This is a genomic window from Pseudomonas tremae, from assembly GCF_001401155.1.
In the GTDB taxonomy this organism is placed as follows: Bacteria; Pseudomonadota; Gammaproteobacteria; order Pseudomonadales; family Pseudomonadaceae; genus Aquipseudomonas; species Aquipseudomonas tremae.
Window position 1 is genome coordinate 1 of sequence record NZ_LJRO01000486.1, and the last position, 57,671, is coordinate 57,671.

51 protein-coding genes (1 of these 51 running past the window's edge) are annotated in these 57,671 nt (G+C 57.7%); 35 read left to right on the forward strand and 16 right to left on the reverse strand.

The features are described from left to right. Positions 1–119: 119 nt before the first annotated feature. Together ALO43_RS26805 and ALO43_RS26810 are read left to right on the forward strand one after the other, a co-directional pair. Positions 120–1,430: an MFS transporter gene (locus ALO43_RS26805; RefSeq protein WP_024669565.1), complete on the forward strand. Its 1,311-nt coding sequence runs from the start codon at positions 120–122 to the stop codon at positions 1,428–1,430. A 79-nt stretch (positions 1,431–1,509) separates the two neighbouring features. After that, complete coding sequence (locus ALO43_RS26810; protein ID WP_024691085.1) at positions 1,510–2,319, forward strand: IclR family transcriptional regulator; 810 nt, start codon at positions 1,510–1,512, stop codon at positions 2,317–2,319. Positions 2,320–2,330: 11 nt separating this feature from the next. Here the strand turns inward: ALO43_RS26810 and ALO43_RS26815 are convergent, their stop codons facing one another. Next, on the reverse strand, positions 2,331–3,383 hold the full coding sequence (locus tag ALO43_RS26815; RefSeq protein WP_053480100.1) for an NAD(P)-dependent alcohol dehydrogenase: 1,053 nt from the start codon (positions 3,381–3,383) through the stop codon (positions 2,331–2,333). A 180-nt stretch (positions 3,384–3,563) separates the two neighbouring features. Here ALO43_RS26815 and ALO43_RS26820 point away from each other — a divergent pair, with 180 nt between their 5' ends. Continuing rightward, entirely contained in the window at positions 3,564–4,469 is a 906-nt protein-coding gene (locus ALO43_RS26820; RefSeq protein ID WP_053480101.1) for an AraC family transcriptional regulator, read from the forward strand. Positions 4,470–4,518: 49 nt separating this feature from the next. Here ALO43_RS26820 and ALO43_RS26825 read toward each other — a convergent pair whose 3' ends face one another. Both ALO43_RS26825 and ALO43_RS26830 read right to left on the reverse strand, forming a co-directional pair. Further along, positions 4,519–6,174, reverse strand: coding sequence for an electron transfer flavoprotein-ubiquinone oxidoreductase (locus ALO43_RS26825; protein ID WP_053480102.1), 1,656 nt, complete (start codon positions 6,172–6,174; stop codon positions 4,519–4,521). 23 nt (positions 6,175–6,197) lie between these two features. Then, positions 6,198–6,629: a hypothetical protein gene (locus tag ALO43_RS26830; RefSeq protein ID WP_053931296.1), complete on the reverse strand. Its 432-nt coding sequence runs from the start codon at positions 6,627–6,629 to the stop codon at positions 6,198–6,200. A 56-nt stretch (positions 6,630–6,685) separates the two neighbouring features. Between ALO43_RS26830 and ALO43_RS26835 the strand changes: the two genes are divergently transcribed. From ALO43_RS26835 to ALO43_RS26875, 9 genes are all read left to right on the forward strand, one after another. After that, positions 6,686–7,435 carry an electron transfer flavoprotein subunit beta/FixA family protein gene (locus ALO43_RS26835; protein ID WP_005896946.1) on the forward strand — a complete coding sequence of 250 codons (750 nt, stop codon included), beginning with the start codon at positions 6,686–6,688 and terminating at the stop codon, positions 7,433–7,435. Continuing rightward, positions 7,436–8,365 carry an electron transfer flavoprotein subunit alpha/FixB family protein gene (locus ALO43_RS26840; protein ID WP_005896948.1) on the forward strand — a complete coding sequence of 310 codons (930 nt, stop codon included), beginning with the start codon at positions 7,436–7,438 and terminating at the stop codon, positions 8,363–8,365. A 119-nt stretch (positions 8,366–8,484) separates the two neighbouring features. After that, the gene (locus tag ALO43_RS26845; RefSeq protein WP_053931295.1) at positions 8,485–9,312 is read left to right on the forward strand and encodes a substrate-binding periplasmic protein; all 828 of its coding nucleotides are present in this window, start codon (positions 8,485–8,487) and stop codon (positions 9,310–9,312) included. Positions 9,313–9,322: 10 nt separating this feature from the next. Then, complete coding sequence (locus ALO43_RS26850) at positions 9,323–9,676, forward strand: DUF4398 domain-containing protein (protein ID WP_024691090.1); 354 nt, start codon at positions 9,323–9,325, stop codon at positions 9,674–9,676. Further along, positions 9,673–10,488 (forward strand): OmpA family protein, encoded by an 816-nt coding sequence (locus tag ALO43_RS26855; protein ID WP_005896954.1) that lies wholly within the window; start codon positions 9,673–9,675, stop codon positions 10,486–10,488. The genes ALO43_RS26850 and ALO43_RS26855 overlap by 4 nt, the downstream gene beginning before the upstream one ends. A gap of 216 nt (positions 10,489–10,704) precedes the next feature. Further along, the gene (locus ALO43_RS26860) at positions 10,705–12,144 is read left to right on the forward strand and encodes an aminotransferase-like domain-containing protein (protein ID WP_054998417.1); all 1,440 of its coding nucleotides are present in this window, start codon (positions 10,705–10,707) and stop codon (positions 12,142–12,144) included. 113 nt (positions 12,145–12,257) lie between these two features. After that, the gene (locus ALO43_RS26865) at positions 12,258–12,917 is read left to right on the forward strand and encodes a hypothetical protein (protein WP_054998418.1); all 660 of its coding nucleotides are present in this window, start codon (positions 12,258–12,260) and stop codon (positions 12,915–12,917) included. Between the two features lie 95 nt (positions 12,918–13,012). Beyond that, the gene (locus tag ALO43_RS26870) at positions 13,013–13,270 is read left to right on the forward strand and encodes a YkgJ family cysteine cluster protein (RefSeq protein ID WP_024669573.1); all 258 of its coding nucleotides are present in this window, start codon (positions 13,013–13,015) and stop codon (positions 13,268–13,270) included. A 56-nt stretch (positions 13,271–13,326) separates the two neighbouring features. After that, a complete protein-coding gene (locus tag ALO43_RS26875) occupies positions 13,327–13,932 on the forward strand; it encodes an START domain-containing protein (protein ID WP_005896963.1) in 606 nt (201 codons plus the stop codon). A gap of 78 nt (positions 13,933–14,010) precedes the next feature. Here the strand turns inward: ALO43_RS26875 and gltA are convergent, their stop codons facing one another. Continuing rightward, positions 14,011–15,300, reverse strand: coding sequence for a citrate synthase (gene gltA / locus ALO43_RS26880; RefSeq protein WP_005896966.1), 1,290 nt, complete (start codon positions 15,298–15,300; stop codon positions 14,011–14,013). 363 nt (positions 15,301–15,663) lie between these two features. Between gltA and sdhC the strand changes: the two genes are divergently transcribed. The 9 genes from sdhC (at position 15,664) to sucD (ending at position 27,114) form a co-directional block, all read left to right on the forward strand. Next, positions 15,664–16,038 (forward strand): succinate dehydrogenase, cytochrome b556 subunit, encoded by a 375-nt coding sequence (gene sdhC / locus ALO43_RS26885; RefSeq protein WP_024669574.1) that lies wholly within the window; start codon positions 15,664–15,666, stop codon positions 16,036–16,038. Beyond that, entirely contained in the window at positions 16,032–16,400 is a 369-nt protein-coding gene (gene sdhD, locus ALO43_RS26890; protein ID WP_003382006.1) for a succinate dehydrogenase, hydrophobic membrane anchor protein, read from the forward strand. The genes sdhC and sdhD overlap by 7 nt, the downstream gene beginning before the upstream one ends. Before the next feature lie 3 nt (positions 16,401–16,403). Continuing rightward, entirely contained in the window at positions 16,404–18,176 is a 1,773-nt protein-coding gene (gene sdhA, locus ALO43_RS26895; protein ID WP_005896972.1) for a succinate dehydrogenase flavoprotein subunit, read from the forward strand. A gap of 12 nt (positions 18,177–18,188) precedes the next feature. Beyond that, entirely contained in the window at positions 18,189–18,893 is a 705-nt protein-coding gene (locus ALO43_RS26900) for a succinate dehydrogenase iron-sulfur subunit (RefSeq protein ID WP_003316554.1), read from the forward strand. A gap of 259 nt (positions 18,894–19,152) precedes the next feature. Next, positions 19,153–21,984: a 2-oxoglutarate dehydrogenase E1 component gene (locus ALO43_RS26905; RefSeq protein ID WP_005896976.1), complete on the forward strand. Its 2,832-nt coding sequence runs from the start codon at positions 19,153–19,155 to the stop codon at positions 21,982–21,984. Positions 21,985–22,025: 41 nt separating this feature from the next. Next, complete coding sequence (odhB, locus tag ALO43_RS26910; RefSeq protein WP_024691093.1) at positions 22,026–23,249, forward strand: 2-oxoglutarate dehydrogenase complex dihydrolipoyllysine-residue succinyltransferase; 1,224 nt, start codon at positions 22,026–22,028, stop codon at positions 23,247–23,249. Between the two features lie 172 nt (positions 23,250–23,421). After that, positions 23,422–24,858, forward strand: coding sequence for a dihydrolipoyl dehydrogenase (gene lpdA, locus ALO43_RS26915; protein WP_024669577.1), 1,437 nt, complete (start codon positions 23,422–23,424; stop codon positions 24,856–24,858). Between the two features lie 208 nt (positions 24,859–25,066). Then, positions 25,067–26,233, forward strand: a complete 1,167-nt coding sequence (gene sucC / locus ALO43_RS26920; protein WP_002552981.1) for an ADP-forming succinate--CoA ligase subunit beta — start codon at positions 25,067–25,069, stop codon at positions 26,231–26,233. Then, positions 26,233–27,114: a succinate--CoA ligase subunit alpha gene (gene sucD, locus ALO43_RS26925; protein ID WP_024669578.1), complete on the forward strand. Its 882-nt coding sequence runs from the start codon at positions 26,233–26,235 to the stop codon at positions 27,112–27,114. The genes sucC and sucD overlap by 1 nt, the downstream gene beginning before the upstream one ends. 99 nt (positions 27,115–27,213) lie before the next feature. Here sucD and ALO43_RS26930 read toward each other — a convergent pair whose 3' ends face one another. Beyond that, positions 27,214–27,789 (reverse strand): GNAT family N-acetyltransferase, encoded by a 576-nt coding sequence (locus ALO43_RS26930; RefSeq protein WP_024669579.1) that lies wholly within the window; start codon positions 27,787–27,789, stop codon positions 27,214–27,216. Positions 27,790–28,090: 301 nt separating this feature from the next. Between ALO43_RS26930 and brnQ the strand changes: the two genes are divergently transcribed. Beyond that, on the forward strand, positions 28,091–29,404 hold the full coding sequence (gene brnQ / locus ALO43_RS26935) for a branched-chain amino acid transport system II carrier protein (protein ID WP_054998419.1): 1,314 nt from the start codon (positions 28,091–28,093) through the stop codon (positions 29,402–29,404). A 97-nt stretch (positions 29,405–29,501) separates the two neighbouring features. Here the strand turns inward: brnQ and ALO43_RS26940 are convergent, their stop codons facing one another. After that, complete coding sequence (locus ALO43_RS26940) at positions 29,502–29,762, reverse strand: lipoprotein (protein ID WP_005738079.1); 261 nt, start codon at positions 29,760–29,762, stop codon at positions 29,502–29,504. A 313-nt stretch (positions 29,763–30,075) separates the two neighbouring features. Between ALO43_RS26940 and htpG the strand changes: the two genes are divergently transcribed. Both htpG and ALO43_RS26950 read left to right on the forward strand, forming a co-directional pair. Continuing rightward, positions 30,076–31,983, forward strand: a complete 1,908-nt coding sequence (gene htpG, locus ALO43_RS26945) for a molecular chaperone HtpG (protein ID WP_005897009.1) — start codon at positions 30,076–30,078, stop codon at positions 31,981–31,983. 89 nt (positions 31,984–32,072) lie between these two features. Continuing rightward, on the forward strand, positions 32,073–32,801 hold the full coding sequence (locus ALO43_RS26950) for a dienelactone hydrolase family protein (RefSeq protein ID WP_054998420.1): 729 nt from the start codon (positions 32,073–32,075) through the stop codon (positions 32,799–32,801). A 254-nt stretch (positions 32,802–33,055) separates the two neighbouring features. Here the strand turns inward: ALO43_RS26950 and fabB are convergent, their stop codons facing one another. The 3 genes from fabB to ALO43_RS26965 all read right to left on the reverse strand — a co-directional run bounded on the left by fabB (position 33,056) and on the right by ALO43_RS26965 (position 36,930). Next, positions 33,056–34,279: a beta-ketoacyl-ACP synthase I gene (fabB, locus tag ALO43_RS26955; protein ID WP_005897014.1), complete on the reverse strand. Its 1,224-nt coding sequence runs from the start codon at positions 34,277–34,279 to the stop codon at positions 33,056–33,058. A gap of 10 nt (positions 34,280–34,289) precedes the next feature. After that, positions 34,290–34,805 (reverse strand): 3-hydroxyacyl-[acyl-carrier-protein] dehydratase FabA, encoded by a 516-nt coding sequence (gene fabA / locus ALO43_RS26960; protein ID WP_005897017.1) that lies wholly within the window; start codon positions 34,803–34,805, stop codon positions 34,290–34,292. A 220-nt stretch (positions 34,806–35,025) separates the two neighbouring features. Further along, positions 35,026–36,930 (reverse strand): ATP-binding protein, encoded by a 1,905-nt coding sequence (locus ALO43_RS26965; RefSeq protein WP_054989503.1) that lies wholly within the window; start codon positions 36,928–36,930, stop codon positions 35,026–35,028. Positions 36,931–37,210: 280 nt separating this feature from the next. Between ALO43_RS26965 and ALO43_RS26970 the strand changes: the two genes are divergently transcribed. The 8 genes from ALO43_RS26970 to ALO43_RS27005 all read left to right on the forward strand — a co-directional run bounded on the left by ALO43_RS26970 (position 37,211) and on the right by ALO43_RS27005 (position 43,468). Further along, on the forward strand, positions 37,211–38,236 hold the full coding sequence (locus tag ALO43_RS26970; RefSeq protein ID WP_024669584.1) for an NAD(P)H-dependent glycerol-3-phosphate dehydrogenase: 1,026 nt from the start codon (positions 37,211–37,213) through the stop codon (positions 38,234–38,236). Positions 38,237–38,261: 25 nt separating this feature from the next. Next, a complete protein-coding gene (locus tag ALO43_RS26975) occupies positions 38,262–38,606 on the forward strand; it encodes a DUF4389 domain-containing protein (protein WP_024669585.1) in 345 nt (114 codons plus the stop codon). Beyond that, the gene (gene sixA / locus ALO43_RS26980) at positions 38,603–39,058 is read left to right on the forward strand and encodes a phosphohistidine phosphatase SixA (protein WP_005897036.1); all 456 of its coding nucleotides are present in this window, start codon (positions 38,603–38,605) and stop codon (positions 39,056–39,058) included. The genes ALO43_RS26975 and sixA overlap by 4 nt, the downstream gene beginning before the upstream one ends. Before the next feature lie 66 nt (positions 39,059–39,124). Then, the gene (locus ALO43_RS26985) at positions 39,125–39,568 is read left to right on the forward strand and encodes a hotdog fold thioesterase (protein ID WP_005897041.1); all 444 of its coding nucleotides are present in this window, start codon (positions 39,125–39,127) and stop codon (positions 39,566–39,568) included. 131 nt (positions 39,569–39,699) lie between these two features. Beyond that, on the forward strand, positions 39,700–40,509 hold the full coding sequence (locus ALO43_RS26990; protein WP_005897044.1) for an alpha/beta fold hydrolase: 810 nt from the start codon (positions 39,700–39,702) through the stop codon (positions 40,507–40,509). Then, on the forward strand, positions 40,506–41,360 hold the full coding sequence (locus ALO43_RS26995) for an alpha/beta hydrolase (RefSeq protein ID WP_053931293.1): 855 nt from the start codon (positions 40,506–40,508) through the stop codon (positions 41,358–41,360). The genes ALO43_RS26990 and ALO43_RS26995 overlap by 4 nt, the downstream gene beginning before the upstream one ends. Positions 41,361–41,496: 136 nt before the next feature. After that, positions 41,497–42,327: a DUF4892 domain-containing protein gene (locus ALO43_RS27000; protein WP_024669587.1), complete on the forward strand. Its 831-nt coding sequence runs from the start codon at positions 41,497–41,499 to the stop codon at positions 42,325–42,327. Between the two features lie 91 nt (positions 42,328–42,418). Further along, entirely contained in the window at positions 42,419–43,468 is a 1,050-nt protein-coding gene (locus tag ALO43_RS27005; RefSeq protein ID WP_054998421.1) for an AI-2E family transporter, read from the forward strand. A gap of 151 nt (positions 43,469–43,619) precedes the next feature. On the opposite strand, the gene ALO43_RS27010 is transcribed toward ALO43_RS27005, so the two are convergent. Continuing rightward, positions 43,620–44,645, reverse strand: coding sequence for a sensor histidine kinase (locus tag ALO43_RS27010; RefSeq protein WP_005897055.1), 1,026 nt, complete (start codon positions 44,643–44,645; stop codon positions 43,620–43,622). Continuing rightward, positions 44,642–45,391, reverse strand: a complete 750-nt coding sequence (locus ALO43_RS27015; protein WP_024669589.1) for a response regulator — start codon at positions 45,389–45,391, stop codon at positions 44,642–44,644. Before ALO43_RS27015 ends, ALO43_RS27010 begins: the two co-directional genes overlap by 4 nt. Before the next feature lie 273 nt (positions 45,392–45,664). Here ALO43_RS27015 and ALO43_RS27020 point away from each other — a divergent pair, with 273 nt between their 5' ends. The 3 genes from ALO43_RS27020 to ALO43_RS27030 all read left to right on the forward strand — a co-directional run bounded on the left by ALO43_RS27020 (position 45,665) and on the right by ALO43_RS27030 (position 52,087). Further along, positions 45,665–47,767 carry a hypothetical protein gene (locus tag ALO43_RS27020; RefSeq protein ID WP_235662548.1) on the forward strand — a complete coding sequence of 701 codons (2,103 nt, stop codon included), beginning with the start codon at positions 45,665–45,667 and terminating at the stop codon, positions 47,765–47,767. 329 nt (positions 47,768–48,096) lie between these two features. Continuing rightward, the gene (locus ALO43_RS27025) at positions 48,097–50,421 is read left to right on the forward strand and encodes an autotransporter outer membrane beta-barrel domain-containing protein (protein WP_024691015.1); all 2,325 of its coding nucleotides are present in this window, start codon (positions 48,097–48,099) and stop codon (positions 50,419–50,421) included. Between the two features lie 136 nt (positions 50,422–50,557). Beyond that, positions 50,558–52,087, forward strand: a complete 1,530-nt coding sequence (locus ALO43_RS27030) for a hypothetical protein (protein WP_050587147.1) — start codon at positions 50,558–50,560, stop codon at positions 52,085–52,087. Positions 52,088–52,127: 40 nt separating this feature from the next. Here the strand turns inward: ALO43_RS27030 and ALO43_RS29735 are convergent, their stop codons facing one another. The 5 genes from ALO43_RS29735 to ALO43_RS27055 all read right to left on the reverse strand — a co-directional run. Further along, complete coding sequence (locus ALO43_RS29735; RefSeq protein WP_162235630.1) at positions 52,128–53,207, reverse strand: fimbrial protein; 1,080 nt, start codon at positions 53,205–53,207, stop codon at positions 52,128–52,130. A 55-nt stretch (positions 53,208–53,262) separates the two neighbouring features. Next, positions 53,263–55,782: a fimbria/pilus outer membrane usher protein gene (locus ALO43_RS27040; protein ID WP_054998423.1), complete on the reverse strand. Its 2,520-nt coding sequence runs from the start codon at positions 55,780–55,782 to the stop codon at positions 53,263–53,265. A gap of 29 nt (positions 55,783–55,811) precedes the next feature. Beyond that, entirely contained in the window at positions 55,812–56,567 is a 756-nt protein-coding gene (locus ALO43_RS27045; protein ID WP_024691011.1) for a fimbrial biogenesis chaperone, read from the reverse strand. A 67-nt stretch (positions 56,568–56,634) separates the two neighbouring features. Then, on the reverse strand, positions 56,635–57,180 hold the full coding sequence (locus tag ALO43_RS27050; protein WP_005897077.1) for a fimbrial protein: 546 nt from the start codon (positions 57,178–57,180) through the stop codon (positions 56,635–56,637). 321 nt (positions 57,181–57,501) lie between these two features. Next, the coding region annotated (locus ALO43_RS27055; RefSeq protein ID WP_327393884.1) for an RHS repeat-associated core domain-containing protein crosses the window boundary (this coding region is incomplete at its 5' end): on the reverse strand, positions 57,502–57,671 show 170 of its 2,797 nt. The annotated region continues 2,627 nt past the right edge of the window.

A 57,671-nucleotide genomic window follows, 5' to 3' on the forward strand; every position in this document is an offset into this window, starting at 1 on the left:
CCCACGGCCTTCGGCCAGAAGCCAATCTATGGGCTTCTCAGGACTTATGTATAACGCTGAGCGCGCAGCGTGGGAACGAGAGTTCGCCAAATAATAAATCCAACAAGAGGCTACATTCCATGCGCACTCGAACTATGGAAGGTGCAGCATCGCTGGTAACGCCGTCCCGCAAGCGTTTCTTTATCATGGTGCTGCTGTTCATCACCGTGGTGATCAACTATCTCGATCGCAGCAATCTGTCCATCGCGGCGCCAGCGCTGACCGCCGAACTGGGTCTTGATACGGTGCATGTCGGGTTGATCTTTTCCGCCTTCGGCTGGACCTATGCCGCCATGCAACTGCCCGGCGGCTGGCTGGTTGACCGCGTGCCGCCGCGCATCCTTTACACCGCTGCGCTGCTCCTGTGGTCCATTGCCACCATCATGCTCGGTTTCGCCGCCAGCTTCATCGCGCTGTTTGTGCTGCGCATGGCCGTCGGCGCGCTGGAGGCGCCAGCCTATCCAATCAATAGCCGGGTGGTGACCACCTGGTTCCCAGAGCGCGAGCGCGCCACGGCCATTGGCGTCTACACCTCGGGCCAGTTCGTCGGCCTGGCGTTCCTGACGCCGATACTGGCCTGGCTGCAGGCGCATTACGGCTGGCACATGGTGTTTGTCGTTACGGGCGGGGTCGGCGTGTTGTGGGCGTTGATCTGGTACATGGTGTATCGCGAGCCGCGTGACTTCAAAGGGGTCAATCAGCAGGAGATCGACCTGATCAAAGACGGTGGCGGTCTGGTAGATATCCAGCGCGACGTCGAAAAACAGAAGCAGGGTTTCAGCTGGATGGACCTGGGCATCGTACTGAGCAAGCGCAAGCTGTGGGGTATCTATCTCGGGCAGTTCTGTCTGAATTCCACCTTATGGTTCTTCCTTACCTGGTTCCCGACCTACCTGGTGAAATACCGGGGCATGGACTTTATCAAATCCGGCCTGTTGGCGTCATTGCCGTTCCTGGCGGCGTTTGTCGGTGTGTTGTGTTCAGGCTTCTTCTCCGACTGGCTGATCCGCCGCGGCCATACGGTAGGCTTCGCCCGCAAGCTGCCGATCATCGCCGGCCTGCTGATTTCCACGTCGATCATAGGTGCCAACTTCGTTGACTCGACGCCGCTGGTCATTGCCTTCCTGGCGTTGGCGTTCTTTGGTAACGGACTGGCCTCGATCACCTGGTCGCTGGTCTCGACCCTGGCTCCGGCGCGCCTGTTGGGCCTGACCGGCGGTACCTTCAATTTCATCGGCAACCTGTCGGCCATCGCCACGCCGATCGTGATCGGTTTTCTGGCGTCGGGCGATTCGTTCGCGCCAGCGATCACCTATATCTCGATGCTGGCGTTGTTGGGAGCGCTGTCCTACATCCTGCTGGTAGGAAAAGTCGAACGTATCGAGCTCTGATGTCGACGTCTGCGGACGCTGGCGACGATAATGCCGCCAGCTTTCGATCCGAATCCTTTCTGTCCGAGCAAGGCCTTTCATGCACAACGACTTACTCCCCACTGAACCTCTCACGAGCAAAGAGCCGACCCCGACCGGCACCCAGACCCTTTTACGCGGGCTGGGCGTGGTTCAGGCGGTGGCCGGGGGCGCACGCGACCTGAAGGAAATAGCCCGGTTGATCGGCACTACGCGCAGCACTACCCATAGGCTGGCCAGTTGCCTGGTCGATGAGCGCTACCTGCGCGTGGTGCCGCAGGTGGGTTACCTCCTTGGGCCTAAGCTGATCGAACTGGGTTTTCAGGCTCGTGAGGAAGTGCCATTGGCGATGCTTGCACGCCCATACCTCGATCAACTCTCGGAACTGACGGGCGATACCGTGCATCTGGCTGTGCGGGAAGGGGACGACGTGCTTTACCTGCACAAGAATCCTGGCCGCAACGGCCCGGAAATGCGCTCGAGGGTCGGGCACCGCATGCCACTGGTGCGAACCGGTATAGGCAAGGCATTGTTGCTGGACAGTGCGCAATCGGAATGGCAGCGGCTGTACGAGGTCAGCATGCCGGCGTCAGGCAGGAACCCGCTGTGGCCTGCGCATGAGCAGCAAACCTGGGCGCAATTGCAAGCGCGAAGGGAAGAATACGTTCAAGGAGGTTATGCGTTTGATCTGGAGGACAACGAACCGTCGATCCGGTGTGTCGCCGCTCCGGTACGTGATGCCAGCAAACAGATCGTTGCCGGCATCAGTGTTGCCAGTACCGTGCCTTACATGCCGCTTGAGAAGATGGCCGAGCTGGTCCCGCTGATCAAGAAGATTGCAGCGGAACTCTCGGCCGATCTCGGCGGCTGATCGGCGACGGATCAGGCCTTTAGTGTGGCCATGTCGATTACGAAACGGTATTTCACGTCACCGGCCAGCATGCGCTCGTAGGCTTCGTTGATGTTACGGATATCGAGCATTTCGATGTCGCAAGTGATGTCGTTCTCGGCACAGAAATCCAGTACTTCCTGGGTTTCGGCGATACCACCGATCAGCGAACCGGCCAGTACGCGGCGGCTCATCACCAGATTGGCAGCGTGGACTGGCGGCTCGACCGGCTCGATCAGGCCGACCAGGATATGCACGCCATCAAAGCGCAGCGTTTCCAGGTAGGGGTTCAGATCGTGCTGCACCGGAATGGTGTCAAGCAGGAAGTCGAAATGCCCGGCAGCGGCTTTCATCTGTTCGGCGTCAGTAGACACGATCACATGATCGGCACCCTGGCGGCGTGCTTCCTGAGCCTTGGCTTCGGAACGGGTAAACAGAGTGACTTCAGCGCCCATCGCCTTGGCAAACTTGATGCCCATGTGGCCCAGGCCACCCATGCCCAGAATGCCGACCTTGTCGCCAGCCTTGACGCCGTAGTGCTTGAGTGGCGAATAGGTGGTGATGCCTGCGCAAAGAATCGGCGCAGCAGCGGCCGGGTCGAGCTTCTCTGGAACGCGAACGACGAAGTGCTCGGCGACCACGATGCTGTTCGAGTAACCGCCCATGGTGTTGCTGCCGTCCACGCGGTCTGGCGTGGCGTAAGTCATGGTCGGGCCTTCCAGGCAGTACTGCTCGAGATCCGATTTGCAGGCCGAGCATTCGCGGCACGAGTCGACCATGCAGCCGACACCGACCAGATCGCCAACCTTATACTGGGTGGCGTTGGCGCCTGTAGCAGTGACGCGACCGACGATCTCATGACCGGGCATCAGTGGGTAAACGGCAATGCCCCACTCGTTGCGCGCCTGATGGATGTCGGAGTGGCAGACGCCGCAGTAAAGGATTTCGATGGCAACGTCGTCAGCGCGCGGAGCGCGACGTTCGAAGGTCATCGGGGCGAGGGGGGCGGTAGCTGACTGAGCGGCGTAACCGATAGCTGTGTACATGTATGACCTCGCAAGGTGTAACGAAATAGAGGCGAGCCATTGTCCAGATGCGCGCCCGTCACGGCTATGGTGAATCCTCCGTGTTTCATGCCTATTTCTCCGGGCTAAAAATTGCGTGTCGGCTACGAGGCTTAAACCTGCGATGATACGGCTGTCTATTACTCTGTCGGCCTGCTCCCCATGTCGCTTGCGTTTCCCTCTGCTGGCAATGCCACGCTCGTCTCCCTGATCAAGCCTCTGGCTGTACGCCCTGGCTTTGTTGCAACCTTTCTGCCTGAGGTTCGTGTCCTGTCAGCCTTCGGTTACGTGGCCAGCAGTCCGCAGATCTACGAGCCCAGCCTGATGATTGTGGTGCAAGGCAGCAAGGTTGCCTGCCTGGGGCCGCGCACCTTTGAGTACGGTACCGGGCATTACCTGATCCAGGCGCTTTCGGTGCCGTTCAAGTGTGAAACCTTCGCCACGCCTGACAAACCGCTCTACGGCGTTTCGGTCGCCATCGACCGGGTGCTGCTCGGTGAGCTGGTGCAGGCAATGGGCCCTGCGAGCGAGCAGGACAGCCAGTTACAGACCCCCGAATCCATGACCTCGGTTGTGATCGATACTGCAATGCGCGACAGCGTCGAGCGTCTGTTGCGCTGTCTGCACGACCCGCTCGAGTGCCAGGCGATGGGGCAATCACGGATTCGTGATGTGCTTTACAGCGCGCTGCTAGGACCGCAGTCAGGTGTATTGCGCGCGCTGGTCGAGCAGCAGGGCCAGTTCGCGCGAATTGCCTCGGCGGTCAATTACCTGCATGAGCATTATGATCATGCGCTGAACGTCGATACCCTGGCACGCTGCGCAAACATGAGCACCTCGACCTTTCACGAGCACTTCAAGCGCAGCACGCTGTTGTCGCCGGTGCAATACCTCAAGCGCCTGCGCCTGCTCAAGGCTCAGCAATTGCTGGTCGCCGAAGGCCTGAATGTGGCACAGGCTGCACTCAAGGTCGGTTATCAGAGCGCTTCGCAGTTCAGTCGTGAATACAAACGCTACTTCGAACGCAGCCCGGGTGAGGAGAGCAGCCACCTGCGTGTACCCGCCTGAAACGAAAAAAGCCCCAAAAGGGGCTTTTCCGTTATCGGTTTGCTGCTGACTACATGTTCGGGTAAGTCGGCCCGCCAGCGCCTTCCGGGGCGACCCAGGTGATGTTCTGCGACGGGTCCTTGATGTCACACGTCTTGCAGTGCACGCAGTTCTGCGCGTTGATCTGAAAGCGTTTCTCGCCATCCTCTTTGGTGATGACTTCGTAAACGCCTGCCGGGCAATAGCGCTGCGCGGGCTCGTCGTACAGTGGCAGGTTCCTGCTGATCGGGATGCTCGGGTCGGTCAGCTTGAGGTGGCAGGGTTGTTCCTCTTCATGGTTGGTGCTGGAGAGGAATACCGAACTCAGCTTGTCGAAACTGAGTTTGCCGTCGGGCTTCGGGTAATTGATTTTCTTCGAGTCTGCCGCCAGCTTGAGGCAGGCGTAGTCTGGCTTTGTGTCGTGCAGGGTGAACGGCAGCTTGCCACCGAAGATGTTCTGATCGATGAAGTTGAATGCGCCACCCTTGATGGCGCCGTATTTGTGAATCGCCACGCCGAAGTTGCGGCTGGCGAACAGCTCTGCATGCAGCCAGCTGGCCTTGAAGGCATCGACGTAGGAGGTCAGCACATCGCCGCCTTCATTGCCGGCGAACAGGGCGTCTGCCACTGAGTCGGCAGCGAGCATGCCGGATTTCATTGCCGTGTGGCTGCCTTTGATCTTGGCGAAGTTCAGTGTGCCCAGATCGCAGCCGATCAAGGCGCCGCCAGGGAAGACCATCTTCGGCAGCGAGTTCAAGCCACCCTTGGCAATCGCACGTGCGCCATAGCTGATGCGCTTGCCGCCTTCGAGGTACTGTTTGACGACCGGGTGATGCTTGTAGCGCTGGAATTCGTCGAACGGCGACAGGTAAGGGTTGCTGTAGGACAAATCTACGATCAGGCCGACCACCACCTGACTGTTCTCCAGGTGGTACAGGAAAGAGCCGCCCGGGTTGGCGTCGTCCAGTGGCCAGCCTGCGGTGTGTACCACCAGACCCTGTTCGTGTTTCGCAGGGTCGACTTCCCAGATTTCCTTGAGGCCGATGGCGTAATGCTGCACATCGGCTTCGTTATCCAGGTCGAAACGCTTGAGCAGTTGCTTGCCGATGTGACCACGGCAGCCTTCGGCGAACAGCGTGTACTTGGCGCGCAGTTCCATGCCGGGGGTGTACAGGCCTTCTTTGGGATTGCCTTCGCGGTCGACGCCCAGATCGCCGGTGACGATACCGCGTACCACGCCGTTTTCGTCGAACAGCGCCTCTTGGGCGGCGAAGCCCGGGTAGATCTCCACACCCAGGTTCTCGGCCTGTTGGGCGAGCCAGCGGCACAGGTTGCCGAGAGAAATGATGTAGTTGCCATGGTTGTGCATGGTCTTGGGAACGAAAAAGTCAGGAATTTTCCGGGCTTTTTCAGCGTCGTTCAGTACATAGATGTCGTCGCGCTTGACCGGCGTATTGAGCGGCGCCCCCAATTCCTTCCAGTCAGGGAACAGTTCGTTGAGCGCGCGCGGCTCGAACACTGCACCGGACAGAATGTGAGCCCCCACTTCAGAGCCTTTTTCCACCACGCAGACGCTGATTTCCTTCCCGGCTTCAGCGGCCTTCTGTTTAAGGCGGCAAGCGGCAGAAAGCCCGGAAGGGCCGGCTCCGACGATAACGACGTCGAATTCCATGTATTCGCGTTCCACAGGCTATCTCCTACTCTCAAGGCTCACGGTGTTTTTATGGGGCGCTGCTTTATGAGTCGTTGCGCGCTGACGTATGGGGTGTTGGACACCGCCCGTCTTTTAATGGCACGCATTATATCTACACCACTGTGCGGGTCCAATACAAACGTTTGTTTGAATTGGCCGCAGCCCTGATAAATCAAAGACAGCAGACCCATGACTGGCCGATTTGGCGTATTGACCGGAAAAGGCGTTGCGGTCAAGATACGGGCGGTTTTGCGTTTGCCGTAGGCTAAAAACAGGTTCAGACGAATCTTCAAAAAAGCATCAGGCAGGCGCGGTGCAGGTACCGCTCCACGTCGCACGGCGCATTTTACACATACCGCCGCTGCTTGACGGCTGCCCCTGGCTTTTATGGCGCGTTTCAGCGTTGCGCCACTGACCTGCACCCGTACGATTGCTTGTTGAGGACACATATATCGATCGCCTGGTGTTGCCGGGCGACTTCTTTTCACCGGAGAGTGAGGAATCCATGAAGGTTCTTGTAGCTGTCAAACGAGTGGTCGATTACAACGTCAAGGTTCGCGTCAAGGCGGACAACTCCGGCGTCGATCTGGCCAACGTCAAAATGTCGATGAATCCTTTCTGCGAAATCGCTGTTGAAGAAGCGGTGCGCCTGAAGGAGAAGGGCGTCGTGACAGAAATCGTGGTCGTTACCATCGGCCCGACCACTGCTCAGGAACAACTGCGCACTGCTCTGGCGCTGGGTGCAGACCGCGCCGTACTGGTCGAGTCCGCCGAGGAACTGACCTCGCTGGCCGTTGCCAAGCTGCTCAAGGCCGTTGTCGACAAGGAGCAGCCGCAATTGGTCATCCTCGGCAAGCAGGCTATCGACAGTGATAACAATCAGACTGGTCAGATGCTGGCTGCCTTGAGCGGCTATCCGCAAGGCACATTTGCTTCGAAAGTCGAAGTGACCGGCGACAAGGTTGCGGTAACCCGCGAAATCGACGGCGGTCTGCAGACCGTCTCCCTGAGCCTGCCAGCCATCGTGACCACAGACCTGCGTCTGAACGAGCCACGTTACGCCTCTCTGCCCAATATCATGAAGGCCAAGAAGAAACCGCTCGAAGTGCTGACGCCTGACGCGCTGGGCGTTTCAACGGCTTCGACCAACAAGACCCTCAAGGTCGAAGCGCCGGCTGCACGCAGCGCAGGCATCAAGGTCAAATCGGTGGCTGAACTGGTCGAGAAACTGAAAAACGAAGCGAAGGTAATCTAAATGACGATCCTGGTTATCGCTGAACATGACAACGCGACCGTAGCCCCGGCTACGCTCAATACGGTGGCTGCTGCCCAGAAGATCGGTGGAGAAATCCACCTGCTGGTGGCTGGGTCAGGCGTTAGCGCCGTTGCCGAAGCCGCGGCCAAAATTGCTGGTGTGGCGAAAGTGCTGGTGGCTGACAACGCCGTTTATGCGCATCAGTTGCCGGAAAACGTAGCGCCACTGGTGGTCGAGCTGGCTGCAGGCCACAGTCACGTTCTTGCCGCTGCAACCTCGAACGGCAAGAACATCCTGCCTCGTGTCGCTGCGCAGCTGGACGTGGACCAGATTTCCGAAATCGTTTCGGTGGTTTCGGCTGATACGTTCACTCGTCCTATCTACGCCGGTAACGCGATTGCCACTGTGCAATCCACCGCTTCGGTCAAGGTCATCACGGTACGTGCCACCGGTTTCGATCCGGTTGCTGCCGAGGGTGGTTCGGCCACCGTCGAAGCAGTGTCGGCTGCTCACGATGCTGGCAAATCGAGTTTTGTTGGCGAAGAGCTGGCCACGTCCGATCGCCCTGAGCTGACCGCAGCCAAAATCGTCGTTTCCGGCGGTCGCGGCATGCAGAACGGCGATAACTTCAAGCATCTGTATACCCTTGCCGACAAGCTCGGTGCGGCAGTTGGTGCTTCCCGTGCCGCGGTCGACGCCGGTTTCGTACCCAACGACATGCAGGTCGGTCAGACCGGCAAGATCGTTGCCCCGCAGCTCTACATTGCGGTCGGTATTTCCGGCGCGATCCAGCATCTGGCCGGCATGAAGGATTCGAAGGTGATCGTCGCGATCAACAAGGACGAAGAGGCGCCGATCTTCCAGGTGGCAGATTACGGTCTGGTAGCGGACTTGTTCGAAGCCATTCCCGAGCTGGAGAAGCTGGTTTAAGCCAGACGCATCCACTATAAAGAAACCCGTTCCGTTCGGAATCGATGTACCGCCAGCGTGATTGCGGTACACCGGCCCGGCCTGAGCGGGTTTTTTATTGATTTTCATAAGGACTGTTCATGGCGTATTTCCGGCGGCTGTCTTCGCTTGTTCTCGGGCTGGTCATGCTGCCGACACTCGCATCGGCAGCAGGCAAATGCGAGCGTCTGATCGTGACTGGCAGCCCCGATGCGCCTCCTTACCTGTGGCGTGATCCTGACGAGCCGCGGCATCTGATGGGCGCCAATGCTGATCTGTTGACTCAGGCGGCGAGCGAGCTGGGCGTCAAGCTCGAGTTTCTCTACGGCGGCAAGCGCAGCCAGGCGCTGGAGGAGGTGCGGACCGGGCGTATGGACATGCTGGCCGACACTCCCTTGAATACCGCTCAGCTCGAATTCCTCGACTATATTCATCCGCCGGTTGTGCAGAACGACATCATGGTCTGGACACGTCGTGATCATGTCCTGCCATTCAATGCCGTCGGCGAGCTGCAAGGTCATCCTGGCGCCATGTCGGAAAAGACTCGGTTGACGCCGTTGTTTGAGGATATGGCCAGGCAGCATCTGACGCTGGAGCGCTTGCCAGGTCTGACGGCGGCTTTTCAGAAGCTGGCGTTGGGCGATACCGATTATGTGCTCGCCGGGCGCTACGCAGGGATGGTCATGGTGCAGACGCTGGGCCTGTCTGCAGACCTTATCGCTCAGCCTGAGCCGGTTGATACGCCCGGTTTTTACCTGGCGTTGTCGTTCAACTCGGCCTGCAATGATCCATGGTTGCGCGGACAGCTGGCGAAAAAGATGACAGAATCTTCGGCCTCCGGCCTTGCGGGCGAAGTGATCAAGCACAATCTGGAGCTGTGGAAAGCCCAGTTATTGCAACCTGCCAATGCCAGCGCCCCAAACAAGTAGGAATGTTTTTGTGAGTATTCGTTTTTCAGTTGCCTTCATGGCAATCGCCACGCTGGCCGGATGTGCCAGTGATCCTGTGCCCTCCGAGCAATTCAAGTTGACCGAGCAGGCGCTGGAGCAGGCCAAGGCGGTTGGCGCGAGCGACGACCAGCCAGAGATGGCAGTTGCTCTGGCACGGTTTGCCGAGGCCCGAGCTTCGATGACGAGCCACGCCTACAAGGACGCGCGAATGAAAGCCGAGCAGGCCGAGCTCGATGCAAGGCTGGCCGAAGCGCGTGTGCTGACCCTCAAAAGCCAGGAGCAGGTCACTCAGTTGAATACTCGCCTCAACCGCTTGCGCAAGCAGCTGGGAGAGGCGCAATGAACCGTTTTTCGCGTGTCTTGAGTGTGGGTCTGCTGCTGGGCTCGGCCGGGCTTTACGGGTGTGCCGGTCATCAGGACAGTGGTCAGGCTTTGCAGCAAGCCAGCGCCGATTTTCAGAAGGTCAAGGAAGACACCGACGTGCTGCGCAGCGCTCCCAAGGATGTGATTCGTGCCGGTGAATCCCTGGCCCGCGCCGAGCGGCTGACCAGTTATCTGGGCAGCGGTGCCGATGTGAGCCATTACGCTTATCTAAGCAGTCGCTACAGCGAAATCGCTCGTGAGCACAGCAACCTGATGCTGAGTCAGGAGCGTCTGGTAAAAATGGACATGGAGCGTCAGCGCATGCAATTGGCTTTGCGTGAAGCCAAGCTGGCCAGCGCCCAGCAGCAAGGGCGCTGGCTGGAAGACCAGATCCTCAGTCTGGCCACTACCCAGACTGATCGCGGGCTGGTCATGACCTTGGGCGATGTGCTGTTTGACGCAGGCCATGCCGAGCTGAAGAACTCGGCCAGCCGCACCATTCTCAAAGTCGTGCAGTTCCTACAGATCAATCCGCGCCGCGTGGTCAGAATCGAGGGTTACACCGACAGCACGGGTGATCGTCAGGAGAATCTGAAGCTCTCGAAAGACCGTGCCCAAGCTGTCGCAGACGTGCTGATAGACCTGGGAGTGGATGAAAAGCGTATTCAGGTTGAAGGCTACGGCCAGCAATTCCCGGTAGACGCCAACACTTCCGAACGCGGGCGTGCGCAGAACCGACGCGTCGAAATTGTGTTCTCGGACGAGAAGGGCCAGTTGGGCGCTGCTCGCTGACACGACGTTCAACAAAAGACCCGAGGCTGGAAACAGCCTCGGGTTTTTTAAGCCTTAAATTTCTTGAGTCAGGCGCTGTCGACCGCGTTTATTTTCACGCAGCCAAAGCGATCACTGGCCGAATCGCAAACTGTTCCCGTACACTTCGGGGCAGTGCCGGTTTTTACCAATCTGTATCTTTAAAATAATAAATCACCGGTCTTTTCGAGGCTGCGTATGACCAATCTTTTGCTCTATCAGCGTATCGCTCAGCAATTGGCTGAAGACATCCGCCGCGGCGTGTACCAGCCTGGCGAGCGCGTGCCTTCGGTTCGCAAGATGAGTTCGCAGCTCAATGTCAGCCATGCGACGGTTTTGCAGGCGTATGCGAACCTTGAAGATCAAGGCTTGATACGTGCGCGTCCGCAGTCCGGTTACTACGTTCACCGGACTCCGGCGCTGACCGCCTCGACGCCTGACATCGCGCGTGTCGAGCGGCCGGGGCTGGTCACCCGCAGCAGTATCATTCAGCAGGTCCTTGAAGAGTCGCGCCGCGAGGGCGTTTTCGCGCTGGGAGCGGCGGTGCCGCATGTTGACTATTTACCGGTTCGTGCGTTGCACCAGCAGTTGGCCAAGGTCACGCGGTTTCACAGCCCGCGCGCGTTCAGTTACATGTTCAGCCCAGGGTTCGAGCCATTGCGCAGGCAAGTGGCTATCCGCATGCGCGACGCGGGCGTGGTGGTTGATCCTTCCGAGGTGGTCATTACTCATGGCTGTGTCGATGCATTGCAAATGGCTTTGCGGGTACTTACCCGGCCCGGCGACCTGATCGCCGCCGAATCGCCTGCGTATTACGGTTTGTTGCAGCTCGCCGATCTGCTGGGTCTCAAAGTCATCGAAATTCCCAGCGATCCGGCTACCGGCATCAGCCTTGAGGCCTTGCAGCTGGCGGCCAATCAGTGGTCGATCAAGGCGCTGGTGCTGACCTCGCGCCTGAGTAACCCCTTGGGCGGCACCATGCCCGAAGAGCGGCAGAAAAACCTCCTGCGTCTGGCCTCGGACTTCGATATACAGGTGGTCGAGGACGATGTGTATGGCGAGCTAATGTTCGAGGTCGGTCGAACCAAGGCGCTCAAGGCGTTTGATCGGCTGGGCAGGGTGGTCTACTGCTCCAGCTTTTCCAAGACACTGTCGCCAGGCGTGCGCGTCGGCTGGATGATTGCTGGCAAGTATCAGGCAGAAATTCAACGCCTGCAGACCTTCAGTACCCATTCGGCGTGCAGCGTCACACAGATGGGCATTGCCGCCTACCTCGAGAACGGTGGTTATGACCGGCACCTGCGTTTCATTCGTCTCGAGTATCGGAAGAACCTGAGCGCCTACCAGCTCGCCGTACAGCAGTTTTTTCCGGAAGGGACGCAGATGAGTCGTCCGGCTGGTGGCTTTATTCTGTGGGTCAGCCTGCCGGGCAGGGTCAATACTCAGGAGCTGCATGTGCGGGCGCTGGAGCAGGGCATCAGCATCGCGCCCGGCCTGATCTTCAGTAACACTGAACAGTTCAATCACTGCATACGCCTCAATTGCGGCATGCCTTGGAACAAGGAAGCGGAGCGGGCGCTGATGACGTTGGGGCTGCTGGCCAAACAGTTGTGTCACGAGACTGTTCCAGTCTATTGAGTGACAGACGCTTTTTTTGGCAATTCTTCGGAACTCTTGTCTTGTCACCGTGGCCTCAAAAGGACAGCATATGTTTCTTTTTGGCGTTGCCACTTCTTGTCTGATTTCTGCCTATGAATGCGTTTCGTTGTATCGGGTTGTTCATTCTGGTTCTGCTGAGCGGTTGCGATGCTCAGGACCCACCCGTGCCCAAGCCAAAGACCGAAGCCGCCGCTCCGGCACCTGCTGCATCCAAAGCGATCGCAAGTAAAAAAGATACTGAGCCTGCTGCGTCGGTGACTGAGACCATATTGCCTAAAGTGCCGGACTCCATGCATGAACTTATGCCGGGCGTCCCTGTGGTCCCAGTGGTGGTCGGCAAAGAGTCCAGTGCGCCATCTGCTGCTCAGATCCACAAAGCGCCTGTCTCCGGGGCTGACAAGCCGTCGTCGAAAGCTGCCGTTGCCAAGGCTGCGGTGGCCAAACGAGAGGCTTCCGTCAGTAATCGCAAGGCCAGCAAGCAGCCCAAGGCCAAGGACGTGCGAATCAAATCGCCCAGGCTCGACCTGAGCCTGCCCCCCGAGCTGGTCAAAGAGCTTGAGCCGCCAGCCAAAGTCATCACTGGCAAGCGCAAGCCCAAGCCCTTGTTGCCGCAGATGTTCGGTGACTCTCCTGGCGCCAGTCCTTTCGAGCTGGAAGGCCGGTTGCTGACCAATGAGATGCAGCTGCAGATGCGTAACGACAACCGTCGTGACGTTGAAGGCGCAGCACTGGATTTCAAATTCAAGCAGTAAGCCCTGCGTATCGTCCGATACGGCGTTTTCAAACCGGCATTTCGGCGGTTACTATCCTTCCTGTTTTTTCATATTTCCAATAAGGGTTTCGGGTCATGGACTGCCGTTCTGATTGTGGTGCGTGTTGCATCGCGCCTTCCATCACGTCACCCATACCGGGTATGCCCCAGGGGAAGCCTGCCGGCGAGCGGTGTCTGCACCTGTCGGTGGAACTGTTATGTGCCTTGTTCGGGATGCCTGAGCGTCCTGCCGTCTGCAGTCAGTTCAAGGCGGCGGAAGACGTCTGCGGTATCGATCAGGCGGACGCCATTCGCCTTATTGGCTGGTGGGAAAAAGCGACTGCCGTGGCTTGAAAAGTTTTTTGTGAGCGCTAGCGCTTTGTCGGAACGTCAAAACAAGGAATAAAACAATGAGTCCGCTGTATCGCATGGCTGTTGCTTGTGGTCTGACTGTAATGCTTGTGGGTGTAGCGCAGGCTGAAGACTGGAAGGTCGTCAAGGACGAGGACGGTATCAAGATATCTCTGAGTGATGTGCCCGGGTCTGATTACAAGGCTTACCGGGGTGTTGCGGTGATCAACGCCAGTGTGGGCAAGTTGCGTGCACTTCAGGAGGATGTGGTGGGTGCCTGCGCGTGGATTCATGAGTGCAAATTGCAGAAGATACTCAAGCATGAAGGCGACAAGACCTGGACTTACAGCCAGTTCAATACGCCTTGGCCGGTAACGCCCCGCGATTCGGTTTTGCTGGTTACGACGCTGGAGGGCGCTGACGGCAGTGTCACGCGGACGCTTGAAGAGCAACCGAAATATATTCCGGAAGAAAAAGGCTTTGTTCGCGTCGCGGAGGTCAAGGGCTTCTGGAGGATGGTCCCTAAAGGCCCTCAGCAGACTGAAGTGACCTATCAGGTGCATACAGAGCCAGGCGGCAGTGTGCCATCTATGCTGGCCAACAAGTTCGTTGTCGATGCGCCGTTCAATACCCTCAAGGCGCTCAGAGACAGGGCTGCGCAGTAATTCAAAGCCCGGTACGAAAAGAATACATACAAAAAAAGGGCTGCCCACTGGCAGCCCTTTGTTTTTTGCAGGTAACGCCTACTTGCGGTCTTGCAGCGGGACGATATCGCGTTGCACGTCGCCGGTATAAAGCTGGCGTGGACGACCGATCTTGTAAGGGCTGGAGAGCATTTCCTTCCAGTGCGAGATCCAGCCGACGGTCCGCGCCAGAGCGAAGATCACGGTGAACATGCTGGTCGGAATGCCGATGGCCTTGAGGATGATGCCCGAGTAGAAGTCGACGTTCGGGTACAGCGAGCGCTCGATGAAGTATGGGTCGGTGAGGGCGATCTCTTCGAGGCGCATGGCGAGCTCGAGCTGAGGATCGTTTTTGATACCCAGTTCCTTCAGGACTTCGTCGCAGGTCTGCTTCATCACTGTGGCACGAGGGTCGCGGTTCTTGTAGACGCGATGGCCGAAACCCATGAGCTTGAACGGGTCGTTCTTGTCCTTGGCCTTGGCAATGAACTTGTCGATGTTGGATACATCGCCAATTTCATCAAGCATGGTCAGTACCGCCTCATTGGCGCCGCCGTGAGCCGGGCCCCACAACGCGGCAATGCCGGCCGCGATGCAAGCGAACGGGTTGGCGCCAGAGGAGCCGGCCATGCGCACGGTGGAGGTAGAGGCATTCTGCTCGTGATCGGCGTGGAGGATGAAGATCTTGTCCATCGCCTTGGCCAGTACCGGGCTGATCGGTTTGATCTCGCACGGGGTGTTGAACATCATGTGCAGGAAATTCTCGGCGTAGCTGAGGTCGTTACGCGGGTACATCATGGGTTGCCCCATGGAGTACTTGTAGACCATCGCTGCAAGGGTCGGCATCTTGGCTACCAGGCGCACTGCCGAAATTTCGCGGTGCTGCGGGTTATTGATGTCCAGCGAGTCGTGATAGAACGCAGAAAGGGCGCCGACTACGCCGCACATGACGGCCATCGGGTGGGCATCGCGGCGGAAGCCGTTGAAAAATGTCTTGAGTTGCTCGTGAACCATCGTGTGGTTCTTGACCACGGCCACAAACTGGGCTTTTTGTTCGGCGGTCGGCAATTCGCCGTTGAGCAGCAGGTAACAGGTTTCGAGGTAATCGGACTGCTCGGCCAGTTGTTCGATAGGGTAGCCGCGGTGAAGCAGGATTCCGTTGTCACCATCGATGTAGGTGATCTTCGACTCGCAAGATGCCGTGGACATGAAGCCAGGGTCAAATGTGAAGCGGCCGGTGGCGGTCAGTCCGCGTACGTCGATCACGTCCGGACCCACTGTACCGGTCAGAATTGGCAGCTCGACGGGGGCTGCGCCCTCGATGATCAACTGCGCTTTTTTGTCAGCCATGTGGCCTCCTATTTATGCTTCAAATCATCAGACAGGCCCCCCACGCAGGGCCCGCATCACTATAGTGAGATAAATTCTAAAGTCAATTTGCCTAAAGTCATGTTCCGCAAGGCGCCAGCCGGGGATTTTTCACGGCTGTTTACTGCCGTTTACGCCTTTTGTCCCGCTAACGCAATGCGCCATTCGCGGTAAGTCTGCGCGTTGTCATTAGCGCCCTAACTGTCTATACTCGGCGTCCGACCGCCAGAGGCTTTTTGGCCTGTTTCAAGGGGGTCGTCACTTCCTGGGTGGTGGGTACCTGACCAGTGCACTTCCCAACAACTTGCCCTGATTGTTAGGGGCTCTTCAGTGTGAAAAAAAGCCGTGAATAGCCAACGACCTGTAAATCTAGACCTAAGGACCATCAAGCTCCCAGTCACCGCTTACACGTCCATCCTTCACCGCATCTCCGGTGTCATCCTCTTTGTCGGTATTGCAATCATGCTGTATGCAATGGACAAGTCGCTGGCGTCCGAAGAAGGGTTCGGTGAAGTCAAGGCGTATATGACCAGTCCGCTGGCCAAGCTGGTCATCTGGGGACTTCTTTCTGCCCTGCTGTACCACATGGTGGCCGGTATTCGTCACCTGATCATGGACTCCGGGGTAGGCGAGACGCTCGAGGGCGGCAAGCTGGGCTCCAAAATCGTCATCGCGGTTTCCGTGGTGCTGATTCTTCTGGCGGGAGTATGGATATGGTAACCAACGTCACGAACCTGTCGCGTTCGGGTCTCTACGACTGGATGGCGCAACGCGTCTCCGCCGTCGTGCTCGCGGCTTATTTCATATTCCTGATCGGCTACATGGTCTTTCATCCGGGTCTGAGTTACGCCCAATGGCATGATCTGTTCGCACACAACGGAATGCGTATCTTCAGTCTGCTGGCGCTTGTTGCCCTTGGCGCTCACGCCTGGGTCGGCATGTGGACCATCGCGACCGACTACCTGACGCCGATGGCGCTGGGCAAGTCCGCGACTGCCGTACGTTTCCTGTTCCAGGCTGTATGCGGCGTTCTGATGTTCGCTTACTTCGTCTGGGGCGTGCAGATTCTTTGGGGTATCTGATCCATGGCTAACATTAATGCGCTTTCGTTCGACGCCATCATCATCGGTGGCGGCGGTGCAGGCATGCGCGCTGCACTGCAACTGGCTCAGGGTGGTCACAAGACTGCCGTAGTCACCAAGGTCTTCCCGACCCGTTCGCACACTGTTTCCGCTCAGGGTGGTATCACCTGCGCAATCGCTTCGGCCGATCCGAACGATGACTGGCGCTGGCACATGTACGATACCGTCAAAGGCTCCGACTACATCGGTGATCAGGACGCTATCGAGTACATGTGTTCCGTAGGTCCGGAAGCGGTCTTCGAGCTCGAGCACATGGGCCTGCCGTTCTCCCGTACCGAGCAGGGCCGCATCTATCAGCGCCCGTTCGGCGGTCAGTCCAAGGACTTCGGCAAAGGCGGTCAGGCTGCCCGTACCTGTGCTGCGGCCGACCGTACCGGTCACGCCCTGCTGCACACCCTGTATCAGGCCAACCTCAAGGCTGGCACAGTATTCCTCAATGAATACTACGCAGTGGATCTGGTGAAAAACCAGAATGGCGACTTTGTCGGCATCATCGCCATCTGCATCGAGACAGGCGAGACCTCTTACATCCGTGCCCACGCTACCGTGCTGGCAACTGGCGGTGCAGGTCGCATCTACTCGTCCACCACTAATGCCCTGATCAACACCGGTGACGGTATCGGCATGGCGCTTCGCGCTGGCGTGCCGGTACAGGACATCGAAATGTGGCAGTTCCACCCAACCGGCATCGCCGGCGCAGGTGTACTGGTCACAGAAGGTTGCCGCGGTGAAGGCGGTTACCTGATCAACAAGCACGGCGAGCGTTTCATGGAGCGTTATGCGCCGAACGCCAAGGACCTTGCAGGTCGTGACGTGGTCGCGCGTTCCATGGTCAAGGAAATCATCGCCGGTAACGGCTGTGGTCCTGATGGCGACCACGTGATGCTCAAGCTCGATCACCTGGGCGAGGAAGTGCTGCACAGCCGTCTGCCAGGCATCATGGAGCTGTCCAAGACCTTTGCCCACGTCGACCCTGCAACTGCTCCGATTCCCGTGGTTCCAACCTGCCATTACATGATGGGTGGTGTTGCTACCAACATTCATGGTCAAGCAATCACTCAAGATGCGGCTGGCGTCGACCAGATCATCCCGGGCCTGTTCGCCGTAGGTGAAGTGGCTTGCGTATCCGTACACGGCGCAAACCGCCTGGGCGGCAACTCGCTGCTCGACCTGGTGGTGTTCGGTCGTGCTGCGGGTATCCACCTGGAGCAGGCGTTGCGCGAAGGCGTTGAATACGCACGTGCTTCGCAGTCCGACATCGATGCTGCTCTCGCGCGTCTTGCCGGCCTGAACGAGCGTACCACTGGCGAAGACGTTGCCACCCTGCGTAAAGAGCTGCAGAGCTGCATGCAGAACTACTTCGGTGTGTTCCGTACCGGCGAATACATGCAGAAGGGTATTGCTCAGCTGGCTGACCTGCGCGTGCGCATCGCCAACGTCAAGATCAACGACAAGAGCCAGGCATTCAACACCGCCCGTATCGAAGCGCTTGAACTGCAAAACCTGCTGGAAGTTGCCGAAGCTACGGCGATTGCCGCAGAGAATCGTAAAGAGTCCCGCGGCGCTCACGCCCGTGAAGACTTTGAAGATCGCGACGACGAGAACTGGTTGTGCCACACCCTGTATTTCCCGGGTGACAAGCGTGTAACCAAGCGTGCCGTGAACTTCTCGCCGAAGACTGTTCCGACTTTTGAGCCCAAGATTCGGACTTATTAAGGGGTGACCGATATGTTGCAAGTCAGTGTTTATCGTTACAACCCTGATCAGGACGCTGCACCCTTCATGCAGGAGTTTCAGGTCGATACCGGTGGCAAGGACCTGATGGTTCTGGACGTGCTGGCGCTGGTCAAGGAACAGGACGAAGGCTTTTCTTACCGTCGTTCATGCCGTGAAGGCGTGTGTGGTTCGGATGGCATGAACATCAACGGCAAGAACGGCCTGGCGTGCATCACGCCGCTGTCTGCGGTTGTCGCCAAGAACAAGCTGATCGTACGTCCGCTGCCTGGTTTGCCGGTCATTCGTGACCTGGTCGTCGATATGAGCATCTTCTACAAGCAGTACGAGAAGGTGAAGCCGTTCCTGCAGAACGACACGCCGGCTCCGGCCATCGAACGTCTGCAAACTCCGGAAGAGCGCGAGAAGCTCGACGGTCTGTACGAGTGTATTCTGTGCGCTTGCTGCTCGACTTCGTGCCCGTCCTTCTGGTGGAACCCCGACAAGTTCCTGGGCCCTGCTGCACTGCTGCAAGCCTATCGTTTTCTGGCTGACAGCCGTGACACACGCACCAGTGAACGTCTGGCTTCGCTTGATGACCCGTTCAGCGTATTCCGCTGCCGCGGCATCATGAACTGCGTCAACGTCTGCCCGAAAGGCCTTAACCCAACCAAGGCTATCGGTCACGTGCGCAACATGTTGTTGCAAAACGGCGTCTGATTCATCGCATTATCTGTTACACCGTTGCACTGAAATGGCCGCGGCGCAGGCTTCAACCGGCGCCGTGGTTTTAACCTGAGCAGTAGCTCGCAAAGCTGCGGCTCTTATTTTGAAGAAATGAGACCAGCAGGGGCATCCGGGCTGGTACCCGGACTATCTGCGTGATCCCTGGTGACTTGATACGGTCGCTGCACACGACTATTTCAGGATTGCTCTGGTGTCTTCGCCGGTGGTGTCCCCTTACCGAGGGTGACCAAGCATGCAAGAAAGCGTGATGCAGCGCATGTGGAACAGTGCCCACCTATCCGGTGGTAACGCTGCCTATGTGGAAGAGCTCTATGAGCTCTACCTGCACGACCCTAACGCTGTGCCAGAAGAATGGCGCACCTACTTTCAGAAGTTGCCAGCAGACGGCAGCTCTGCCACCGATGTATCGCATTCGACTATTCGCGATCATTTCGTGTTGCTGGCCAAAAACCAGCGCCGCGCTCAGCCGGTCTCCGCCGGTAGTGTGAGCAGCGAGCACGAGAAGAAGCAGGTTGAAGTGCTGCGACTGATCCAGGCTTATCGGATGCGTGGCCATCAGGCTGCTCAGCTCGATCCGCTGGGCCTTTGGCAGCGTCCTGCGCCTGCTGACCTGTCGATCAATCATTACGGCTTGACCAATGCCGATCTGGACACGACTTTCCGTGCCGGTGACTTGTTCATTGGCAAAGAGGAAGCGAGCCTACGCGAAATTCACGAAGCGTTGCAGCAGACATATTGTCGCACCATCGGCTCCGAGTTCACGCACATCGTGGATTCCGAGCAGCGCAACTGGTTCATGCAGCGACTCGAGAGTGTTCGTGGCCGTCCGGCTTTCTCGGCCGATATCCAGAGCCATCTGCTTGAGCGCGTTACCGCGGCGGAAGGTCTCGAGAAGTATCTGGGCACCAAATACCCAGGCACCAAACGCTTCGGTCTGGAAGGCGGTGAAAGCCTGATTCCGATGCTCGACGAGCTTATCCAGCGTTCCGGGTCCTACGGTACCAAGGAAGTTGTCATCGGCATGGCCCACCGTGGTCGTCTCAACGTGCTGGTCAACACCTTCGGCAAGAACCCGCGCGACCTGTTCGACGAGTTCGAAGGCAAAAAGAAAGTGGAGCTGGGTTCCGGTGACGTCAAATATCACCAGGGCTTTTCTTCCAATGTCATGACCGCAGGCGGTGAAGTTCACCTTGCGATGGCATTCAACCCGTCTCACCTGGAGATCGTTTCTCCGGTGGTCGAAGGGTCGGTGCGTGCGCGTCAGGATCGTCGTAACGATCCGAATGGCGACAAGGTGCTGCCGATTTCCCTCCACGGCGACGCGGCTTTTGCCGGTCAGGGCGTGGTCATGGAAACCTTCCAGATGTCGCAGACTCGCGGCTTCAAGACGGGCGGCACGATCCACATCGTTATCAACAACCAGGTGGGTTTCACCATCAGCAACCCGCTGGACTCGCGTTCCACCGAGTACGCCACCGACGTTGCCAAGATGATTCAGGCGCCGATCCTCCATGTAAATGGTGATGATCCGGAAGCCGTGATGTTCGTCACCCAGTTGGCGATCGACTACCGCATGCAGTTCAAGCGGGACATCGTCATCGATCTGGTCTGCTACCGCCGTCGCGGTCACAACGAAGCTGATGAGCCTAGTGGCACTCAGCCTTTGATGTACCAGCAGATCACCAAGCAGCGCACTACCCGTGAACTGTATGCCGAGCATCTGATCAAGACAGGCGTTCTCGACGAGGCCCGTGTCCAAGCCAAGGTCGATGACTACCGCAGCGCGCTGGACAACGGCCTGCACGTGGTGAAAAGCCTGGTCAAGGAGCCGAACAAGGAATTGTTCGTCGACTGGCGTCCGTATCTGGGCCACGCCTGGACTGCGCGTCACGACACCCGCTTCGATCTGAAGACTTTGCAGGAACTGTCGGCCAAGCTGATGGAGCTTCCGGAAGGCTTCGTCGTGCAGCGTCAGGTACAGAAGATCTACGAAGATCGCCAGAAGATGCAGGCCGGTGGCTTGCCGATCAACTGGGGCTACGCGGAGACCATGGCATACGCCACGCTGGCGTTTGAAGGTCACCCGATCCGCATGACGGGTCAGGATATCGGTCGAGGTACGTTCTCGCACCGTCACGCCGTTCTGCACAACCAGAAAGATGCAGGCACCTACATCCCGCTGCAGAATCTGTATGTCGGCCAGCCGCGTTTCGACCTGTACGACTCGTTCCTTTCGGAAGAGGCTGTGCTGGCATTCGAATACGGTTACTCGACTACCCAGCCTGATGCGCTGGTTATCTGGGAAGCCCAGTTCGGCGACTTCGCCAACGGTGCCCAGGTGGTTGTCGATCAGTTCATTACCAGCGGCGAGCACAAGTGGGGCCGTCTGTGCGGCCTGACCATGCTCTTGCCTCATGGCTATGAAGGGCAGGGGCCAGAGCACTCTTCGGCACGTCTCGAGCGTTACCTGCAATTGTGTGCCGAGCACAACATTCAGGTATGCGTACCGACGACTCCGGCGCAGATCTACCACCTGCTGCGTCGTCAGGTTATCCGTCCGCTGCGCAAGCCGCTGATCGTGCTGACACCGAAATCGCTGCTGCGTCACAAGCTTGCTGTCTCGACCCTCGAGGATCTGGCCGAAGGCTCGTTCCAGACCGTCATTCCGGAAATCGATACTCTCGATCCTGCGAAGGTCACACGTCTGGTGCTGTGCAGCGGCAAGGTCTACTACGACCTGCTGGAAAAACGCCGTGCCGAAGGTCGTGAAGACATCGCTATCGTTCGCCTCGAGCAGCTGTATCCGTTCCCTGAAGATGACCTGATGGAAACCATCGCGCCTTACACCAATCTGCAGCACGTGGTCTGGTGTCAGGAAGAACCGATGAACCAGGGCGCCTGGTACAGCAGCCAGCACCATCTGCGTCGCAGCATGGGCAATCACAAACGCGAGCTCGTTCTCGAGTACGCCGGTCGTGATGCCTCCGCTGCGCCAGCCTGTGGCTACGCTTCGATGCACGCCGAGCAGCAGGAAAAACTCCTGCGCGATGCCTTCACTGTTTAACGCCTTCGAGCATTAGAAACCGAATTAAGGAATTACAGATAATGGCTATCGAGATCAAAGCCCCCTCTTTCCCGGAATCAGTTGCCGACGGCACCATTTCCAAGTGGTACAAAAAAGAGGGTGATGCGGTAAAGCGCGACGAGATGCTGGTCGATATCGAGACTGACAAGGTTGTCCTCGAAGTGTTGGCCGAAGCTGACGGCGTGATGGGCGCGATCACCAAGGAAGAGGGTGCCATCGTACTGTCCAACGAAGTGCTCGGGACATTGAATGACGGCGCTACGGCATCTGCTGCTCCGGCACCTGCTGCTGCGCCTGCTTCGGTACCAGCCGCTGCACCGGCTGCATCTGCTGGCGAAGAAGACCCGATTGCCGCGCCTGCTGCGCGTCAACTGGCTGAAGAAAACGGCATCAACCTGACCAGCGTGAAAGGCACCGGTAAAGACGGTCGTATCACCAAGGAAGACGTCGTTGCTGCCGTTGAAGCGAAGAAATCCGCTCCAGCCGCTGCTCCAGCCGCCAAGCCTGCTGCAGCTGCTGCTCCTGTCGTCGCCGCTGGCGATCGCACCGAGAAGCGCGTGCCGATGACTCGCGTGCGTGCAACGGTTGCCAAGCGTCTGGTCGAAGCCCAGTCGAACATGGCAATGCTGACTACCTTCAACGAAGTCGACATGACAGAAGTCATGGCACTGCGCTCGAAGTACAAGGACCTGTTCGAGAAGTCGCACAATGGCGTACGTCTGGGCTTTATGTCCTTCTTCGTCAAGGCGGCTACCGAAGCGCTGAAACGCTTCCCGGCTGTCAACGCTTCAATCGACGGTTCCGACATCGTCTACCACGGTTATGCCGACGTCGGCGTGGCGGTTTCCAGCGATCGCGGTCTGGTCGTGCCGGTTCTGCGTAACGCAGAACACATGAGCCTGGCTGAAATCGAAGGCGGCATCGCTACCTTCGGTAAAAAAGCCCGTGACGGTAAGCTTTCCATCGACGAGATGACCGGCGGTACCTTCACGATCACCAACGGTGGTACTTTCGGTTCGATGATGTCGACGCCGATCGTCAACCCGCCACAGGCTGCAATTCTGGGCATGCACAACATTCTGCAGCGCCCGATGGCAGTCAACGGTCAGGTTGTGATTCGCCCGATGATGTATCTGGCGCTGTCTTACGATCACCGTTTGATCGATGGTAAAGAAGCAGTAACTTTCCTCGTTACCATCAAGAACCTGCTGGAAGATCCAGCTCGTCTGTTGCTGGATATCTGATGAGGCAGCCTCGAGTCGCAGGTTTTATGCTTCAAGCCAGAAGCAAAAGGACGTGCACTCGGGGCCGATGTGTTTTACCTAATCAATAGGTCGCAAGTCGGCCTCGCGTTAAAACGCGGACTGACTTGCAGCTTGCAGCTAAAAGCTTGCAGCTAAAGAGGAACTCTTTGTTATGTCCCAGAAATTCGACGTGGTAGTGATTGGCGCAGGCCCTGGCGGCTATGTTGCCGCCATCAAGGCAGCGCAACTTGGTCTCAAGACTGCCTGCATCGAGAAATATCAGGACAAGGAGGGCAAACTGGCCCTCGGTGGTACCTGCCTGAACGTTGGTTGCATTCCATCCAAGGCGCTGCTCGACAGCTCCTGGAAATTCTACGAAGCCAAGAATGGCTTCGCGGTACACGGCATTTCCACATCCGAAGTGGCCATCGACGTACCGGCCATGATCGGTCGCAAGTCGACCATCGTAAAAGGCCTGACCGGCGGCGTTGCCAGCCTGTTCAAAGCCAACGGTGTGACCACCCTGCAAGGTCATGGCAAATTGCTGGCCGGCAAGAAAGTCGAACTGACAGCTGCCGACGGCACTGTTGAAATCATCGAAGCGGACCACGTGATCCTCGCTTCGGGCTCGCGTCCTATCGACATTCCGCCAGCTCCGGTTGACCAGAAAGTCATCGTCGATTCGACCGGCGCACTGGAGTTTCAACAGGTTCCGCAGCGTCTGGGCGTTATCGGCGCGGGCGTGATCGGTCTGGAACTGGGTTCGGTCTGGGCTCGCCTCGGCGCTCAGGTCACTGTCCTGGAAGCACTGGACAAGTTCATCCCTGCCGCCGACGAAGCTGTTTCCAAGGAAGCACTGAAAACCTTCACCAAGCAGGGTCTGGATATCAAGCTGGGCGCTCGCGTGACTGGCTCCAAGGTCAATGGCGAAGAAGTGGTTGTCAGCTACACCGACGCCGCAGGCGAGCAGTCGATCACCTTTGATCGTCTGATCGTAGCGGTAGGCCGTCGCCCTGTTACCACCGACTTGCTGGCTTCGGACAGCGGCGTCGATCTGGACGAACGCGGTTTCATCTACGTCGATGACTACTGCACCACCAGCGTTCCCGGCGTTTACGCCATCGGTGACGTGGTACGTGGCCTGATGCTGGCCCACAAGGCTTCGGAAGAAGGCATCATGGTTGTCGAGCGCATCAAGGGCCACAAGGCTCAGATGAACTACAACCTGGTCCCATCGGTTATCTACACCCACCCGGAAATCGCCTGGGTCGGCAAGACCGAACAGACTCTCAAGGCCGAAGGCGTTGAAGTCAATGTCGGTACGTTCCCGTTCGCAGCCAGTGGCCGTGCCATGGCTGCCAACGACACCGGTGGCTTCGTCAAGATCATTGCCGACGCCAAGACCGATCGCGTATTGGGTGTTCACGTTATTGGCCCGAGTGCTGCAGAGCTGGTACAGCAAGGCGCAATCGCTATGGAGTTCGGCACCAGTGCAGAAGATATCGGCATGATGGTCTTCTCGCACCCGACGTTGTCCGAAGCGCTGCACGAAGCTGCACTGGCTGTGAATGGCGGTGCCATCCATATTCAGAATCGCAAGAAACGCTAAGACAACAAGAGAAACCACGACGCAGTGCCCGTCGTGAGCCTTGCCAGCAGGGCTTACCGCGGAATCTGCGCCGGACTCGACCTCTCAGGCGGCTCATCGAGTGTCCAGTGGCACTTGTGGAGTCCACCCGGAGTAGCGGTCACAGGTGGTGCGGCACGCTGACGTGCAGCACCGAATGCGCAGTACCTAAACGAAGACGGTAATAAGCATGAATCTTCACGAGTATCAGGGTAAGCAGCTGTTCGCTGAGTACGGCCTGCCAGTATCCAAAGGTTACGCGGTAGACACCCCGGAAGCAGCAGCGGAAGCCTGCGACAAGATCGGCGGGACCGAATGGGTTGTCAAAGCCCAGGTTCACGCGGGTGGTCGTGGTAAAGCGGGCGGCGTAAAGCTGGTTCGCAGCAAGGAAGATGCAGCAGCCTTCGCTCAACAGTGGCTGGGCAAGCGTCTGGTGACTTACCAGACTGACGCCAATGGTCAGCCAGTGACCAAGATCCTGGTCGAGTCCTGCACCGATATCGCCAAAGAGCTGTATCTGGGCGCAGTAGTTGACCGTTCCAGCCGTCGTATCGTGTTCATGGCCTCCACCGAAGGTGGCGTGGACATCGAGAAGATCGCTCACGACACTCCTGAAAAGATTCTCAAGGCTACTATCGATCCACTGGTTGGCGCACAGCCATTCCAGGGCCGCGATCTGGCTTTCCAGCTTGGCCTGGAAGGCAAGCAGGTCACTCAGTTCGCCAAGATCTTCACCGGCCTGGCCAAGCTGTTCCAGGACCACGATCTGGCTCTGCTGGAAGTGAACCCGCTGGTGATCAAGGCTGACGGCGATCTGCACTGCCTTGACGCCAAGATCAACATCGATGCCAACGCCATGTACCGTCAGCCAAAGCTGAAGGGCTTCCACGATCCTTCGCAGGACGATCCTCGCGAAGCTCACGCTGCCAAGTTCGAACTGAACTACGTAGCGCTGGAAGGCAACATCGGTTGCATGGTTAACGGTGCTGGCCTGGCCATGGGTACCATGGACATCGTCAACCTGCATGGCGGCAAGCCTGCGAACTTCCTTGACGTTGGCGGCGGCGCCACCAAGGAACGCGTTACCGAAGCGTTCAAGATCATCCTGTCCGACACCAATGTCGCCGCAGTACTGGTCAACATCTTCGGCGGCATCGTTCGTTGCGACATGATTGCCGAAGGCATCATCGGTGCAGTGAAAGAAGTCGGCGTGAAAATCCCGGTTGTTGTTCGCCTTGAAGGCAACAACGCTGAACTGGGCGCTAAAGTACTGGCAGAAAGCGGTTTGAACATCATCGCTGCTACCAGCCTGACCGACGCTGCTCAACAAGTTGTCAAAGCCGCGGAGGGCAAGTAATGAGCGTCCTGATCAATAAAGACACCAAGGTTATCTGCCAGGGCTTCACTGGTTCGCAAGGTACTTTCCACTCCGAACAAGCCATTGCCTACGGCACCAAAATGGTCGGCGGCGTGACTCCAGGCAAAGGCGGCACCACGCACCTGAACCTGCCAGTGTTCAACACTGTGAAAGAAGCGGTAGACACCACTGGCGCAACTGCCAGCGTTATCTACGTTCCAGCTCCTTTCTGCAAGGATTCCATCCTTGAAGCAGCGTTCGGCGGCATCAAGCTGATCGTCTGCATCACCGAAGGCATCCCGACCATCGACATGCTCGAAGCCAAGGTCAAGTGTGACGAACTGGGTGTGGTCCTGATCGGTCCAAACTGCCCAGGCGTCATCACTCCAGGCGAGTGCAAGATTGGCATAATGCCAGGTCACATCCACTTGCCAGGCAAAGTAGGCATCGTGTCGCGTTCCGGCACCCTGACTTACGAAGCTGTGAAGCAGACCACTGACGCCGGTTTCGGTCAGTCCACCTGCGTCGGTATCGGTGGTGACCCGATCCCGGGTTCGAACTTCATCGACATCCTGAAGCTGTTCCAGGAAGACCCGCAGACCGAAGCGATCGTCATGATCGGCGAGATCGGCGGTTCGGCTGAAGAAGAAGCGGCTGCCTACATCAAGGCTCACGTGACCAAGCCGGTTGTTTCCTACATCGCAGGTGTGACTGCTCCTCCGGGCAAGCGCATGGGCCATGCCGGTGCAATCATCTCCGGTGGCAAAGGTACTGCAGACGAGAAATTCGCTGCACTGCAGGACGCTGGTGTGAAAACCGTGCGCTCCCTGGCAGACATCGGCAAGGCCCTGGCCGAGCTGACTGGTTGGCCGACCAAGTAAGCTTCGCTTACTGATTCGAGCAATCGACAAAAGCCACCTTCGGGTGGCTTTTGTTTGGGCGTGTGATAAGCCTCATCGGGGGTGTTCAGGCCAGCCTGGCTACCCGCTGTTTTTTTCCAGCCATTCGTCCTGCGTCAGTTCCCATATTTGCTCCTTCGTCATGCCGCAGACAAATTGCGATTCCTGAACGGTTACAAGGCGCATGCCCTCGCGCTGCGACAGGCGACATGAAGCCTCATTCAAGGCTGATTTGGCCACGCGCAGAACCGGGCGGCTCAATGTTTCAAACCAGAAGCGGTCAATCGCAACGCAGACTTCAGACATAAGGCCTAGCCCCTGATAGGCCGGCGAAAGCCAGAAGCCCCGGTTGTTATCCTCTTCGTCCATCATGCATGCGCTGCCGATCAGCTGCTGCTGATTACTGCGCAGTCGAATCGACCAGTGCCATTCTTCCCCCTCCTGCATCGCAGGCAGGGCGTCCTCGCGCAGATAGCGCAGAGCTTCGCCCTCAGGGTAGGGCCAGGGCACGTGATGAGTCAGATAGCGCACGACCTCCCAGTGATTGAACAGGATCTGCATGGCAGGTGCGTCTTCGATCTGCAACGGCAGCAGTGCAAGGCGTGGCGTATACAGGGCAGGGGTGAGAACCGCAGGCCGGGTTTTCGCTTCGGGCATGGAGATGATTCATCGACAGCAGAGATGCCAGTCAATCTACCCACCTATCAACGCTTGGTCTGTCGGACATTTCCGAATAACCAGCAGTTTGTTCGACTGCCGTTTAAGGGTGCGTCGTCGGGCGATGCGCCCTGAGACAGTGCATTTTCGGTCGAAGTTGGCTACCCTGTGCGACGTTTTTGCGGGGCCCTCACGAGGGGCGTTTCGCAAGGTACTGCCACGTCTTACGCCGACGGGCTGCGTCTGCCCCATCCATGGGTGACGTCCCATCCCTTATTTCGACTTCGTGTGGTCCCTCGTAATGAAAGTTTTGAAAGGTCAGGACATCCTGGCACTCGGTTTCATGACATTTGCCCTGTTTGTCGGGGCAGGCAACATTATCTTTCCGCCCATCGTGGGCCTGCAGGCCGGGCCGCACGTATGGATAGCGGCGTTGGGTTTTCTGGTCACGGCGGTCGGCTTGCCGGTCATCACGGTGATCGCTCTGGCCAAGGTCGGCGGCGCGATGGATGCGTTGAGCAGCCCGATCGGCAAGATTGCAGGTGGCGCGCTCGCGGCGGTCTGCTATCTGGCGGTCGGTCCTTTGTTTGCGACCCCACGCACGGCGACTGTGTCGTTTGAAGTCGGTCTTGCGCCGTTGACGGGCGACAGCCCATTGGCGCTGTTCCTCTACAGTCTGGTGTATTTTCTGGTGGTGTTCTGGGTTTCTCTGTATCCGGGCCGGTTGCTGGACACGGTCGGACGCTTTCTGGCCCCGCTCAAGATCATTGCGCTGTCGGTGCTGGGCATCGCGGCATTTGCCTTGCCTGCGGGTGTAACCGGGGAGGCTGAGCCGGCTTATGCCGCTGCACCGTTTTCTCAGGGCTTCATCAATGGCTACCTGACGATGGACACTTTGGGTGCGCTGGTTTTCGGGATCGTCATCGTCAATGCCATCCGCTCGCGCGGTGTCGAGTCGCCGCGTCTGATCACCCGCTACGCGATCATCGCGGGGCTGATTGCCGGGGTCGGGCTGGCGCTGGTGTATGTCAGCCTGTTTCGTCTGGGCTCCGGCAGTCATGCGGTTGCGGCTGGCGCCAGCAACGGCGCCGCGGTCCTGCATGCTTACGTGCAGCACACCTTCGGTTCGCTGGGCAGTGGGTTTCTTGCCGTGCTGATTTCACTGGCTTGTCTGGTCACGGCAGTGGGCCTGACCTGCGCTTGCGCCGAATACTTTGCCAAAGTGTTGCCGTTGTCCTACCGAACGCTGGTGATCATTCTGGCGGTGTTCTCTCTGCTGGTCTCCAATCTGGGGCTGACCAGGCTGATCCAGTTTTCGATTCCGGTGCTGACGGCTATTTATCCACCGTGCATCGTGCTGGTCGCGCTGAGCTTCTGCAAAGGGCTCTGGCAGAGTCAGGGCAGGGTGGTTGCGCCTGTCATGCTGGTTTCTTTCGTTTTTGGCCTCATCGACGCGCTGAAGGGCGCAGGATTCGGTGAATACCTGCCGAGCGCGCTGACCAGCATGCCGCTGAGTGATCAGGGGCTGGCGTGGCTGGTGCCTTCGGTCATCACCCTGGCGGGTGCTGTGGTTGTCGACCGGGTCATGGGCAAGCGCAGCGAGGCGCTAGCCTGAACGCTCAGGCGTTGCGGTAAAGGATTACCGGCTAAATCGTGCTCAATGAAAAGGCCCGCTCAAAGCGGGCCTTTCTTGTTTTGCGAGCATGCCAGCCTTACTTGGTGGCTGGTGCTGCTTCCGGCGCCTTGTTGGCGTTTTCTGCGGCGCGCTGCTGTGCGGCTTCTGCGTTTTTCTGAGCAGCTTCCTGGCTTTCCTTGGCGGCGTCATTCACTTTGTCCTGAGCCTTTTCCATCGACTCCTGGGACTGCTGAGCTGCCTTGTTGGCATCTTGCTGGGTGTTTTCGGACTTTTTGTCACAGGCAGCAAGGCCCAGGGTGGCAGAAAGCATCAGGGCATAGGCTAAAGATTTACGCATGGGGTGTTTCTCCTTATTGATTATTCACGTGGCTAAGAGCGTGCGCCAACCCTTTAAGTTCCAGACGCGAGCAGAATATCCGAAGCGGTTGTTCCGCGGGCGTTACAGCGCCGTGAGGTGGACAGGATCGGGAAGGTTGCGAGGCGCCACTCAGCCACTCGTTTTGCGTCGCATTCGGGCGCATTGAACAGAGCTCTGACATTTCCTGCTCTTGAAATCCCCAAGCCAGCCCCCACCTTGAAGACTACCCGCTGTCACGGGGCTTACGCCTGATTGTGACGGCTTATACCATCCAGATCGGAGTTTGATGATTATGAGTGTGGAAACTCAAAAGGAAACCCTGGGCTTCCAGACCGAGGTAAAGCAACTGCTGCACCTCATGATCCATTCGCTGTATTCCAACAAGGAAATTTTCCTTCGCGAATTGATCTCGAACGCGTCTGACGCGGTCGACAAATTGCGTTTTGAAGCGTTGTCGAAGCCCGAGCTGCTGGAAGGCGGTGCCGAGCTCAAGATTCGCGTGAGTTTCGACAAGGATGCGAAGACCGTTACCCTTGAAGACAACGGCATCGGTATGAGCCGTGAAGATGTGATTACCCATCTGGGCACCATCGCGAAGTCCGGTACCGCCGATTTCATGAAAAACCTGTCGGGCGACCAGAAGAAGGATTCGCACCTGATCGGTCAGTTCGGTGTGGGTTTCTACTCGGCATTCATCGTTGCCGATCAGGTAGAAGTGTTCAGCCGTCGCGCCGGTACACCATCCAGCGAAGGCGTTCACTGGTCCTCCAAAGGCGAGGGCGAGTTTGAAGTTGCCAACGTCGAGAAGGCCGAACGTGGTACGCGTATCGTGCTGCACCTGAAAAACGGCGAAGATGAGTTCGCAGACGGTTACCGTTTGCGCAATATCATCAAGAAATACTCCGACCACATTGCTCTGCCAATCGAGCTGCCCAAAGAGCAGGCTCCGGCAGCCGAAGGCGAAGAGACACCAGCGCTGGAGTGGGAGACCGTCAACCGCGCCAGCGCACTCTGGACCCGCCCTCGCGCCGAGGTGAAGGACGAGGAGTATCAGGAATTCTACAAGCACGTTGCCCATGATTTCGAGAACCCGCTGAGCTGGAGCCACAACAAGGTCGAAGGCAAGCTGGAATACACCTCGCTGCTGTACGTGCCGGCACGTGCCCCGTTTGATCTGTATCAGCGTGAAGCGCCGCGTGGCCTTAAGCTTTATGTACAGCGCGTATTCGTCATGGATCAGGCCGAGTCGTTCCTGCCCCTGTACATGCGCTTCGTCAAGGGTGTGGTCGACTCCAACGACCTGTCGCTGAACGTTTCCCGCGAAATCCTGCAAAAAGACCCGATCATCGATTCGATGAAGTCTGCGCTGACCAAGCGCGTGCTGGATATGCTGGAGAAGCTGGCGAAGAACGAGCCCGAGCAGTACAAGGGTTTCTGGAAGAATTTCGGTCAGGTCCTCAAGGAAGGCCCGGCGGAAGACTTCGCCAACAAAGAGAAGATCGCCGGTCTGCTGCGTTTCGCCTCGACGTCTGTCGACGGTGGCGAGCAGAGCGTTGGTCTGGCCGAATACCTGGCGCGCGCCAAGGAAGGTCAGGACAAGATCTACTACCTTACTGGTGAATCCTACGCGCAGGTCAAGAACAGCCCGCACCTCGAAGTGTTCCGCAAGAAGGGCATTGAAGTCCTTCTGCTGACCGATCGTATCGACGAGTGGCTGATGAGCTACCTGAACGAGTTCGATGGCAAGAGCTTCGTTGATGTTGCGCGTGGCGACCTTGATCTGGGCAACCTCGATTCCGAAGAGGACAAGAAAGCCCAGGAAGAGAGCGCCAAGGACAAGGAAGGCCTGATCGAGCGTCTGAAGGCTGCGCTTGGTGAGTCGGTGAGTGAAGTTCGTGTCTCCCACCGCCTGACTGATTCCCCGGCAATTCTGGCCATCGGCGAGCAGGATATGGGTCTGCAGATGCGTCAGATTCTGGAAGCCAGTGGGCAGAAGGTTCCGGATTCCAAGCCGATCTTCGAGTTCAACCCGGCTCACCCGCTGATCGACAAGCTTGATGCCGAGCAGAGCGAAGAGCGTTTTGGCGATCTGTCGCACATCCTGTTCGATCAGGCGGCTCTGGCTGCTGGCGACAGCCTGAAAGATCCGGCCGCTTATGTACGCCGTTTGAACAAGCTGTTGGTAGAACTGTCGGTTTGATAGCCGATTGACAAGAAACCCGCTTCGGCGGGTTTTTTGTTTCAGTCCCTTAACACGTCTTTTGTGTTTCCAGTGATCAGGAGTCAGCAATGAGCAGCAATATCAATGTACGTTCTGTGGTCTATCAGATTGATGGCCAGCCTTATGAAAGTCGTCTGGTGTATGACGTTGACGCTGTTGCGCCACAACCGGGCCTGCTGATGGCGCCCAACTGGATGGGCGTCAGTCAGGGTGCCGAGGAGATTGCCAGGGCGGTCGCCGCGAAAGGCTATGTGGTTCTGCTGGCTGACCTTTATGGTCAGCAGGTGCGCCCTGGTAACAATGACGAGGCGGGCGCTGCCATGACGCCTCTCAAGAACGACCGCGCCTTGTTGCGCAAGCGCATGCAGGCAGGTCTTGATCAGCTGCTGAGTCAGGCTGATGTGTCGCTGGATACCAAGCAGATTGCGACCTTCGGTTTCTGCTTCGGTGGCTGCTGTTCACTGGAACTGGCGCGCACCGGTGCCGATCTGAAAGCTGCCATTTCGTTTCATGGCACGCTGGACACGCCCAACCCTGCTGACGCCAACAATATCAAGGGTTCGGTGCTGGTCCTGCATGGTGCTTCCGACCCACTGGTGCCGAAAGAGCAGTTGCCTGCTTTTGAAGATGAAATGAACGCTGCCGGTGTTGACTGGCAATTGCATAGCTACGGCGGTGCCTTCCACTCATTCACCGACCCGCACGCCAACGTGCCGGGCATGATGATGTACGACGCCAAAGTGGCTGGACGCGCCTTCAAATCGATGCATGACCTGCTGGGTGAAGTGTTCGGTTAAGGTGCTTTCGCTCGGCGTTATACCTATGTCTTGAGGCCCTCGGAAACGTGGCCTCTACCTGAAGGGCGCGGCCCCAGAGCTGGTTGAAGACTTGTGCCTGATTTGCCGTATCTACCGGTTTTGCTGCCGGCTCCCGGCAGATCGCGAACACGTTCGCTCCCACGCCCTTCGGGCCGAGGCCCAATCTCCCAACCCTTCAGGCATAAAAAAAGGCGCCTTTGAAAGGCGCCTTTTTTTGTGTTGCGAGGGCCGTGTTACTTGCCCTGCCAGCGCTTCAATACCAGCGTGGCGTTGGTGCCGCCAAAACCGAAGCTGTTGCTCATGACCAGGTCGATTTTTGCATCTTCACGGGTTTTGAGCAGGATAGGCATGTCGGCAATTGCAGGGTCCAGCTCGTCGATGTTTGCGGAGCCGGCGATGAAGTTGTTCTCCATCATCAGCAGGCAGTAGATCGCTTCGTGAACGCCGGCGGCGCCCAATGAGTGGCCTGACAGACTTTTAGTGGAGCTGATGGCAGGAGCGTTGGCGCCGAAAACTTCGCGCACACCTTCCATTTCCTTGGCGTCACCGACTGGCGTCGAAGTGCCGTGGGTGTTGAGGTAGTCGATGTCGTTCTTGTCGACGTCGGCCAGCGCCATCTGCATGCAGCGAATTGCACCTTCACCGCTCGGCGCAACCATGTCGTAGCCGTCGGATGTAGCGCCGTAACCCACGATTTCTGCGTAGATTTTTGCGCCACGAGCCAGTGCGTGCTCGAGCTCTTCGACGACGACCATGCCGCCACCGCCGGCAATCACGAAACCGTCACGCTTGGCGTCGTAGGCGCGGGAGGCTTTTTCCGGTGTTTCGTTGTACTGGGTGGACAGCGCGCCCATCGCGTCGAACAGGAACGACTGGCTCCAGTGCTCTTCTTCACCACCGCCAGCAAAGACGATGTCCTGCTTGCCCAGCTGGATCTGCTCGACAGCGTTGCCGATGCAGTGAGCGCTGGTGGCGCAGGCGGACGAGATGGAATAGTTGACGCCCTTGATCTTGAATGGCGTGGCCAGGCAGGCCGAAACGGTGCTACCCATGGTCCGCGTTACGCGATATGGGCCCACGCGCTTTACGCCTTTCTCACGCAGGGTGTCCAGCGCTTCCATCTGGTTCAGCGTCGAGGCGCCGCCGCTGCCGGCAATCAGGCCGGTGCGAACGTTGGACACCTGATCATCACTCAAGCCAGAGTCGACAATCGCGTCTTTCATCGCCAGGTAGGCGTAGGCAGCCGCGTGGCCGACGAAGCGATAGATCTTGCGATCGATCAGCTCTTCCAGATTCAGGTCGATGGAGCCGGAAACCTGGCTGCGCAGACCCATTTCGGCATATTCCGGGTTGAAGCGGATGCCAGGGCGGTTAGCACGCAGGTTAGCGGTGACGGTCTCTTTGTCATTGCCCAAGCAGGAAACAATACCCAGACCAGTGATAACGACGCGGCGCATGCGAGTACCCTTAGAAATTTTCAGTGGAAGTAAACACGCCGACCCGAAGGCCTTCGGCGGTATAGATTTCACGACCGTCGACACTCACTGAACCGTCGGCAATGGCCAGGTTCAGTTTGCCTTTCAGGACGCGCTTGATATGAATGTTGTAAGTGACTTTTTTGGCGGTAGGCAGCACCTGACCAAAAAATTTGACTTCGCCCGAACCCAGAGCACGGCCGCGGCCGGGATTGCCCTGCCAGCCAAGATAGAAGCCAACCAGCTGCCACATGGCATCGAGTCCGAGGCAGCCGGGCATGACCGGATCACCTTCGAAGTGGCAGGCGAAGAACCACAGGTCAGGATTGATATCCAGCTCTGCGACCAATTCACCTTTGCCGAACTTGCCGCCTTCTTCGCTGATATGGGTGATGCGATCAACCATGAGCATGTTGGGGGCGGGCAATTGCGCATTACCTGGGCCGAACAGCTCGCCGCGACTGCAGCGCAGCAGGTCTTCCCGGGTAAAGGCGTGTTGTTTGGTCATGCGAGCTCCTCAATAATCTTGTGCGGCAGGTTGTGGCGCCACTGGCTCGAACGTCGGTTCTGGCGCACTCATTCGCCAGGACCCTGTCCGGCAGCCTACTCATAGACTGTTGCGTTGTAATGAAAGTCACAGCTCAGGTGAAATCAAGGTACACCTGTACACTGAATTTTATCGGCCAGCCGATTTTACGGGCCGATATGGGTGTCAAGACTGCCGCAATTTAACATTTATCGCCAGTCGCAGATGCTTGAAAAGACAACCAGCGCTGTAAAACCTGCTGTAAATCAGCATGTTTGAAAGGCTTTGGCAGGTAATCGTCCATGCCGGCCTGCAGGCAGGCATCCCGATCACCCTGCAACGCATTGGCAGTCAGCGCGATGATTGGGATTCGCTCCAGCCCGGAAAGTTGCCTGATTCTGCGTGTCGCTTCATATCCATCCATGACCGGCAGTCGGCAATCCATCAGGATCAGTGCATATTTTCCCACCCCGGCTTTCGCCACCGCCTCGACGCCATCGACCGCGACTTCGACCTCGCAACCCAGATTATGCAGCATGGCTTGAACCACGGTTCGGTTCACCGGGTTGTCTTCGACCAGCAATATGCGGCGCGCCTTGCCCTGCGCATCAAGTACTGACAGCGGTTCAATGATATCGACCGGGGCATTGCGCGAGACTGGCAGGGGAATTTGCAGCGTGAAGACCGACCCCGCACCTTCTTCGCTCTGGGCATGCAAGGTTCCACCCATTCGTTCGGCCAGGGTGCGTGCAATCGGCAGCCCCAGCCCGGTCCCGCCGTAACGCCGGGAGATCGAGCTGTCGGCCTGTTTGAAAGCGTCGAACATGGACTCCAGACGCTCTGCATCTATGCCGATGCCGCTGTCGTGTACCTTGCAGGTAAACCTCAGATGATCTTCGTCGAGCATCGCCCAGTCGGCCTCGACGCAGACCTTGCCCTGTTCGGTGAATTTCAGTGCGTTGCCTATCAGGTTCACCAGGATCTGACGAATCCGGGTCGGATCGCCGATGACCGCAAGTGCCTCCAGCCCCGGCTTTATCTTCAGCTCCAGTGACAGTTTGCGTTGCAGGGCGCTGTGATTGAACGCATGCGTCGAGGCGTTGATCAACTCGACCAGATTAAACGCGATGCCCTCCATCTGCAGGGCATCACGCTCGATACGCGAGAAGTCGAGAATATCGTTGATAACCCGCAGCAGGTGTTCAGTGGACTCGGTTGCCAATGTCGCATATTCGCTCTGCTCATCGGTCATGCGCGTGGTTTCCAGCAGTTGCAGCATGCCCAGCACGCCGTTCATGGGCGTGCGCAGCTCGTGACTCATCATCGCCAGAAAATCCGACTTGGCGCGGTTGGCCTGCTCGGCTTCCTCGCGCGTCTGGATCAACTGGGCCACAGAACGTTGCTGTTCGAGGCTGGTGCGGTGGAGGTTTTCGGCCAGATTATTGATGTGCCGCGCCAGCGCACCGAGTTCGGCGTCGTCGCTCACGGGCAAAGGCGTGTGGTAATCCCCTTGCTGAATGGCCTTGAGTGCCTCGCCCATCCGACTGATCGGGCTCGACAGGCTCAAGGCCAGCCGCCGGGCCAGCAGGAAGGTAAACGCCAGTGCGCACAACGCGAGGATTGCGGCCTTGAGCAGTATTTCCTGCTGGCGCTGGCTGAACGCCTCGCTGGACATGCCTACAAGAACCCTGCCCAGATAGTCCTGAGACACAGTGGCGGGTTTGCCATGCAGCAAGGCGTGCGACGCACGGACAGGGGCCTGGAAGATTTCCATCTGCCTGGCCTGCGGCTCCTGTTCGCGTGGCTGGTCTATGTACACCATGACCGTGTTGGAACTGTCCTGAATTTCCACATAACGCACGCCAGGCATGGACAGGGTCGCACGCATCAGGGGCTTCAGGCCCTCGATATCGCCAGCCGTAACGCCTGGCTCTACCGCCGGAGCCAGTTGATTGGCGATCAATTGACCGGTGTGGTTGAGCTCCTCACGCAGGTCCTGAATACGCACGAAGGTGAAAAAGCCTATGAGTAGAGCCGTCAGCAGCAGGGCAGGCCCGAGGCTTATGATCTGCGTGCGGGTATTGATGTCCCAATGCCGAAACGTCATCGGCTGGACGCCCTGCAGGCAAGACGGTGCAGCTTGAATCCGGTGTATGCGTCCATGCCTGTGCGCTCGGTGTCCCTGTTGATTGCAGAATGTGCAAATGGTATGCGTGCATGTTAACCGAGATGACGTCGGTTGCCAGTGTGCGTGTACTTCTCTGTGGCACGTTATCCCCGACAAGGTGTCAGTGATGCATGCGTTGTCAGCGTTTGCTGCTGGCCGATGCTCCGCCGCTCCGTATAATGCAGAGATCGCCACTTGATGGCACTGGATGGATAGTTCTATGACCACACAGCAACCAGTTGCGGTTCTTGGTGGTGGCAGTTTCGGTACTGCCATTGCAAATCTGCTGGCCGAGAACGGTCATCAGGTTCGCCAGTGGATGCGCGATCCGGAGCAGGCGGAGGCCATTCGCGTCAATCGCGAGAACCCTCGTTACCTTAAAGGCATCAAGGTTCGCCCTGAAGTCGAGCCGGTGACTGACCTCACCGCGGTACTCGAAGGCAGCGAACTCATTTTCGTCGCACTGCCATCAAGTGCCCTGCGCTCGGTACTGTCGCCTCACGTCGAGTGCCTGAGCGGCAAGATGCTGGTGAGCCTGACCAAAGGCATCGAGGCGCAGAGTTTCAAGCTCATGAGCCAGATTCTGGAAGAGATCGTCCCTCAGGCTCGCATCGGGGTCTTGTCCGGTCCGAATCTGGCCCGCGAGATCGCCGAACATGCATTGACTGCCACCGTGGTGGCCAGCGAAGACGAGGCGCTGTGTGAGCAGGTTCAGGCTGCCTTGCACGGCAGGACATTTCGCGTCTATGCCAGCAATGACCGTTTTGGCGTCGAGCTGGGCGGTGCCTTGAAGAACGTCTACGCGATCATTGCCGGCATGGCCGTTGCGCTGGAGATGGGCGAAAACACCAAAAGCATGCTGATTACCCGTGCGCTGGCGGAAATGACCCGTTTTGCCGTCAGTCAGGGCGCCAATCCGATGACCTTTCTGGGGCTGGCGGGGGTGGGCGATCTGATCGTGACCTGTTCTTCGCCTAAAAGCCGTAATTATCAGGTCGGGTTTGCCTTGGGGCAGGGCCTGTCTCTGGAGGAGGCGGTGACTCGCCTGGGCGAAGTGGCCGAGGGTGTAAACACGCTCAAGGTGCTCAAGGTCAAGGCTCAGGAGGTGCAGGTCTACATGCCGCTGGTCGCCGGACTGCATGCGATTCTTTTTGAAGGCCGCACGCTCAGCCAGGTCATTGAGGCACTGATGCGCGCCGAACCCAAGACAGACGTCGATTTCATTTCGATCACCGGTTTCAATTGAATTCAGTTTGCTCAGGGAGAAGGTTTTGAACGAGTCGAAGATCCAGCATAACGAGTCGATTCTGCTACGCGTTCTATGGATGCTGCTGTTCCTGGGCGTATGGCACGTGGCTCAGATCGTTCTGGCGGTCGTGGTACTGGTGCAGTTGGGGTATCGCCTGATCTATGGCGCGCCGAGCGGCAGCCTGATGAATTTCGGTGACAGCCTCAGCCAGTATCTGGCGCAGATCGGTCGTTTCGGGAGCTTTCACAGTGACCAGAAGCCTTGGCCGTTCGCTGACTGGCCTGCGCCTCGGGATCCGGATGGCGAGGCCGCACATCACGTTGCGCCAGCAACGCACCCGGTGCGTGATGAGGAGCCCAAGTCATGAAGGTCTGGGTATTGCGCCATGGCGAAGCACAGTCGCGCGCGCGCAGTGACGCAGAGCGTGAGTTGACGGCCCATGGTCGTGAGGAAGTGCAGAAAAGCGCCATGCACCTGACGGGTAAGCCAGTGCAGCGGATTCTTGCCAGCCCTTATGTTCGCGCTCAGCAAACCGCCGAACTGGTGCGTCAGTCTCTGGGTTTCGACGCGCCGGTCGTGACAGTGCCCTGGCTGACGCCTGACGGCAGCCCGCGTCAGGTACTGGCACAGCTCGAGACACTCGGCGTTGACGAAGTGCTGCTGGTCAGTCATCAGCCTCTGGTGGGTGAGCTGATCGGCGTGCTGGCACATGGTAGCGCGCAGCAGGCCGAGCCCATGAGTACTGCCAGCCTGGCCGAGCTGGAAGGCGAGTTCGTGGCCGCCGGCACCATGACACTCAACAGCGTTCGGCACGTCTGAACGGGCTGTCCGAACATCGACCTCGCTCTTGTGAAGCAAGTGCAACCTTTTATAAAAGGATTTGAAATGAGCATGTGGCGTCAGGCTCCCGACATCGAAACCCTTATGGCGGCCCAGAAAAACACCATCGGCGAAGTGCTCGACATTCGTTTCGAGTCGTTCACCGAAGACTCCATGACGGCGAGCATGGTGGTTGATCAACGAACTCACCAGCCGTTCGGTCTGCTGCATGGCGGTGCCTCGGTCGTGCTGGCTGAATCGCTGGGCTCGATGGCCAGTTACCTGATGGTCGACCCGAAGACGCATTTCTGCGTCGGGCTCGAGGTCAACGCCAACCATTTGCGTGGGGTGCGCACCGGACGCGTGACCGGGGTCGTACGCCCTGTACACATCGGTCGTACCACTCATGTCTGGGATATTCGCATCAGCACTGACGAAGGCAAGCTGAGCTGCATTTCACGCTTGACAGTTGCAGTGGTGCCGCATGGCCAGGAGCCACCTGCACACTGACCGCGCTCTTCCTGTCATCCTTCGGGCACCGAGGATGGCCGGAGTGTCACCTGCGATGGCGGTTCCGGTCATTGCCGTTCTGCAAAGAGGCTGCGCACAATCTTGACTCGCCCGCTCATGGAAGTATCGGCATGTCGCAACCGGTGTTCTTCGCTCACGCCAATGGCTTTCCTTCGGCGACCTACAGCAAGCTTTTTTCGGCACTTGCCCCGGAATACCAGGTGGCGCGGCTTGAACAACACGCGCATGACCCGCGCTTTCCAGTGGACGACAACTGGCTGAGTCTGGTCGATGAACTGATTCATCATTTGCGCGAGCAGTCGGGCCCGGTATGGGGTGTCGGGCACTCTCTGGGCGGTGTGCTGCATCTGCATGCCGCGTTACGTTGCCCGGAACTCTATCGGGGGGTGGTGATGCTGGACTCGCCAGTGCTGGGGCTGGCCGATCAGTTGTTCATTCGTGCGGCCAAGCGCCTGGGTTTCATTGACCGTATCACCCCTGCAGGTCGCACATTGGGGCGTCGCGAAGCGTTTGTCGACATGGATGCCGCCCGTACCTATTTTTCCAGCAAGAGCCTGTTTCGCCGCTTCGACCCCGACTGCCTCGCTGCTTACCTGCAGCACGGCTTACAGCATGACGGCGAACAACTTCGGCTGCGCTTCGATCCGGCGACAGAGATCAGCATTTATCGTAGCATTCCGCATACCAGCCCGTTGCCTTCGCGTCAGCTCAAGGTGCCGCTGGCGATGGTGCGCGGCAAGCACAGCCGGGTGATCATGCCGCATCATGGCTACCTGGCCCGCCGCATGCGCGAAGGGGAATACTTGACGATGCCCGGAGGGCACATGTTTCCATTGGAGCGCCCCGATGAGACGGCGCAATTACTCAAGTCTTTGTTCGTCCGCTGGGACGCACGACATGTGCAGCGGGCTGGCGCATGAGGCAGGCTGTCGAGGAAGTGCGCTTGAGCCTGGGCCATATCGAACTGGCTGCTTATTTGTCTGGTCCTGAAGACGGCCAGCCTGTCATCGCGCTGCATGGCTGGCTCGACAACGCTAACAGTTTTGCCCGGCTGGCCCCGCGCCTTGAAGGGTTGCGGATCGTGGCGCTGGACCTGGCCGGGCATGGCTACTCCGACCATCGCCCGGCAGGTGCTGCCTACGCTCTGGCCGACTACGTGTTTGACGTGTTGCAGGTCGCCGAGCACATGGGCTGGCAACGCTTTGCCCTGCTGGGGCATTCGCTGGGGGCGATTATTTCGGTGTTGCTCGCAAGCTCGTTGCCCGAGCGGGTTACGCGTCTTGCACTGATTGACGGGCTTGTGCCGCTGACCGGTGAACCCCAGTCCGCCGCCGAGCGCATGGGCGCAGCCCTGCAGGCGCAACTGGCGCTGTCGAGCAAGAAAAAACCGGTCTATCAGGATCAGGAACGAGCCGTTCAGGCGCGCATGAAAGGCGCGCTGGCGGTCAGTCGCGAGGCGGCAGAGCTGCTTGCTCTGCGTGGTTTGATGCCAGTGCCGGGCGGTTACACGTGGCGCAGCGACAGCCGCCTGACCTTGCCCTCCGCGATACGTTTTACAGAGCAACAGGCAATGGCGTTCGTTCATGGCATTCGCTGTCCGACACAATTGGTGATTGCGTCGGACGGCATGCTGGCGAAAAAACATGAGCTGCTGTCTGGTCTGCCTTTCGACGTTGCACGGCTGAGTGGAGGGCATCATTTGCACCTGGACGACGAGGATGGTGCGCGCTCTGTTGCACACTGTATCAATCGCTTTTTCGCTGCTTCTTGACTTGAGGCCGGCAACTGCCGACGCTGGGCGGGTTGAAACAGGAGTCAACCGTGATGGATCAAGCCGCCCGCCATGATCGCCTTGCAGGCGATTACCCTCATTCTTTCTTTACGCCTGCCAGCCGATGAGAACACTCATGCTTTTAACCCGTGTTCCAGCTGTCGCATTGTGCGCAGTCATTTTCAGCGGCCTGTTCAGCAGTGCAGTCAGTGCCGCCGATATGGAGGGCAGCCGTGATCTGGACGTTGTGCCGCGTATGGCCGATGCCGAGATCGTCGACTATCGTCCCGCCGCCGAGCTGGAACGTGTCTACCCGATGGGCTCGATCCGCAAGATCAGTGGCCAGTTGCGTTTCGACGGCCAGGTAAGCGCGCGGGGCAACCTGACTTCGGTTACCTATCAGTTGCCTGCCGAACATACTTCCGATGATGCCTTTACCGCCGCGCGCGAGGCTTTGCAGCAGCAGGGCGCTGAACTGCTGTTCTGGTGCCAGGCACGCGACTGCGGAGAAAGCAGCCTGTGGGCCAACGAAGTGTTTGGCAACGCCAAACTGTACGGCGCGGACGACCGGCAGGCGTACCTGCTGTTGCGCATGGCAGAGCCCCGCAGTGACACCCTGGTGGCGCTCTACAGCATTACCCGCGGTAATCGTCGAGCCTATCTGCACGTCGAGCAGTTTGAAGCCGCTGCACCGCTGGGCGAGTTGCTGCCGACCTCGGCGACGCTGCTGCGTCAATTGAAAAGCACCGGCAAGCTGGAACTGCCCCGGCTTGCAGGAGAGCCACAGGACGTCTGGATCACCCTGATTTCTCGCGGTCTCAACCTTGACAGTTCATTGCGCCTGATTGTATCCGGGGCCAGCGCAAGTGCCTGGCGTGACGCGCTGATCGGCAAAGGCGTTCGCGCTGCCCGGCTGGAGACCGGGGCTCTCGATGGCAAAGGGCTGAAAATCGAAGTCATCCGCTAACTGTTGATTTGCGACGTAGGCGAACAACGGCTGACGCCAGCCCTGTTCGCCTTTATGCTCGCTACCTATGATCCCTGCTGATGGATGCCGCATGTTCAACAATGATCGCTTGCTGGTGCAGATTCTGCTGCTGGCGCTATTCGGTGCTTGCCTCTGGGTAATGGCGCCGTTCTGGTCGGCGCTGGTCTGGGGTGCAGTGCTGGCGTTTGCCAGCTGGCCGCTGATGCGTTTGCTGACGCGCTGGTTCAAAGGGCGTGAGTCGCTGGCTGCGCTGGTGATGAGCCTGTGCTGGATGCTGCTGGTCGCGGCGCCACTGGTATGGCTGGGCTTCAATCTCGCCGACCATGTGCGTGACGCCACGGGGTTGATCAAGAACATTCAGGTCGACGGGTTGCCCGATCCACCGCAATGGCTGGCCGGGATTCCGCTGGTAGGCGAGCGGCTGGTCGGCATCTGGACCACTATCGATCAGCAGGGCGCAGCGTTCATGACCACGGTCAAGCCGTACCTGGGTGAGGTCGGCAACTGGTTGCTGGCGCGCAGCGCGCAGATTGGTGGCGGCATTCTGGAACTGACGCTGAGTATCGTTTTCGCCTTTTTCTTCTATCGCGACGGTCCGCGTCTGGCGGCGTTCGTGCTGAGCCTGCTGGAACGCTTGATCGGTGACAGAGCGCAGTATTACCTGGACCTGGTGGCAGGCACGGTGCAGCGGGTCGTCAACGGTGTGATTGGCACAGCTGCGGCACAGGCGCTGCTGGCGCTGATCGGCTTTCTGATCGCTGGCATTCCCGGCGCACTGGTGCTGGGTATTCTGACCTTCCTGTTCAGCCTTATCCCTATGGGGCCGCCGTTGGTCTGGCTGCCTGCGACCGCCTGGCTGGTCTGGCAGGGCGAGTACGGCATGGCGGTCTTTCTCGGCATCTGGGGCATGTTCATCATCAGCGGCGTAGACAACGTGCTCAAGCCGTACCTGATCAGCCGCGGAGGCAACCTGCCACTGGTGATTGTATTACTTGGCGTGTTTGGCGGCTTGCTGGCATTCGGCTTCATCGGCTTGTTTATCGGTCCTACGCTGCTGGCGGTAGCCTATAGCCTGTTGACGGACTGGGTCGGCAGCGAGCGGGCACGCAACCCGCGCTAACCCCTCGGCGTTCATAAAAGTCTTGCAGAGCCCGGATGACAGGGCTTTCAGGGTTCTGCCTGCAGGGCGTGGCAGCGAACCAGGCGACGCTTTGCTTGTTTGCGAATACGTCAGTTGTCGAGGTGATGCAGGGTTCGTATGGCACAGTGGGTCAACGGCGCGGCAGGTCCAGCACCGCCGTCAGGCCACCGCCCGGGGTCTGCGCCAATGATAATTGCCCACCGATGCGTCGCGCAGCCTCACGCGCGATGCTCATGCCCATGCCGATACCGCCTGAATTACGATTGCGCGAACTTTCCAGGCGATAGAACGGTTCAAACACCGTCTCGTGAAACTCGGGCGCAATGCCCGGTCCATGATCAACCACCGACACACGCACGCGATCTGCGCTGTCTTCAATCACGATGTTCGCGCTGCCGGCGTAGCGCAGCGCATTGTCGACCAGATTCTGCAGGCACGAACGCAGTGCCATCGGTTGCGTCCTGAGCGGTTTGCACTGCCCCGAGTACTGCACGTCGTCGCCGTTGTCCTGAGCGTTTTCGGCCTGGGATTCAATCAACGCCTGCAGGTCAAACTGCTGCAAGCCTTCGGTGCGCCGATGTTCATTGAGGTAGGCGAGCGTGGCATCGAGCATGTTGATCATGTCGTTCAGGTCTTGGGTCATCTGCCCGTGGAGCCTGGGCTCCTCGATCTGCTCGACGCGCAGTTTTAGTCGCGACAGCGGGGTGCGCAGGTCATGGGAAACCGCCGCCAGCATGCGTCCGCGCTGCTGCATCTGTTCGCGGATGTTGCGCTGCATCAAGTTGAACGTCTGCGCGGCCTGGCGGGCTTCTCTGGGGCCGCTGATCTCCAGAGGCGAGCTGTCGAGATCTTCACTCAGGCGCTCGGCGGCCTCGCTCAGGCGCTGGACCGGGCGGGCCAGCGCCTTGGCGCCGTACCAGGCAGCAACAATAAGGGTGACGAACTGAGAGAACAGCAGCACCAGCGGACCACCTGGTGGCGGCCGGTGACGCTGCCCTCGATCATCCTGTGTGTGTTGCGCGTCGGGGTGTTCGTTGGGCGCAGGACGCATGCCGTATTGCGTGAACCAGATGAAGGCCAGCAGGTGCGCGAGCAGAATGGCCAGCAGTGCGCCGCCAAACAGCCGTGCAAACAGTGTGTCGAAGCGGCGAATCAACCCAGCTCCCTGGCATCGAACAGATAGCCTTCACCGCGTACGGTCTTGATCAACTGCGGATTCTTCGGGTCGTCGCCGAGTTTCTGGCGCAGGCGCGATACCAGCAAATCGATACTGCGGTCGAATGCCTCTATCGAACGGCCTCGGGCTGCATCGAGCAATTGCTCGCGGCTCAGCACCCGGTGCGGTCGTTCGAGAAACACGCGCAACAGGCGAAATTCGGCGTTGGACAGCGGCACGACCAGCCCGTCGGCTGCTGTCAGCTGTCGCAGAACACTGTTCAGGCGCCAGGCGTCAAAGCGAATGGTAGTGCGCTGATCGCTGCGTTCATCGCGCACCCGGCGCAGGATGGTCTGAATACGCGCGACCAGCTCGCGTGGCTCGAACGGCTTGGCCATGTAATCGTCGGCACCCAGCTCCAGGCCAATAATCCGGTCAGTTGGTTCGCAACGTGCGGTCAGCATCAGGATCGGGATGTCCGAGGTGCTACGCAACCAGCGGCACAGGGACAGGCCGTCTTCGCCGGGTAACATCAGGTCCAGCACCACCACATCGAAGGTTTCATTGCTCAGGGCTTGGCGCATCTGCGCACCATCGGTTACGCCGCGGGCATTGATATTGAAGCGCGTCAGGTAATCGCAAAGCAGTTCGCGAATGGCTACGTCGTCATCGACAATCAGCGCCCGCACGCTCCAGCGTTGATCGGTCAATGTGGCATCGAGGGTGTTGTCGGGAAGTGCTTGCATGGTGCGTCTGTCGCCTGCTTGTGTCGCCATCGTGTGGCTGCCGTTGAAGATCAACGCCGCCCCTCATGCTACTTCGCCGTGAGGCTCGGCGGTAGGTTGACGGTAGCCGATGTCTGACGGATGTCATGAATGTATCGAGACTGATACAGATGAAAGGCCATTGCACCCGCAATGATCCGTACGCCATAAAAAGATGCTTGTCCAGCTAGTACTTCTACTAGTAACACGACACGTCAATAAGGCTCTAGGGTACTTACAGGACGCAACACCTTGATGCCTGTTATTGCTCAGGTTCTGTATCGCTGCGAATACCCGACAGCACTCTATCGTTATGGAGAACGAGACATGTATTCACCCAAGGAAAAAGAAATAGCTGCAATTCAGTCCCGGAAAGAGTGGCTTGCCAGGCGCCAGGCACGTCTCCAGGCAGATGAACCGACGATGCCGGTTCTGGAGGTTGGGAATATTGGGGATGTTTTGGCTCCGATCCCGGGTGACGATAGATACCTGTGGCCGGTGAGTCAGTGGGATAAAGAGCTCATTGTAAAGGTTCCCGACTCCGCACCTGTAACGATGAGGTTTGGCGAAACAATTACCTTCTTTCTTGACGAGCTGGAGTTGGCGACGAACTTACTTAATGAGTCCGCTGACCTGAGTTATGCCATAGCACCGGGTCTTATCAACGATGGGAAACTGTACGTGCTGCGGTATGAATACATGAATTGGTTTGGTAATACCGTGTCCTCCATCCCGTTTTTGCTGGAGGTGGATTATATGGCGCCTAATAGAAATCAGCCAGGCGCAGCGGCTGTGCTTCCAGATGAAGTGATCAGGGATGGTTTGACGCTGGCGTATCTGAACGCGAATGATTTTTTGGGCGTTACTGTGCCGCACTCCAGCGACATGCTGGCGGGCGACACCATCGCTATTTCTTGGGTGCAGGTCGTTGCCACGTCTTTTCAACAAGACTACACGCCGATAATGAGCAGGCCTGTCACCGTGATAGAGGCTTCAAAAAAAGATGACCCGCTCGTCGAGATTGACTCCGGGCTTATAAAAGATCTGGTGCAGGGCAAAATCGGAATTTATTATCGCTATATTGATCGGACCGGTAATCTGGGTCAGTTTTCAGCGGTAGCAGAATTACAGTATGACTTGACTCCTGAGCCAGACGGGCTTCAGGCTCCGAAGGTTTTCCTGGCCATGGATGGTGAAATCGACAGGGCCGACGCTCAGATGGGTGTAGAGCTGGAGATTCCTGAGCCCAGCTATCTAAATCCCCAGGATTCTGACCAGATACAAGTGATCTGGGAAAGCATGCCTCTCGCGCCCTTCCCGTTGAGCGCTTTTCCTATGGTTTTCCCGATAAGCTGGCAGGTGCTTTCGGCAAAAGGTGCGCTGGACAGACGTGATTTCAAGGTAGCCTATAACGTTCTGCGTGGCACTTCATCGACACCGTCGCCTGATCTTGACGTCAGGGTTGACTTTACTGTGGCGGGCCCTGCACCTGATCCGTCAACCCCAGGCCCGATCAATACCAACTTTCCCGTTATAACGGTGAAAAGTCGCGAATTTCCGCCGGTAGACAATGTGTTGGGTCCTGCCGATAAAGGCCAGTCTGCTTGGGCGGAATTGCCTAACAATCCATTTGATCAAGGGGTTCTTCTACGACTGTACTGGGGTAATTTGAGACCCCATTCCGTCGAGAAAGAGATAATAAATGAGGGGGTTGGCGACATTATCCGGTTTGAAATTCCCTGGACTGTCATAGAAGCCGGTGGCTATAGCGACAAACTGCATATTTATTACAGCACCTGGAACGGTGTGAACGAGCAGGAGTCAGGTCATATCGAAGTGGCTGTTAAAGCTGTCGAGCTGGCCGGGCTACCGGAGGTTGGGTTTCCTGACCGATACAAGACCGATCCTCCCACTCCCGTTCCGATCATCAATTGCTGTTCATTGCCGTGGCTGGGGATCAAGATCAACATTCCCTTTGATACAGTTAATATGGACGTCGATGATGAAATCACGATCAAATGGCAGGCATACGCGTCTACGGATACATCCTCTCCCATAGACGGTACTGATTTTGAATTCCCTCCTATCACTTTGTCGCTGGTTCATCGGGTGGAGGGAATTTCGCTTACTATTCCCTACGCGGAGCTTGTCGAACCGATTGTTCCGATTGCGGGCACTCCCGGTGTTGGTAGTGGGCTAGTCACCTACACCTTAACGAAAAAAAGCGGGCAGCTGGGTACACGCCATACACAGGTTTATATTTCTCGAAAGGCGGGTTTGAGTGTATGTTCGGAAGCGTTTCCTGGCAAATGCGATGCGGTTGCCAATGCTGATTCTTCGGAAGAACTTGATGGCTAGGCCTTCAAACGCGAGAGTGGCGCCAGTGCAAGTCTTTCAGGTGTGGAGGGCACTTCCCAATGAGGTCCGTCATTACGATTCAGGTGGGCGACAGCTGGCTTTATAGATAACCACTCGCCAATAAAACTTGATGTGTTGGGATTGGCAAGTATGCAGTTTGGTCGCTCTGTTAAGGCTGTAGGAATGGTCCTACAGCCTTGTCAGAAAGGGACTGCATTATATGTGGGAGTATCCTTGTAGGATTCGCGGCATGTTTGTAGGTCCTCCGTCAATATATGTATAGGTCGGCGATTTTACCTACGCGATTTTCATATCGAAGGAAGTACTTAATGCCGACTCGCAACCTGTATGTCCTATCAAATTTTCTGCCCGTCACAATTCACACTGTATCGCTTGTTTCCCTGCTATTAATCAGCAATGCCCTTGTTGCTGCGCCTGTTCCAGTTATCAATGAAATGATAGACATCGACCCATCCAGTCCTGCCAACGACTACGCCTTGTCCAATGGCGCAACCCTGAATGTGAATGGCGGAAGCCAGCACGGCAGAATAACCGCGACAGGCTCCACGCTGAACATTTCAGCCGGGTCTACGATTGCGTCTGCCGCCGTTCGCAATGGCTCCGGGATGACCGTGAATGGAGCAGCAATCATTAATGGCCTGCAGGTTAATAACAGCACTGCGACAATCTCCGGCAGCACTATTGCCAATACCGTCGGCAATGGCCTGCTTGTAAATCGCCAGCAGAACCTGACAACTGGTTCGAGCGTAAGCCTGACCGACAGCTCCAGCAGTGGCGCACTGGCCGGTGCATTGGTTACGCATTTCAGTCAGCTTGGGCTTACGGGATCGCAATTGGAGGGCACCGGCGTAAACGGCGTAGGTTTGCGCCTTAATGCCGGTGCAGCGCAGGCCAGTGCCAGCAGCATCGTTGGCACTGTGAATGGTGTTGCCATCAGCTCCGAGGACGTCTACACAGCAGCTTCACTGAAGCTGGACAGCACGCAGGTGGTCGGACAGACGGGGGCCGCTGTCCGGATTGCCCCAGTGTTTTCAAGGTTGCCGGGCTCCGTTGTGGCCATTGATGTCAGCAACGGTTCCAGCCTTACGGGTGGCAACGGCAACATGCTGGAAGTTACCGGCGCCTCTACTGCCGTAATGTATGTGTCGACAAGCAGTCTGAATGGCAACGTGCAGGTCGAATCGGGGAGCACCGTCACGCTAAATCTCGACAACAGCAGCATGGCGGGGGATGTACTTGCCGAGTCGGGTGCGCTCGCCGATGTGCTGCTCGACAACAACTCCGTACTGACCGGGCGCCTGGAAAACACCCGCAGCGTTGCCATCAACAAGGGTGCCCAATGGGCCATGATCGGCAGCAGCGCACTGGCCGATCTGACCATGAATAGCGGTTCGGTCCGCTTTGGCGATGCCGCCGGTTTCTACACACTGTCGGTAACCAATCTTTCCGGCAACGGTACATTCATCATGGATGTGGATTTTGGCGCGGGGCGCGCAGACTTTCTCGACATCACCGGCAGTGCAACCGGTAGTCACTCGCTGCTGATTGGCAGCACCGGCACTGATCCGTCTGCCGACACCAGCCTGCATGTGGTGCGCGCTGCTGCCGGTGATGCAGACTTTTCTCTGGTGGGCGGGGCAGTGGATCTGGGTGCCTGGTCGTACGACCTGGTCAAGCAGGGTGCCAATGACTGGTATCTCGACGCGCAGACCCGCAAGGTCAGCCCTGCTGCGGCAACGGTCGTCGCGCTGTTCAACACGGCACCGACTGTATGGTATGGCGAGCTGACGTCGCTGCGTACGCGCATGGGCGAGTTGCGTCATAGCGGTGGAGAGGCGGGTGTCTGGATGCGTACCTATGGCAACAGACTGAATGTCTCCGATGCATCGGGTTTCGGTTATCAGCAAACTCAGCAGGGCTTTTCGCTGGGGGCTGATGGCAGGCTGCCGCTGGGTGATGGAGAATGGCTGGCGGGTGTCATTGCAGGGCAGAGCACTTCCGACCTGAGTCTGGACCGTGGCGCCAGTGGTGAAGTAGACAGTTACTATGTCGGTGCCTACAGCACGTGGCTCGACAGCGACACGGGCTACTACTTTGACGGCGTGCTCAAGTTCAACCGTTTCAATAACAAGGCCCGCGTCAATCTGAGCGATGGCACCCGTACAAAAGGCGATTACAGCAACTCGGGTGTCGGCGCGTCGCTGGAGTTCGGACGCCATATCAAGCTGGACAAGGGTTACTTTGTCGAGCCCTACAGCCAGTTGGCCGGCGTGGTCGTTGCAGGCAAGGATTATGAACTGGACAACGGCATGCGTGCCGAAAACGACCTGACGCGTTCGCTGGTGGGCAAGCTCGGTGCGACGATCGGGCGCAACTTCGATCTTGGCCAAAGCAGGACGGTACAGCCTTATGTGCGTGCAGCCTGGGCTCACGAGTTCGCCAAAAACAACGAAGTGCACGTCAACGACAACGTCTTCAACAACAATTTATCGGGTTCGCGTGGCGAGTTGGGTTTGGGTGTAGCTGCATCGCTGTCGGAACGTTTGCAGGTGCATGCCGACTTCGAGCACAGCAATGGCGATAAAATCGAGCAACCGTGGGGCGCGAGCATAGGTATTCGCTACAACTGGTAAACAAAAAGGAAGGGCGAAAGGAAGGTCATAATGACCTTCCTTTTTTATAGACATCAGTTTATCGGCAGGACTGTCAACTAGCAGTTTTGCGAGTCGCGGCAATGGCACGTACGTGTTGAAGTACGCAGGTGTGAATATGGATGTTCACGAAGCGGAAGCAGATTTCAAGGATCTGGACATGATAACGACTCGACTGCATGAACGTCTTCGCCACTGGCTGAGGAGCGTATTCAAAACGCTCTTCAGGCAGAATCTCAAATATCCACCGCCTGTCATTGCCTTTCTTCTTCCCGACGATGCTAAATGGGACGAAAAAGGGTTGTTACCTTTGGAATATGCATATAAGCCACTGCCGGTACAGATTCCCGCGTGGGATTACCAAAATATGGCTCCTTATAATGTCGTTCTTCGGGTTTACTGGGACGACATTACATTGGTCTATGAGAAAACCTGGCCAGGGGCAACTTACCCGACACTTCCCGTTGACGACCTTTTGTTCGATTTTCCTGCATCTCATCTCACTGCTGGAACCCATTCACTATATTATGAGGTGACGGAGTATTTCGGCAATTTCGCCTCTTCGGAATACCAGACTGTCAACATCGATCTGACTGAACCGATACTGGGCGACGATCGGGGTCAACTGCAATTCGATACCTCGCAGATTACCGCTGAATATCTTGAAAACAACGGCGATGAGGCAGACGGGTTGATCGAGTCTTATCTAGGCGGCAAGCCGGGAGATGTCGTTACCTGGTACTGGACCGAGGGTCAGTTCGATGTCGGCGAACACAATATTGTCTCGAGGCGCACGCTCTACCGAGAGGATCTCGATCGCTCTGTTGTCCTGAGTTTTCCTGGCAGTGTAATCCGGGCGCGTGGAGATGGTGAGCGCTATGCTTTTTATCAAATCACCGACCGTGCAGGCAACTCGTCTGCTTTCTCCCTTGTAGTATTGCTTCAAGTGCAGGTTCAGCCGCTCCCGCGCTATCTGCCCAGCCCCAGCGTTGCAGAGGCGTCGGGCTTGCCTTCCAGCAGTACGCTGGACCCTTCACGGGCCGTGCGAGGCGCAACTGTGGTCATATCCGATGCGATTATCAGGCCAGAAGACGTGTTGTCCGTGCAGTGGGCGACTCCCGGTACCGAGGGGGCGTTTCACGCCACAGTTGCCGATGCGAGCGGTCTGCGGTTCAGCATTCCGTCGACCTGCATCGTTCAGCATATGGGCAAGTGTATTCCGGTTTATTATCAGGTCGCCGGCAGTGATCCTGCCACATCGGAGCTGCATAGTCTGACTGTCCAGTCTATGGCTAACAACAAGTGGCCGACTGTTCAGTGCACGCGGCCTGTGGGTGTCGTCCGGCAACTCAGTCTGACCCTCATCGAAGGCTATGCAACGTTTTCGTTGGAAAAATGGGCGTTCATGGCACCCGGCCAGCGTGTAACTATCACATTGCTGGGCGTCGGTAACACGCAGGTGATCCTTGACGACTATCCGGTTCAGGCGGGCGACATAACTGACTCGAAAGTGATAGTGGATGTGCTGAAAAATGTCTTTCAGGCCTTTACGATCGATCAGGCGCTTGACGTGAGGGTGAGCGTCAGCTTTGCCAGTGGTGCAGCGCCAGCTAACTTCCCGTCGCTGAGTTTGACACTTGTTAGCTGAACCGGCTCTTGACGATCCGGTATTCAGATAACTGCTGGTTTTATTGGAAGCTGATGGTAAAACTCAGCGCGCCTTTTGCTTCACCTACCTGAATAGCGACGGTGTCGTCAATCTGGAAATAGCGGGCACTGAAGTCCAGCATGGTCGTGCCCGAAGCTACCGGCGCAATCGGTACATCTGCGCCTAGCGCAACCGGTGTAAGTCCATCGCTGCGCATGATCTGAATGCCTACGCCGCCAGCCGTCGAATCGCTGGTCAGCGTAAAGCCGCCTGGAGTGCCGGGCACGGGCATTGAGCCACTGACGCCATCGAGGCGGATGTTCGCCCATGCGATGTTGACGTCTCCCGGATCCGCTTCACACGCTCCCAGTCGAATGTTGAATGCTACGGGCGGCGTCCCTTTGGTCGGCCCCTTGAAGTCCGAAACACGCCAGTCGCCGAGCTTCACCGGGTCATCACTGACCGCCGACGCACCGCATTGGGCCTGCATCACCGTTCCGGACAGGCGGACTTCAAAAGCCCGGCCAGAAATTGCCGAGAGTGCGGCATAGAACATTTGATTGCCTATGACCTGCGGGCCAGGTGCAATCACCCCCGTCTTGACCAGTGTCACGCTGCCCTGCAAATTCTGCATGAACAGTGGTGCGGGCAGGTTATATTGCATCTGAGCGTTGAAGGGCACAGTGGGCAGCTTCCCCAGCGGAATGAAAGAGCCAGCGGCCACCCCGTCGAAAGGGTGCTCGAGCTTGATGATTGCGCCGATGCCCGGGATGCCGGTATCCAGCACTTTTCCCGAGACATCCTCGCCGTTTACCGGAGGTAGCGTTCCCGCAAAGGGCGGGTTGATCGCTCTGCTGTTGAAGGTCAATGTGTGCCCGTCGTTAACGCAATAAACGTTCCCGCTTTCGCTGGAACTAATGGAAAACGGTAGATCAGCCATGCCGATTACCGCCCCGGCCTTTGCGTCTTTAGGGGCATATAACGTGCCGACGTTGATGTGGTAATTGAGCGTACCAACCGCCGGCCGGATCGCACAGAAACTTTGTGCCTGAACGAGTCCCGTGTGTGCCCCGGCAATCAGGGCGAGCGCAGCCCACCCCGTGCGTAATAATGATTTCATGCATGAGAACCTGTATTGAAACGGTGCGTAAATAGGCTGCTTTCGTGTTGCGGCCCTAGCGACATACCAGTGATTGCAGGCGATAACCCTGCTTCTGCTCCATGCCCTGCGGGTCCAGGGCAATTTTGCAGCGCTGATCTTCTTGCTCGCCCCAGCGGACATTCAGCGTCTGTGGCTCATTGTCGATGGAAAGCAGGAGTTGCCCGCCCTGACTGACGACGCCCTGCAGAATGCCGTCGAGGTCAGTGACTTGTGCGCCAAACGGCAGCGGTAAACCTTCTGCGGATGAGATCCTCAGGGCTAGTCGATTGACCGTTCGGGCGGAGAAGGTGCTTTTGACGATTGCCCCGCGTCGCGGGATGACCTGAGCGGCGCCGTTGTCGATTTCCACATCCGGACCCAGGTCGTCGGTTTGCAGTGCCAGGTAATTGACCCGGTACGGACGCATATAGGGCACCAGTGCGAAACCGCGTTCATTGGTTTTGACTCCGGGCGCGTTGGTCACACCGACTCCGGAAATACCGGACACCTCGATGAGCGCTGACGTGTCACTCAGATAAGGCCCCAACTCGAAACCGCCCTCATGCAGCAATATCGCACCGCTCGCGTTCATCGAGACGCTGCGGTAGTCGTTGCCTTGAGTCACGCCAGCGCCCACGCTGGCAAAGGGCGCTTGCCAGGATGTCGAAAGGGACGCTGATTGCCTGCTGTCCTGATCATTGCTCAGGGCCGCGCTATATCCGAGGCGGCCGTGGCTGGCACTGCCGCTCAAGCGCGCTGTCTGGCTATGTTTTCCGCCGCTATCCGTGTAGCTCATGCTGGCGGAGCTGGAGTGCCCCAGATCCAGAGGGAACGAAGCGCTGATGCCGACCTGGCGGTCATTTTCGGAGCCTGAGCGCTCATCGCTCAATGACTGCGAGGCGTACAGGCTGTAGCTGACACCCTTGAGTTGCGTGTTGAAATTGAGCTGGAACTGGCGCTGCTGATAAGTAGTGTTCCAGAAGTCTTCCTGAGACAAGGACAGGCTCAGTGAGCTGGCATTCCCCAGATTCTGGAACGCAGCGGCTTCCAGACGGCTGCGTCGACTGCCACGATAGTTTGAATCACGGCTGCGCTCCCGAACCGCCTCGTCAAAGTCACGATAGCCTTCAGTCGAATAGCGATAACCGGCGAAGCGCAGACTGGTTCCGGTTTGAAATGCCTTGCCGTATTTGATGGCGTAACTCATGCCATTGACGCTGCCGTCGGGCTGGGTGTCGATATCGGTGCTGGCGTGGGTCATGTCAATCGCCAAGGCTCCAAGCGCGCCAAGATCACGGGCGATGCCGATATTGCCTGCGCGGTAGAAGTCGCTCGTCAGCACGCCGCCGTACACGGTGATTTTTTGACCCAGGCCCATTGTCAGCGTGCCTTGTAACAGTGGCGGGCCGGCCGTGCCATTGGCGGCGTTGTAGCGCCCGATAGCAGCGCTGTAGCGCCAGACGCCCTTGCGCAGCAGGTTGCTCAGCGTGGAATACGGCTGGGTAAACCGTCGAACCAGGCCGTCAGCTTCGGTCAGGACAATCTCCAGTTCGCCGCTGCCGCCGGTAATCGACAGGTCATTGATCTCATAAGGACCAGGGCTGACATAGGTCGAGTAGACCGGATACCCGTTTTGCAGAATTTCAAGTTTGGCCCGGGTCTGGGCGACGCCGCGGATGATCGGCGCGTAGCCTTGCAGCACATCCGGTAGCATGCCGAGATCGGTTGCAACGACCATGCCCTTGAGCGGCAGGCTCTTGAATACCTCGCCAGGCGTGGAGGTTTCCCCAATTGTCAGGTTGGCGCTAGTGCCTGGCAGATCGCGCTGCAGATAAGTGTAAGCGCGCGTCCATTGTCGCTTGCCATCCGGATCCTGACGCAGAGACTGGCTGCTGCGCAGTCGCCATTCGCCCAGATTGATTCCGCCGTTGAGATACATATCGTCACTGGTCTGGCTGCCGCCATATCGACTGCTGCCTTGCTGCGCTGAGACCTGATAGTTGACGAAAGCAGCGTTGATACCTGAATCCCAGCGCGCAGGGTCGACGTGACCCGCCACGTCCCGGCGCATGGCAATTTGCGGGATCGATAACGACACTGCCATCTTGCTTGTATCGAAGTCGATCAATGCACCGGGTATGCGTGACAGCAGGTCAAAACAGACATTTTGCGTATCAAGCGGCTCCAAAAGGCCGTCCAGACGCACGCCCCATTCGCCCAGCCAAAGGGACGACAGGCATGGCATCAAGCGACCATCCTCGGGGTGGGCCAGAAACTCGACCTCGTACTCGTCGACGTATTTAAGATTGACGAACAGGCTGACCAGATGGCGTCCAGGTGCCAGGCTTCGCTCATTGCTCAGGCTGGCCAGCGCCATTTCTGCGGTGGCGCTGTTCTGCATGCTGTCCTGACGCATGAAGCCGGACTGAAACTTGACGGGTTGTGCTGCCTGCGCGGCGGCTGTCTGCAACGCGGGCACGCCACTACTGACAATAAACAGGAAAGTCAGGCGCAAGCGGCTACCCGGACGCGATGGTCCGATGTGGAAAAGCATTGGGGTGTTCCTGGCAGTGTGCGGCGGGGTTATGGCTTGAGCAGGGCCGTGGCGTTTATATCCGGAGTGACGCCGCCGTAATCATTGATGGCGGCAAAGGTCACCTGTATGTCAGGTCCTGGCTTGAGGCCGTCGAGCAGATAGGACTGGCTGGAAAATGGCCCCACCATTGTCGGGCTGTTGAGTCGAAGGCTTGTGAGTGCGGCCTTCACGTCAAAGCGTGTGAAGGACACGTGGAATGGCGTAGGGTTTTCCACTCGTAACTGTGTCTTGCCATCGGTCTGGCTGATAGACCATTGCAGATCTTTCAGGCGTGCAACCGGGTTGTCCTTGAGCTCGGTGGGCCGGTAAAACAGCTTTATCCGGGTCCGCAACGCGATATTCAGGACATTGCCCGACCCCTGTGTATCCGCTTGAGGGATCTCCTGAACGTTGAAGTAGAACAGCGACTCCCGATCTCTGGGGAGATTGTTGGGCAAGCCATTGATCTTCAGCTGTTGTTCTTTCTTAGGGTCCAGCCTGAACAGGGGCGGGGAAGTCAGGAAGGGCACTGCGGTGGTGGTGTCGTCTGCCGCAGTGTTGACCCAGGTCTGCACCGCATAGTGATCCTTGCTGGGGTTGGAAATGATCAGCGACACGCTGCGTTTGTCGCTGTCGAAAATCACCCGGGTGCCGCTGACTACAAGGGCTGCATGGCTGGACGGTTGAAAGCCGAGCATTAAGAGACTGCTCAGAGCGGCAAATGATAAGGTTCGCGCGTGAACCGTCAGTCTTTCCGAAAACATATGTAATACCTGTGTCATCAAGCGTGCTCCCTGCACCTCAGGCGAGGGCAGGGAGCAGGGACGTGTGTCAGTTTATGGCGACGGAGAAACCCACGTCTGCTTCTGTTGAACCAGGGGTTACTACTGCATCTGTAGAGCGGAACATGACGGAGAACTTCATGTCGGTAGCAACGGTGGCGCTCAACGGGTAATCAACGGATGGTTTGCCGTTTTCTATCACTGTGCCAGTGTTGTCTTTCAACACCGCAACGACATTGGTTGCGGAACCGTTTTGCGATTTGAATTTGAAGTATTGGCCCGATGAATCTGCCGCCCCGGTAAACGTCACATTGGCGACGTAGTTTGTATAGCTGCAGCCTGAACCTGGAGTGAATCGCAGGGCAAAATCTTTGCCACTAACCTCTTGGTCAGGGGCGGTAAAGCGGCTGGCGGCGACAGTGCCGATGTTGATCTGGCCATTACCCGGCTGACCGGTGATCGGGTCTACTATCTGAATACTGCACGTGGCCGACGTGATATTACCGATGAAGCTTATATTGCCAGTATTGGCGAAAGCAGGAGCAGCAGCGGCCATCAGCAGGGTTAATGGCAGGGCGAGCAAAGTGCGTTTCATTTGTAATTCCTTTGTAAATGAATGTCTCGGGATGGCGCATGTCATCTGCGTTACCGAGTCGATAGACGTATTTACGGGTTTACTTATTGCTTGAGTAAACCGCAGCAGTGCCTGTAAGGATGATGTGAAACATTTGTAGGTTTGGTCCTACAGGCGGCGTGCAGGTTAGGCGGGTTGGCGGGGTGGTGGAATAGGAAGGTTCCTTGTTTTGGTAGGGGTTTTTCCTCTTCTATTGTGGGAATTTTCGTAGGTGATTTTTTAGGTGGTGAATCGTGATACACCTGCTTCATAAATTGATGCAGGTGTATGTGTCGTTGTGCACTAACGTTTGTAAGTGGATTGGCCTGGGAGTGGGTGGGAGGCGGCATAGTTCATTCCGCTCCTAATCTCTACGTGATGTTTAAATTCTTTATTGTTGGGGCTCGTTTGTGCTTGCTGTATCGATTCTGTCGTTTGTGTGGAAGCGGGTGATGTAGCGGGTGTTTTTGGTG

Bases quoted from the DNA above. Each gene is read 5' to 3' on its own strand.
- ALO43_RS26985 (WP_005897041.1), top strand. From the start codon at position 39,125: ATGAGCATGTGGCGTCAGGCTCCCGACATCGAAACCCTTATGGCGGCC.
- ALO43_RS26835 (WP_005896946.1), top strand. From the start codon at position 6,686: ATGAAGGTTCTTGTAGCTGTCAAACGAGTGGTCGATTACAACGTCAAG.
- ALO43_RS26865 (WP_054998418.1), top strand. From the start codon at position 12,258: ATGAATGCGTTTCGTTGTATCGGGTTGTTCATTCTGGTTCTGCTGAGC.
- htpG (WP_005897009.1), top strand. From the start codon at position 30,076: ATGAGTGTGGAAACTCAAAAGGAAACCCTGGGCTTCCAGACCGAGGTA.
- ALO43_RS27050 (WP_005897077.1), bottom strand. From the start codon at position 57,180: ATGAAACGCACTTTGCTCGCCCTGCCATTAACCCTGCTGATGGCCGCT.
- ALO43_RS26805 (WP_024669565.1), top strand. From the start codon at position 120: ATGCGCACTCGAACTATGGAAGGTGCAGCATCGCTGGTAACGCCGTCC.
- ALO43_RS26990 (WP_005897044.1), top strand. From the start codon at position 39,700: ATGTCGCAACCGGTGTTCTTCGCTCACGCCAATGGCTTTCCTTCGGCG.
- ALO43_RS27030 (WP_050587147.1), top strand. From the start codon at position 50,558: ATGGATGTTCACGAAGCGGAAGCAGATTTCAAGGATCTGGACATGATA.
- ALO43_RS27005 (WP_054998421.1), top strand. From the start codon at position 42,419: ATGTTCAACAATGATCGCTTGCTGGTGCAGATTCTGCTGCTGGCGCTA.
- ALO43_RS26830 (WP_053931296.1), bottom strand. From the start codon at position 6,629: ATGTGTCCTCAACAAGCAATCGTACGGGTGCAGGTCAGTGGCGCAACG.
- ALO43_RS26840 (WP_005896948.1), top strand. From the start codon at position 7,436: ATGACGATCCTGGTTATCGCTGAACATGACAACGCGACCGTAGCCCCG.
- ALO43_RS27025 (WP_024691015.1), top strand. From the start codon at position 48,097: ATGCCGACTCGCAACCTGTATGTCCTATCAAATTTTCTGCCCGTCACA.
- ALO43_RS26860 (WP_054998417.1), top strand. From the start codon at position 10,705: ATGACCAATCTTTTGCTCTATCAGCGTATCGCTCAGCAATTGGCTGAA.
- ALO43_RS27020 (WP_235662548.1), top strand. From the start codon at position 45,665: ATGCCTGTTATTGCTCAGGTTCTGTATCGCTGCGAATACCCGACAGCA.
- ALO43_RS26875 (WP_005896963.1), top strand. From the start codon at position 13,327: ATGAGTCCGCTGTATCGCATGGCTGTTGCTTGTGGTCTGACTGTAATG.
- sucC (WP_002552981.1), top strand. From the start codon at position 25,067: ATGAATCTTCACGAGTATCAGGGTAAGCAGCTGTTCGCTGAGTACGGC.
- ALO43_RS26845 (WP_053931295.1), top strand. From the start codon at position 8,485: ATGGCGTATTTCCGGCGGCTGTCTTCGCTTGTTCTCGGGCTGGTCATG.
- sucD (WP_024669578.1), top strand. From the start codon at position 26,233: ATGAGCGTCCTGATCAATAAAGACACCAAGGTTATCTGCCAGGGCTTC.
- ALO43_RS27045 (WP_024691011.1), bottom strand. From the start codon at position 56,567: ATGTTTTCGGAAAGACTGACGGTTCACGCGCGAACCTTATCATTTGCC.
- fabA (WP_005897017.1), bottom strand. From the start codon at position 34,805: ATGACCAAACAACACGCCTTTACCCGGGAAGACCTGCTGCGCTGCAGT.
- ALO43_RS26905 (WP_005896976.1), top strand. From the start codon at position 19,153: ATGCAAGAAAGCGTGATGCAGCGCATGTGGAACAGTGCCCACCTATCC.
- sdhA (WP_005896972.1), top strand. From the start codon at position 16,404: ATGGCTAACATTAATGCGCTTTCGTTCGACGCCATCATCATCGGTGGC.
- ALO43_RS27040 (WP_054998423.1), bottom strand. From the start codon at position 55,782: ATGCTTTTCCACATCGGACCATCGCGTCCGGGTAGCCGCTTGCGCCTG.
- ALO43_RS27000 (WP_024669587.1), top strand. From the start codon at position 41,497: ATGCTTTTAACCCGTGTTCCAGCTGTCGCATTGTGCGCAGTCATTTTC.
- ALO43_RS26965 (WP_054989503.1), bottom strand. From the start codon at position 36,930: ATGACGTTTCGGCATTGGGACATCAATACCCGCACGCAGATCATAAGC.
- gltA (WP_005896966.1), bottom strand. From the start codon at position 15,300: ATGGCTGACAAAAAAGCGCAGTTGATCATCGAGGGCGCAGCCCCCGTC.
- ALO43_RS26940 (WP_005738079.1), bottom strand. From the start codon at position 29,762: ATGCGTAAATCTTTAGCCTATGCCCTGATGCTTTCTGCCACCCTGGGC.
- ALO43_RS26820 (WP_053480101.1), top strand. From the start codon at position 3,564: ATGTCGCTTGCGTTTCCCTCTGCTGGCAATGCCACGCTCGTCTCCCTG.
- lpdA (WP_024669577.1), top strand. From the start codon at position 23,422: ATGTCCCAGAAATTCGACGTGGTAGTGATTGGCGCAGGCCCTGGCGGC.
- ALO43_RS26995 (WP_053931293.1), top strand. From the start codon at position 40,506: ATGAGGCAGGCTGTCGAGGAAGTGCGCTTGAGCCTGGGCCATATCGAA.
- ALO43_RS26810 (WP_024691085.1), top strand. From the start codon at position 1,510: ATGCACAACGACTTACTCCCCACTGAACCTCTCACGAGCAAAGAGCCG.
- ALO43_RS27015 (WP_024669589.1), bottom strand. From the start codon at position 45,391: ATGCAAGCACTTCCCGACAACACCCTCGATGCCACATTGACCGATCAA.
- ALO43_RS26870 (WP_024669573.1), top strand. From the start codon at position 13,013: ATGGACTGCCGTTCTGATTGTGGTGCGTGTTGCATCGCGCCTTCCATC.
- odhB (WP_024691093.1), top strand. From the start codon at position 22,026: ATGGCTATCGAGATCAAAGCCCCCTCTTTCCCGGAATCAGTTGCCGAC.
- ALO43_RS26900 (WP_003316554.1), top strand. From the start codon at position 18,189: ATGTTGCAAGTCAGTGTTTATCGTTACAACCCTGATCAGGACGCTGCA.
- ALO43_RS26815 (WP_053480100.1), bottom strand. From the start codon at position 3,383: ATGTACACAGCTATCGGTTACGCCGCTCAGTCAGCTACCGCCCCCCTC.
- fabB (WP_005897014.1), bottom strand. From the start codon at position 34,279: ATGCGCCGCGTCGTTATCACTGGTCTGGGTATTGTTTCCTGCTTGGGC.
- ALO43_RS26855 (WP_005896954.1), top strand. From the start codon at position 9,673: ATGAACCGTTTTTCGCGTGTCTTGAGTGTGGGTCTGCTGCTGGGCTCG.
- ALO43_RS26950 (WP_054998420.1), top strand. From the start codon at position 32,073: ATGAGCAGCAATATCAATGTACGTTCTGTGGTCTATCAGATTGATGGC.
- ALO43_RS26970 (WP_024669584.1), top strand. From the start codon at position 37,211: ATGACCACACAGCAACCAGTTGCGGTTCTTGGTGGTGGCAGTTTCGGT.
- sixA (WP_005897036.1), top strand. From the start codon at position 38,603: ATGAAGGTCTGGGTATTGCGCCATGGCGAAGCACAGTCGCGCGCGCGC.
- sdhD (WP_003382006.1), top strand. From the start codon at position 16,032: ATGGTAACCAACGTCACGAACCTGTCGCGTTCGGGTCTCTACGACTGG.
- ALO43_RS29735 (WP_162235630.1), bottom strand. From the start codon at position 53,207: ATGAAATCATTATTACGCACGGGGTGGGCTGCGCTCGCCCTGATTGCC.
- ALO43_RS26930 (WP_024669579.1), bottom strand. From the start codon at position 27,789: ATGCCCGAAGCGAAAACCCGGCCTGCGGTTCTCACCCCTGCCCTGTAT.
- brnQ (WP_054998419.1), top strand. From the start codon at position 28,091: ATGAAAGTTTTGAAAGGTCAGGACATCCTGGCACTCGGTTTCATGACA.